At 65.8% G+C, this 40,488-nt stretch carries 40 protein-coding genes (1 of these 40 cut by a window edge); 17 read left to right on the top strand and 23 right to left on the bottom strand.

Going from position 1 to position 40,488, the window contains the following annotated elements:
* Positions 1–321 (top strand): transposase (locus tag MUU56_RS03910; RefSeq protein ID WP_244765980.1); only part of this gene is annotated, 321 nt, incomplete at its 5' end.
* A 49-nt stretch (positions 322–370) separates the two neighbouring features.
* Here the strand turns inward: MUU56_RS03910 and MUU56_RS03905 are convergent.
* Positions 371–1,414, bottom strand: a complete 1,044-nt coding sequence (locus tag MUU56_RS03905; protein WP_244765979.1) for an aldo/keto reductase — start codon at positions 1,412–1,414, stop codon at positions 371–373.
* A 193-nt stretch (positions 1,415–1,607) separates the two neighbouring features.
* On the opposite strand from MUU56_RS03905, the gene fabD reads away from it, so the two are divergent.
* The 7 genes from fabD to gmk all read left to right on the top strand — a co-directional run bounded on the left by fabD (position 1,608) and on the right by gmk (position 8,519).
* Positions 1,608–2,552: an ACP S-malonyltransferase gene (fabD, locus tag MUU56_RS03900; protein ID WP_244765978.1), complete on the top strand. Its 945-nt coding sequence runs from the start codon at positions 1,608–1,610 to the stop codon at positions 2,550–2,552.
* 112 nt (positions 2,553–2,664) lie between these two features.
* On the top strand, positions 2,665–3,402 hold the full coding sequence (gene fabG / locus MUU56_RS03895) for a 3-oxoacyl-[acyl-carrier-protein] reductase (RefSeq protein ID WP_244765977.1): 738 nt from the start codon (positions 2,665–2,667) through the stop codon (positions 3,400–3,402).
* A gap of 307 nt (positions 3,403–3,709) precedes the next feature.
* Positions 3,710–3,946, top strand: coding sequence for an acyl carrier protein (locus tag MUU56_RS03890; RefSeq protein WP_003531676.1), 237 nt, complete (start codon positions 3,710–3,712; stop codon positions 3,944–3,946).
* 106 nt (positions 3,947–4,052) lie between these two features.
* A complete protein-coding gene (fabF, locus tag MUU56_RS03885; RefSeq protein WP_244765976.1) occupies positions 4,053–5,312 on the top strand; it encodes a beta-ketoacyl-ACP synthase II in 1,260 nt (419 codons plus the stop codon).
* Between the two features lie 234 nt (positions 5,313–5,546).
* On the top strand, positions 5,547–6,728 hold the full coding sequence (gene mltG, locus MUU56_RS03880; RefSeq protein ID WP_244765975.1) for an endolytic transglycosylase MltG: 1,182 nt from the start codon (positions 5,547–5,549) through the stop codon (positions 6,726–6,728).
* A 240-nt stretch (positions 6,729–6,968) separates the two neighbouring features.
* Positions 6,969–7,856 carry a YicC/YloC family endoribonuclease gene (locus MUU56_RS03875; RefSeq protein WP_244765974.1) on the top strand — a complete coding sequence of 296 codons (888 nt, stop codon included), beginning with the start codon at positions 6,969–6,971 and terminating at the stop codon, positions 7,854–7,856.
* A 3-nt stretch (positions 7,857–7,859) separates the two neighbouring features.
* Positions 7,860–8,519: a guanylate kinase gene (gmk, locus tag MUU56_RS03870; protein WP_244765973.1), complete on the top strand. Its 660-nt coding sequence runs from the start codon at positions 7,860–7,862 to the stop codon at positions 8,517–8,519.
* A gap of 164 nt (positions 8,520–8,683) precedes the next feature.
* Here gmk and rsmA read toward each other — a convergent pair whose 3' ends face one another.
* From rsmA to lptF, 6 genes are all read right to left on the bottom strand, one after another.
* Complete coding sequence (gene rsmA, locus MUU56_RS03865; protein ID WP_244765972.1) at positions 8,684–9,511, bottom strand: 16S rRNA (adenine(1518)-N(6)/adenine(1519)-N(6))-dimethyltransferase RsmA; 828 nt, start codon at positions 9,509–9,511, stop codon at positions 8,684–8,686.
* Positions 9,511–10,545 carry a 4-hydroxythreonine-4-phosphate dehydrogenase PdxA gene (gene pdxA, locus MUU56_RS03860; protein WP_244765971.1) on the bottom strand — a complete coding sequence of 345 codons (1,035 nt, stop codon included), beginning with the start codon at positions 10,543–10,545 and terminating at the stop codon, positions 9,511–9,513. The genes rsmA and pdxA overlap by 1 nt, the downstream gene beginning before the upstream one ends.
* A gap of 82 nt (positions 10,546–10,627) precedes the next feature.
* Entirely contained in the window at positions 10,628–11,566 is a 939-nt protein-coding gene (locus tag MUU56_RS03855; protein ID WP_244765970.1) for a SurA N-terminal domain-containing protein, read from the bottom strand.
* A gap of 145 nt (positions 11,567–11,711) precedes the next feature.
* The gene (locus tag MUU56_RS03850; RefSeq protein WP_244765969.1) at positions 11,712–14,048 is read right to left on the bottom strand and encodes an LPS-assembly protein LptD; all 2,337 of its coding nucleotides are present in this window, start codon (positions 14,046–14,048) and stop codon (positions 11,712–11,714) included.
* Positions 14,048–15,130, bottom strand: coding sequence for an LPS export ABC transporter permease LptG (gene lptG, locus MUU56_RS03845; protein WP_244765968.1), 1,083 nt, complete (start codon positions 15,128–15,130; stop codon positions 14,048–14,050). The genes MUU56_RS03850 and lptG overlap by 1 nt, the downstream gene beginning before the upstream one ends.
* Positions 15,127–16,311 carry an LPS export ABC transporter permease LptF gene (gene lptF / locus MUU56_RS03840; RefSeq protein ID WP_244765967.1) on the bottom strand — a complete coding sequence of 395 codons (1,185 nt, stop codon included), beginning with the start codon at positions 16,309–16,311 and terminating at the stop codon, positions 15,127–15,129. Before lptF ends, lptG begins: the two co-directional genes overlap by 4 nt.
* Before the next feature lie 266 nt (positions 16,312–16,577).
* Here lptF and MUU56_RS03835 point away from each other — a divergent pair, with 266 nt between their 5' ends.
* On the top strand, positions 16,578–18,068 hold the full coding sequence (locus tag MUU56_RS03835; protein ID WP_244765966.1) for a leucyl aminopeptidase: 1,491 nt from the start codon (positions 16,578–16,580) through the stop codon (positions 18,066–18,068).
* Positions 18,069–18,075: 7 nt separating this feature from the next.
* Positions 18,076–18,525: a DNA polymerase III subunit chi gene (locus MUU56_RS03830; protein WP_244765965.1), complete on the top strand. Its 450-nt coding sequence runs from the start codon at positions 18,076–18,078 to the stop codon at positions 18,523–18,525.
* A gap of 164 nt (positions 18,526–18,689) precedes the next feature.
* Here MUU56_RS03830 and MUU56_RS03825 read toward each other — a convergent pair whose 3' ends face one another.
* Positions 18,690–19,616, bottom strand: coding sequence for a Gfo/Idh/MocA family protein (locus MUU56_RS03825; protein WP_244765964.1), 927 nt, complete (start codon positions 19,614–19,616; stop codon positions 18,690–18,692).
* A 247-nt stretch (positions 19,617–19,863) separates the two neighbouring features.
* Between MUU56_RS03825 and MUU56_RS03820 the strand changes: the two genes are divergently transcribed.
* Both MUU56_RS03820 and MUU56_RS03815 read left to right on the top strand, forming a co-directional pair.
* Complete coding sequence (locus tag MUU56_RS03820; protein ID WP_244765963.1) at positions 19,864–20,439, top strand: TRAP transporter small permease subunit; 576 nt, start codon at positions 19,864–19,866, stop codon at positions 20,437–20,439.
* Entirely contained in the window at positions 20,436–22,208 is a 1,773-nt protein-coding gene (locus tag MUU56_RS03815; protein WP_244765962.1) for a TRAP transporter large permease, read from the top strand. Before MUU56_RS03820 ends, MUU56_RS03815 begins: the two co-directional genes overlap by 4 nt.
* 241 nt (positions 22,209–22,449) lie before the next feature.
* Here the strand turns inward: MUU56_RS03815 and MUU56_RS03810 are convergent, their stop codons facing one another.
* On the bottom strand, positions 22,450–23,556 hold the full coding sequence (locus MUU56_RS03810; RefSeq protein ID WP_244765961.1) for a TRAP transporter substrate-binding protein: 1,107 nt from the start codon (positions 23,554–23,556) through the stop codon (positions 22,450–22,452).
* Positions 23,557–23,805: 249 nt separating this feature from the next.
* Between MUU56_RS03810 and MUU56_RS03805 the strand changes: the two genes are divergently transcribed.
* Complete coding sequence (locus MUU56_RS03805; protein ID WP_244765960.1) at positions 23,806–24,648, top strand: GNAT family N-acetyltransferase; 843 nt, start codon at positions 23,806–23,808, stop codon at positions 24,646–24,648.
* Between the two features lie 6 nt (positions 24,649–24,654).
* Here MUU56_RS03805 and MUU56_RS03800 read toward each other — a convergent pair whose 3' ends face one another.
* From MUU56_RS03800 to MUU56_RS03780, 5 genes are all read right to left on the bottom strand, one after another.
* Positions 24,655–25,482 carry a polysaccharide deacetylase family protein gene (locus MUU56_RS03800; protein WP_244765959.1) on the bottom strand — a complete coding sequence of 276 codons (828 nt, stop codon included), beginning with the start codon at positions 25,480–25,482 and terminating at the stop codon, positions 24,655–24,657.
* Between the two features lie 88 nt (positions 25,483–25,570).
* Positions 25,571–27,457, bottom strand: coding sequence for an ABC-F family ATP-binding cassette domain-containing protein (locus tag MUU56_RS03795; RefSeq protein WP_244765958.1), 1,887 nt, complete (start codon positions 27,455–27,457; stop codon positions 25,571–25,573).
* An 89-nt stretch (positions 27,458–27,546) separates the two neighbouring features.
* Entirely contained in the window at positions 27,547–28,629 is a 1,083-nt protein-coding gene (locus MUU56_RS03790) for a GGDEF domain-containing protein (protein WP_244765957.1), read from the bottom strand.
* A 189-nt stretch (positions 28,630–28,818) separates the two neighbouring features.
* The gene (locus tag MUU56_RS03785) at positions 28,819–29,103 is read right to left on the bottom strand and encodes a hypothetical protein (RefSeq protein WP_244765956.1); all 285 of its coding nucleotides are present in this window, start codon (positions 29,101–29,103) and stop codon (positions 28,819–28,821) included.
* A 198-nt stretch (positions 29,104–29,301) separates the two neighbouring features.
* Complete coding sequence (locus tag MUU56_RS03780; RefSeq protein ID WP_244765955.1) at positions 29,302–29,811, bottom strand: DinB family protein; 510 nt, start codon at positions 29,809–29,811, stop codon at positions 29,302–29,304.
* Between the two features lie 132 nt (positions 29,812–29,943).
* Between MUU56_RS03780 and MUU56_RS03775 the strand changes: the two genes are divergently transcribed.
* On the top strand, positions 29,944–30,633 hold the full coding sequence (locus MUU56_RS03775; RefSeq protein ID WP_244765954.1) for a glutathione S-transferase family protein: 690 nt from the start codon (positions 29,944–29,946) through the stop codon (positions 30,631–30,633).
* Positions 30,634–30,738: 105 nt separating this feature from the next.
* A complete protein-coding gene (gene ndk, locus MUU56_RS03770) occupies positions 30,739–31,161 on the top strand; it encodes a nucleoside-diphosphate kinase (protein WP_064329673.1) in 423 nt (140 codons plus the stop codon).
* A gap of 71 nt (positions 31,162–31,232) precedes the next feature.
* Here the strand turns inward: ndk and MUU56_RS03765 are convergent, their stop codons facing one another.
* Genes MUU56_RS03765 through MUU56_RS03755 form a run of 3 tightly spaced genes read right to left on the bottom strand, consistent with a single transcriptional unit; the run spans position 31,233 to position 33,758 of the window.
* Positions 31,233–32,642, bottom strand: coding sequence for a hypothetical protein (locus tag MUU56_RS03765; RefSeq protein WP_244765953.1), 1,410 nt, complete (start codon positions 32,640–32,642; stop codon positions 31,233–31,235).
* A 58-nt stretch (positions 32,643–32,700) separates the two neighbouring features.
* On the bottom strand, positions 32,701–33,207 hold the full coding sequence (locus MUU56_RS03760; protein ID WP_244765952.1) for a hypothetical protein: 507 nt from the start codon (positions 33,205–33,207) through the stop codon (positions 32,701–32,703).
* The gene (locus MUU56_RS03755) at positions 33,204–33,758 is read right to left on the bottom strand and encodes a CGNR zinc finger domain-containing protein (protein WP_244765951.1); all 555 of its coding nucleotides are present in this window, start codon (positions 33,756–33,758) and stop codon (positions 33,204–33,206) included. The genes MUU56_RS03760 and MUU56_RS03755 overlap by 4 nt, the downstream gene beginning before the upstream one ends.
* Positions 33,759–33,877: 119 nt before the next feature.
* Here MUU56_RS03755 and MUU56_RS03750 point away from each other — a divergent pair, with 119 nt between their 5' ends.
* Positions 33,878–34,774: a branched-chain amino acid ABC transporter permease gene (locus tag MUU56_RS03750; RefSeq protein WP_244765950.1), complete on the top strand. Its 897-nt coding sequence runs from the start codon at positions 33,878–33,880 to the stop codon at positions 34,772–34,774.
* Positions 34,775–34,961: 187 nt separating this feature from the next.
* Here the strand turns inward: MUU56_RS03750 and MUU56_RS03745 are convergent, their stop codons facing one another.
* The 6 genes from MUU56_RS03745 to MUU56_RS03720 form a co-directional block, all read right to left on the bottom strand.
* Positions 34,962–35,429: a molybdenum cofactor biosynthesis protein MoaE gene (locus tag MUU56_RS03745; RefSeq protein WP_244765949.1), complete on the bottom strand. Its 468-nt coding sequence runs from the start codon at positions 35,427–35,429 to the stop codon at positions 34,962–34,964.
* A gap of 3 nt (positions 35,430–35,432) precedes the next feature.
* The gene (gene moaD / locus MUU56_RS03740; protein ID WP_244765948.1) at positions 35,433–35,687 is read right to left on the bottom strand and encodes a molybdopterin converting factor subunit 1; all 255 of its coding nucleotides are present in this window, start codon (positions 35,685–35,687) and stop codon (positions 35,433–35,435) included.
* Between the two features lies 1 nt (position 35,688).
* Positions 35,689–36,273 carry a CDP-diacylglycerol--glycerol-3-phosphate 3-phosphatidyltransferase gene (pgsA, locus tag MUU56_RS03735; RefSeq protein ID WP_244765947.1) on the bottom strand — a complete coding sequence of 195 codons (585 nt, stop codon included), beginning with the start codon at positions 36,271–36,273 and terminating at the stop codon, positions 35,689–35,691.
* Between the two features lie 155 nt (positions 36,274–36,428).
* Positions 36,429–36,896, bottom strand: a complete 468-nt coding sequence (locus MUU56_RS03730; RefSeq protein WP_244765946.1) for a hypothetical protein — start codon at positions 36,894–36,896, stop codon at positions 36,429–36,431.
* Between the two features lie 67 nt (positions 36,897–36,963).
* A complete protein-coding gene (uvrC, locus tag MUU56_RS03725; RefSeq protein ID WP_244765945.1) occupies positions 36,964–39,015 on the bottom strand; it encodes an excinuclease ABC subunit UvrC in 2,052 nt (683 codons plus the stop codon).
* Positions 39,012–39,776: an SDR family oxidoreductase gene (locus MUU56_RS03720; RefSeq protein WP_244765944.1), complete on the bottom strand. Its 765-nt coding sequence runs from the start codon at positions 39,774–39,776 to the stop codon at positions 39,012–39,014. Before MUU56_RS03720 ends, uvrC begins: the two co-directional genes overlap by 4 nt.
* Positions 39,777–40,134: 358 nt before the next feature.
* On the opposite strand from MUU56_RS03720, the gene MUU56_RS03715 reads away from it, so the two are divergent.
* Positions 40,135–40,488: the 5' portion of an outer membrane protein gene (locus MUU56_RS03715; RefSeq protein ID WP_244765943.1), read on the top strand. The gene runs 288 nt beyond the window's last position; 354 of the gene's 642 nt are visible here — the first part of the coding sequence; it begins with the start codon at positions 40,135–40,137; the stop codon falls past the right edge of the window.

Here is a 40,488-nt window from a genome sequence, read left to right as displayed (position 1 = left end):
GCCTTGACCCTGCTGGCCCATATGCCCGAACTCGGCAGCCTTTCGCCCAAAACAGCCGCAAGCCTTGCCGGCCTTGCCCCCTTCAATGACGATTCCGGCAGGAGAAACGGCCGCCGCCGCATCAAGGGCGGCAGGCCACGCGTGCGAAAGGCCCTCTACATGGCGGCCCTCGGCGCGATCAAGGCCTCAGCGCGCCTGCGCGCCTTCCATCAGACCGTCTCAGCCAGAACAGGCTCCGCAAAGGCCGGCATCATCGCCGTCGCAAGAAAGCTCATCACGATCCTCAATGCAATGCAGCGCGACAAAACCAACTTCGCTTGAACACAGTTGCCACGCGGCACTCCCGTGCTTTACGGGGCAGACGCTCGCGTCACATCGGCGCGGGATAGAGCCGGTGGATGCGGCGGATGCCGTTCAGCACGTCGGGGGGGAGCGTGACCTCCGCCGCGCCGATATCCGTCTTCAACTGCTCCGTCGTCGTCGCGCCGATGATGACGGAGGCCATGAAGGGCCGCGTCAGGCAGAAGGCGAGGGCCATCTGGGCGGGGTCGAGCCCGTGCTCCTTCGCAAGGTCCACGTAGGCGCGCACGGCCGGCTCCTGCAGCGGCTGGTAGCGGCCGCCGAGGTCGCCGTTCTTCGTCAGGCGCGAGCCTTCCGGCCGGGCGCCGTCGAGATACTTGCCGGTCAGGAGCCCGGCGGCGAGCGGCGAATAGGCGAGAAGGCCGATATCCTCGTGGTGCGAGACCTCGGCAAGGTCGAGGTCGTAGGCCCGGTAGAGCAGGTTGTATTCGTTCTGGATCGAGGCGACGCGGGGCAGGCCCTTTTCCTCGGCGCGCTTCAGGAACTGCATCGTGCCCCAGGCCGTCTCGTTGGAAAGCCCGAGTGCCCGCACCTTGCCGGCCTTGACGAGCTCACCGACGGTGTCGAGGGCCTCCGTCAGTTCGGCGGCGACCTTCTCGCGATCCTGCTTCGACGGGTCGTAGCTCCAGGCGTTGCGGAAATGATAGTGCCCGCGGTTCGGCCAGTGCAGCTGATAGAGGTCGACATAGTCGGTCTTCAGGCGCTGGAGGCTGCCGTCGATCGCCGCAAGGATGCCGGCGCGGCTCATCGGCGCGCCGCCGCGGATATAGGGGCGGCCGGGGCCGGCGACCTTGGTGGCGAGGACGACCCGGTCGCGGTTGCCGCGCGCCTGCAGCCATGTCCCGATGAAGCGTTCGGTATCGCCGTAGGTCTCGGCGGAAAGCGGGGTCGTCGGGTAGAGTTCGGCCGTATCGATAAAGTTCACGCCCTGGGCGAACGCGTAGTCGAGCTGGTCGTGCGCGTCCTTCTCGCTGTTTTGCGAACCCCAGGTCATCGTGCCGAGGCAGATCTCCGACACGCTGATGCCGGTCCGGCCAAGCGGATTGTATTTCATGGGAGGAGAAATCCTGTTGTGGAAACGGCGCGACTGTAGGCGGCTTCCCGCGAAGCGCAAGACGGAAAGCGCCTTTTCCCTGTGCGAAGGCCTTGGAAATGCCGGCTTCGGGACGGCGGAGGCCCGGCGCACGCCTTGACTCGCCGTGCCGGAATGTGAATGGAAAAGAAAACATGAGACGGGAGAGACCCCTATGAGCGTAGCATTCACCTTCCCCGGCCAGGGCAGCCAGGCCGTCGGCATGGGCAAGGATCTCGCGGAAGCCTTCCCGGAGGCGCGCGCCGTTTTCGCGGAAGTCGACGAGGCCCTCGGCCAGAACCTTTCCGCGGTCATGTTCGAGGGGCCGGAAGAGACGCTGACGCTGACGGCGAACGCCCAGCCGGCGCTGATGGCCGTGTCGATCGCCGTCATGCGCGTGCTCGAGGCGCGCGGCCTGTCGCTGAAGGACCAGGTCTCCTACGTCGCCGGCCATTCGCTCGGCGAATATTCGGCGCTCTGTGCCGCCGGGACCTTCTCGCTGGCCGATACCGCGCGGCTCTTGCGCATCCGCGGCAATGCCATGCAGTCCGCCGTGCCGGTGGGCGAGGGCGCCATGGCGGCTATCATCGGCCTGGAGCAGGCGGATGTCGAAGCCGTCTGCAACGAGGCCTCCACCGGCGGAAGCTGCCAGATCGCCAACGACAATGGCGGCGGCCAGCTCGTCATCTCCGGCTCCAAGCCGGCCGTCGAGGTCGCCGCGCGGCTCGCCACGGAAAAGGGCGCCAAGCGCGCGCTGATGCTCTCCGTCTCCGCTCCCTTCCATTCCGCCCTGATGGGCCCGGCCGCCGACGCCATGCGCGAGGCGCTGGCAGGCGTTTCGGCGAAGGCGCCGGTCGTGCCGGTCGTTGCCAATGTGCGCGCCGCGCCGGTGAGCGACCCCGACGAGATCGTCCGCCTGCTCGTCGAGCAGGTCACCGGCCAGGTGCGCTGGCGCGAGACGGTCGAATGGTTCGCCGCAAACAACGTCACCACGCTCTATGAAGTCGGCTCCGGCAAGGTGCTGACCGGCCTTGCCCGCCGCATCGACAAGTCCGTCACCGGCATCGCCATCAACACGCCCGCCGATATCGACAGCGCGCTTGCGGCGCTGATCGGCTGATCTGGGGGCGAATAGGGAGTAGCGAATAGCGAATAGAAAAAGCTGACGCTACGATTGCTCTTCCCTATTCGCTACTCCCTATTCGCTATTCGCTCCAGAAGAGGACCACCCCATGTTTGATCTTTCCGGCCGCAAGGCTCTCGTTACCGGCGCTTCCGGCGGCATCGGCGAGGAGATCGCCCGCATCCTCCATGCCCAGGGCGCCACCGTCGGCCTGCACGGCACGCGCGTCGAGAAGCTGGAAACGCTGGCCAATGAACTCGGCGAGCGCGTCCATATCTTCCCGGCCAACCTTTCCGACCGCGCCGAGGTCAAGGCGCTCGGCGAGAAGGCCGAGGCCGAGCTCGGCGGCGTCGACATCCTCGTCAACAATGCCGGCATCACCAAGGACGGCCTGTTCGTGCGCATGAGCGACGACGACTGGGATGCGGTTCTGGAAGTCAACCTCACGGCCGTCTTCCGCCTGACGCGCGAGCTCACCCACCCGATGATGCGCCGCCGCTACGGCCGCATCATCAACATCACCTCCGTCGTCGGCGTCACCGGCAATCCGGGCCAGGCGAACTACTGCGCCTCCAAGGCCGGCATGATCGGCTTCACCAAGTCGCTGGCACAGGAGATCGCGACGCGCAACGTCACCGTCAACTGCGTCGCCCCCGGTTTCATCGAAAGCGCCATGACCGGCAAGCTGAACGACAAGCAGAAGGAGGCGATCATGGGCGCCATCCCGATGAAGCGCATGGGCACCGGCGCGGAAGTCGCCTCGGCCGTCGCCTATCTCGCCTCGTCGGAAGCCTCCTACATGACGGGCCAGACGCTGCATGTGAACGGCGGCATGGCGATGATCTGACGAAGGCCAGGTGCCCGGCCCAAGTGTCCGGCGTTGCAGCATGAATAGCATGTTGACCGCTGGCGTACCGGGCATTTTCGGACTTTGCGGCAGACTTAAACCGTGTTAATCGGGCCATGACTGTCAGCAGTCGACCGGTAAATGCCAGAGCGATCGGGCGGTATGCAACAATATCGCCGATGCCGCATTGCCAGTTGAATGGCCCGGTTGAAGGGATTGCCGGATGTGTTCTTGAGGCACATCGGGCGTGTTGAGTGTCCGGTGCCGTGACAGGCGCCGATCAAAAACAAAGGTCGAGGAATCCGACATGAGCGATATCGCAGAACGCGTAAAGAAAATTGTCATTGATCATCTGGGCGTTGACGCCGAAAAGGTCAGCGAAGGCGCAAGCTTCATCGATGATCTTGGCGCGGACTCGCTCGACACCGTCGAACTGGTCATGGCGTTCGAAGAAGAATTCGGCGTCGAGATCCCGGACGATGCCGCCGACTCGATCCTGACGGTCGGCGACGCCGTCAAGTTCATCGAGAAGGCCCAGGCCTGATCTGAATTCCGGCGGGCCGCCTTCGGGCGGCCCGTCCCGGTCCCGGCGGGACCACACCTCCTCCTGGAGCAATAGACATAGAATACATAAGGGTGGATCACGGACGATGAGGCGTGTCGTTATCACGGGTACCGGCATGGTATCCCCGCTTGGCTGTGGCACCGAAGTTACCTGGAGCCGGCTTCTCGAAGGCCGCAGCGGTGCCGCCAGGGTAACCACCTTCGAGGTCGAGGACCTTCCCGCAAAGATCGCCTGCTCCATTCCGCTCGGCGATGGTTCCGACGGCACCTACAATGCCGACCAGTGGATGGAGCCCAAGGAACAGCGCAAGGTCGATCCCTTCATCGTCTATGCCGTCGCCGCGGCCGACATGGCGCTGGCCGATGCCGGCTGGCACCCGAAGACCGACGAGGACCAGACCGCCACCGGCGTGCTCATCGGCTCCGGCATCGGTGGCCTGGAGGGCATCGTCGAGGCCGGCTATACGCTGCGCGACAAGGGCCCGCGCCGCGTTTCGCCCTTCTTCATTCCCGGCCGCCTGATCAACCTCGCCTCCGGCCAGGTCTCCATCAAGCACAAGCTGCGCGGCCCGAACCATTCCGTCGTCACGGCCTGTTCGACGGGCGCGCACGCCATCGGCGATGCCAGCCGTCTGATCGCGCTCGGCGATGCCGACGTCATGGTGGCGGGCGGCGCCGAATCGCCGATCTGCCGCATCGCGCTTGCCGGCTTCTCCGCCTGCAAGGCGCTCTCCACCGCCCGCAACGACGACCCGACCGCCGCCTCGCGCCCCTATGATCGCGACCGCGACGGCTTCGTCATGGGCGAGGGCGCCGGCATCGTCATCCTGGAAGAGCTGGAGCACGCCAAGGCGCGGGGCGCGAAGATCTATGCGGAAGTGGTCGGCTACGGCCTTTCCGGCGACGCCTATCACATCACCGCCCCGTCCGAGGACGGCGACGGCGCCTATCGCTGCATGCAGATGGCGCTGAAGCGCGCCGGCATCCCGGCGAGCGAACTCGACTACATCAACGCGCACGGCACCTCCACCATGGCCGACACGATCGAGCTCGGCGCGGTGGAACGCCTTGTCGGCGATGCCGCCTCGCGCATTTCCATGTCGTCCACCAAGTCGGCGATCGGCCATCTCCTGGGGGCCGCCGGTGCGGTCGAGGCGATCTTCACCGCGCTGGCGATCCGTGACAATATCGCCCCGCCGACGCTGAACCTCGACAATCCCGACGTCGAGACGGCGATCGACCTGGTGCCGCACAAGGCCCGCAAGCGCGAGATCAACGTGGCGCTGTCCAATTCGTTCGGCTTCGGCGGGACGAACGCGTCGCTGGTTCTCAAGCGCTACGCCTGACCATCCTTCCGCCGGCAAGCCCCCTCATCCGCCTGCCGGCACCTTCTCCCCGCGGGGAGAAGGGGAGAACCGAAACGTCGCATCCTCCCTCCCTTCTCCCCTGCGGGGAGACGGTGGCCCGAAGGGCCGGATGAGGGGGGAGGCTCGGATCATCGATATGCAGCGGGTCATCCCGCTTTTGCCGTATTGCTCTGATCGATAGCATCGAGCAATGCCCGAACATGAGGACAGTCCGTGAGCGACACGAACGAACCCGGCGAGACGCAGTTTGGTCGCGGCGAGGCCTCCGGCCAGTCGCGCATCATCCCCAAATCCGCCAGCGAGGCCCTTCGGCCGGAGCAGGTGCCGCAGCCGCCGAGCCGCAGGCGCTCGCGCAAGGCGCGCAGCCAGATCGTCATCTTCCTGAATTTCGTCATGACCGTGGTCGTCTTCGCGACGATCATCGGCATCGGCATCTTCTACTACGGCGTGAAGAGCTATGAGGAGCCCGGCCCGCTGACGGCCAACACGAACTTCATCGTGCGCGCCGGCGCCGGCACGAACGAGATCGCGGCCAATCTCGAGCGCAACAACATCATCACCGACAGCCGCGTCTTCCGCGTGCTCTCGCGCATCTATCTCGACGGCGAGACGCTGAAGGCCGGCGAATACGAGATCAAGGCCGGCGCGACGATGCGCGAGATCGTCGAGCTCCTGAAATCCGGCAAGTCGATCCTCTACAGCGTCTCCGTGCCGGAGGGGCTGACGGTCAAGCAGGTCTTCAAGCGCCTGCAGGACGATCCCGTGCTCGAAGGCGACCTGCCGGCGGACCTGCCGGTCGAGGGCTCGCTGATGCCCGACACCTACAAGTTCTCGCGCGGCACCAAGCGCGCCGATATCCTCCACCAGATGCAGGACGCGCAGAAGGCGCTGATCGACCAGATCTGGGAGCGCCGCGACGACGATCTGCCGATCGCCACGCGCGAGGAATTCGTCACGCTCGCCTCGATCGTCGAGAAGGAGACGGGCCGGGCCGACGAGCGGCCGCGCGTCGCCTCGGTCTTCCTCAACCGCCTGGACAAGGGCATGCGCCTGCAATCCGACCCGACGATCATCTACGGCATCTTCGGCGGCGACGGCAAACCGGCCAACCGCCCGATCTTCCAGTCGGATCTGGAAAAGCAGACGCCGTTCAACACCTATATCATCAAGGGCCTGCCGCCGACGCCGATCGCCAATCCGGGCCGGGCCGCCCTGGAGGCGGTCGCCAACCCCTCGCGCACGCCGGACCTCTACTTCGTCGCCGACGGCACCGGCGGCCATGTCTTTGCCGAGACGCTCGAGGAGCACAACCAGAACGTCCGCCGCTGGCGCAAGCTGGAGGCGGAGAAGGCGGCCGAGGCCGCGAAAGAGGCGGAAGCCGCGGGGTCGCAGTAGGAACGCCCGCCATTCCCTGCAAAAGGCCCCGGCATTTCCGGGGCCTTTTGCTTTTCAAGAGGCTTCTGCCCGGCTTATCCTCACCTTTGATGTGGATCGCGCACCGTTCCAGGCGCTGCCCCGTTCCCAACCCCGTGAAACTGCTCCACTTTGGGGGACGGTTTTGCGCGCCTGCCGCGCGTTTCGGCTGCCCCGCCTTCCGGTTCGACCTGCCGTCGCCGGGCGCCACTGGAGGACGACATGACATTGCAATCGATGACCGGTTTTGCGCGGGTCGAGGGAACCAGCGGGCGTACGCGCTGGGCGTGGGAGCTGCGCTCGGTCAACGGCAAGGGCCTGGACATCAGGCTGCGGCTGCCGCCCGGCTTCGAGGCGCTGGAGGGCGACGTGCGGCGCCTTGCCGGCGAAACGCTTGCGCGCGGCAATCTGCAGATCGGGCTTTCCGTGAGCGTCAGCGAGGCGCAGGTCGAGGCGGTGGTGAACCAGGGCGCGCTTGCTGCCGTGCTGGCGCTGCGCGAACAGCTGGCCGGCATGGTCGATCCGGCGCCGCTCAAGCTCGACACGCTGCTTGCCGTGCGCGGCGTCGTCGATTTCCGCGAGGCGGACGAGAGCGAGGCCGAGCGCGCGGCGCGCGACGCCGATATCCGCGCGGGGCTGTCCGAGGCGATCCGCTGTCTTGCCGAGATGCGCCGCAAGGAGGGGGTGGCGCTCGCCGGGGTGCTGCTCGGCCAGGTCGCCCGCATCGAGGCGCTGACGGCAACCGTCGAGGCCGATCCCTCGCGCAGCGTCTTCGCCATTGCCGAGCGGCTTTCCGCGCAGGTCGCCATGCTCCTGCAGGGAACGACGGCGCTCGACCGCGACCGCCTGCACCAGGAAGCGGCGCTGATTGCCACCAAGGCGGATCTGCGCGAGGAGATCGACCGGCTCAAGGCGCATGTCGCGGCGGCGCGCGAGCTGATTGCCGAAGGCGGGCCGATCGGCCGCAAGCTCGATTTTCTCGCACAGGAATTTAACCGGGAATCGAATACGATCTGTTCCAAGTCGAACGCCGCTGCTGTAACGGCTGCGGGTATCGAATTGAAGGTCGTCATCGACCAGTTCAGGGAACAGGTCCAGAATCTGGAGTAGGCCATGGCCGAGCCGTCGAAGCATATCCATATCGAACGCCGCGGGCTCATGCTCGTCATCTCCTCGCCGTCGGGCGCCGGCAAGTCGACCATCGCCCGCAACCTCCTGGAAGCCGATCCCGGCCTCAGCCTGTCGGTCAGCGTCACCACGCGCCAGCGCCGGGCGAGCGAGATCGCCGGCCGCCACTACCACTTCATCAACCACAAGGAATTCGAGCGGCTGCGCGACAGCGAAGCACTGCTTGAGTGGGCCGAGGTGCACGGCAATTTCTACGGCACGCCGCGCGAGCCGGTGGAAGAGGCGATGTCCGCCGGTCGCGACATGCTGTTCGACATCGACTGGCAGGGCGCCCAGCAGCTGCAGGAGAAGATGCCGGCCGACGTCGTCTCGATCTTCATCCTGCCGCCCTCGATGACCGAATTGCAGTCGCGCCTGCATCGCCGCGCCGAGGATACGGAGGAGGTCATCCAGACGCGCCTTGCCAATTCCCGCGCCGAGATCGAGCACTGGCGGGAATACGACTATGTCATCCTCAACGACGACCTCTCCGTCGCCTTCGATGCCGTGCAGAGCATCGTCAAGGCCGAACGCCTGCGCCGCGACCGGCGGCACGGGCTGTTCGAGTTCGTGACGAAGCTGGTGACGGAGAAGCCGGTTCTTTAGCGCCGACCCGAACTTGCCCCTCACCCTAACCCTCTCCCCGCAGGCGGGGAGAGGGGACTTGCCCCACGAACGGGTCGTGTTGGGGAAACCGGAACGGCATATCCCCTTCGCCCCGCCTGCGGGGAGAAGGTGGCCGGCAGGCCGGATGAGGGGCCGCTTAAACCTTACAACGCGTTCGCCAGCCGCACGAACTCTTCCACGCTCAGCGTCTCCGCCCGCCGCTGCGGATCGATCTCCGCGCGCGCCAGCAGCGCCTCGCCGCCGAGCGACTTGACGCTCTGGCGCAGCATCTTGCGGCGCTGGCCGAAGGCGGCGTGGGTGACGCGCTCCAGCGCGGCGACGTCGCAGGGCAAGGGGTTTGCCACCGGCTCCAGATGCACGACGGACGAGGTGACCTTCGGGGGCGGCGTGAAGGCCTGGGGCGGCACGTCGAAGGCCATGCGGGCATGGCTGCGCCAGCCCGCGAGCACGCCGAGCCGGCCGTAGTGGTCGTCATTCTCCTCCGCCACGATGCGCAGGCCCACCTCGCGCTGGAACATCAGCGTCAGCGAGTCCCAGAAGGGCGGCCAGGCCTTCGGCAGCAGCCAGTTGACGAGAAGCTGCGTGCCGACATTGTAGGGCAGGTTGGCGATGATGCGCACCGGCTCGCCCGGCGCCAGCGCCTCGAAATCCGTCTTCAGCGCATCCCCTTCGATAACCGTCAGGCGGCCCGGATAATGCTCCGAAATCTCCGCCAGCGCCGGCAGGCAGCGCGCGTCGCGCTCGATGGCGATCACCCGCTTGGCGCCGAGCGCCAGGATGGCGCGCGTCAGGCCGCCCGGTCCGGGGCCGACCTCGATCACCGTATGATCCTCGATCGGGCCGGCGGTGCGGGCGATCTTCTGGGTAAGGTTGAGGTCGAGCAGGAAGTTCTGGCCGAGCGCCTTCTTCGCGTCGAGCCCGTGGCGCTGGATGACGTCGCGGAGCGGCGGCAGCCCGTCGAGTGCGGCCATCAGGCGGTCTCCTTTGCGGCCCGCTCATGCCGGGCAAGGTCGTGGGCAAGACGGAGGGCGGCAAGCAGGCTGTCGGGCCTGGCGACGCCCTTGCCGGCAAGCGAAAAGGCCGTGCCGTGGTCCGGCGAGGTGCGGATGAAGGGCAGGCCCAGCGTGGCATTGACGGAATCGTCGAAGCCGAGCGCCTTGGCGGGGATCAGCGCCTGGTCGTGATACATACACAGCGCCACGTCATAGGTGGCGCGGGCGGCGTCGTGGAACATCGTGTCGGCCGGCAGCGGGCCGACGGCGTCGATGCCGGCTGCCTTCAGCCGCTCCACGGCCGGGCGCACGACGGCGTCGTCCTCCAGGCCCAGCGCACCGCCTTCGCCGGCATGCGGGTTGAGCCCGGCAAGGGCGAGGCGCGGGCGGGCGATGCCGAAACGCTGGCGCAGGTCCCGTTCGGTGATGGTGGCCGTCTCCACGATCAGCTCTTCCGTCAGCGCTTCCGGCACGTCCTTCAGGGGGATGTGGATGGTGACGGGCACGCTGCGCAGCTTCGGCCCGGCCAGCAGCATGACGGGCAAAGCCTGCCGGCCTGTCGCCCGGGCGGCGAGGTCGGCGAGGAATTCCGTGTGGCCGGGAAAGCCGAAGCCGGCGTCGTAGAGCACGGCCTTGGCGATCGGGTTCGTCACCACGGCGGCGGTGCGGTCGGCGAATGTCAGCGCGACCGCGGTCTCGATCGCGCCGGTGATGGCGGCGGCGTTGCGGGAATCGGGCGAACCGGCCACGGCCGGCACGGCGCAATCGCACGAAAGCACCGGCAGGGCGTCCGGGAAGAGGGCGGCCGCCGTCTCCGGCTCCGCCGCCGCGACGGGAATATCGAGCCCGAGGGCGACGGCGCGCGCGCGCAATACCGCGGCATCGCCGATGAAGAGGAAGGGCGGCAGGGAGAGCGTCTTGCGGGCCGACCACAGGGCGAGCGTGATATCCGGCCCGATCCCCGCCGGGTCGCCCATGGTGAGCGCCAGCGGGGGAAAACTTGTCGTCGTCATGGGACCCTGCCGTCAGCGGGTTGGAAGGGGAAAACGTCCCGGCCGCGGCGCCCATGGGCGGGCGCGGGCCGCGGTTCCGGCATCAGCGTTCGGTGATCGTCGCCTTCTTGCGCAGTTCGGCGAGGTACTTCTGGCTGTTCGCGTCGCCCTCGTTGCCCTTGGCCTTGCTGAGGTCCTCGGCGCGGAAGACCATCTCGGCCGCCACGTCGTCGTTGACTTCGCGCTTCTTGCAGATGGCGAGATATTCGACGCCGCGTTCGGTGACGCGCGTGCCCGTCGTCATGCCGTTCGCCTTCTCGATAAGCGGCTTCCAGTCCTCCGGCATTTCCGGTGCCAGCACGCGGCCGAGGTCGCGGATCGAGACGTCGCGCATGGTGGCGGCGAAGACCTTGGCCTGTTCGCAGCCGGGGAACTTCGAGCGCGAGGCTTCCGCCTCCTGCTTGCGCTTGCCGAGAATGGCGTTGCGGCGCTTCTCCGGCACGACGAAGATGACCTGCTTGAGGAAATATTCGGTGGTGACCGGCTTCTTGCCGCCGTTCTCCTGCATGCGCTGGACCAGCGTCTTGCTGTCCTTGGCAGCGCCGTAGCGGGCGTTGACGACGCGCGGCCAGCTCATCTGGATGGCGATGTACTGCTTGAAGTGGTCCGAACCGACGCCGGCGCGGCTCAGGATCTCGCCGAGCTGCTGGGTCGACATCTTGTTGGAGGCGGCAAAGCGGGCATAGGCGGCATCCACCTCGGCGCTGCTGACGGACATCTTGAGGCGCAGGATTTCCCCACGCTTCAACACCTCGTCGATCATCTGCTCGCGGGCTTTGGCACGCAGGTTGCCGCCGGCGCGTTGCAGGCGAAGGAAGGCGGCGCGGCGCTCGATCTCGCCGGAAGTGACCGGCGTGTTGTTGACGACGGCCACGATCCCGCTTGCGGCCTGGACCGTGCCGGCCGGAGCCGCGATCGTCGCCGCAGCGGCAAGCGCCACGCCCATCATCATGGAGCGAACCAGAGAGTGTCTGCCCGTCATGCCAGTCCCTTTCCCAAACCCATTTCGCGCGCGCCGGTGTCGTTCGTGCGGGAATGCCGTCCCTGCAGGCGGCATTCATCGGCGGGCGTTTCTCCCGGATGTGCATAATACATGCGGCCAAACGATGACAAGAGCGAGGCAGCGCTTACTCGAAGCCGGTCAGCGTCGTGTCGCCGACATTGATGTCGCCGAGCGTGCGGAACATCAGCCGCGCGCCGATCGACCAGTCGTTCGCCGTCGTGCGGGATTTGTCGCGTGTCTGCTCGTAGACGATCGAGAAGACCGTGTCGCGGTCGTCGTAGGAAAAGCCGATGCCGTTGCGCGAGAGGCTCTGGCTGTTGATGTCGTAGGTCAATGACCCGAACACCGACCAATAGTCCTCGAACTTGAAGGCCGCGGCGCTCTGGATTTCGCTGGCGTCCCTCTCCAGGCCGTAGGCCGGTTGCGCGGCGATGCGGGTATAGGTGATCTCGGTCTCGAAACGGGCGCCGTCGAAGCGCACCGAGGTGTCGGCGCGGCGCAGCGACAGGTCGTCCTTGTCGAGGCGGGCGCTGTGGGCGAGCGACAGGCCGTTCGGCAGGTCGATGCCGGCCATGCCGACATAATCGGAGGAGTCCGTCTCCAGGCCCGAATTGGCGCCGGCATTGACGAGGTCGGGCGTCGCGAAGGAGTTCACGCCGCCGAGATGGAAGGACTGGCCGATGATCGAGCGCAGGCGCAGGCCGTTGTCGAACGTGCCGGTATAGCGCAGGCCCAGATTGGCGCGCGAACCACCCTCGATCCGGTCGAAGCCGGAGAACTTGTCGCGTTCGAAAAGGTTGGTGGCGTCGAAGACGAAGCTCTGGGCGTCCTCGTTCGGCAGGCCGCCTGCATGGTCCTCGTCCGGGCGCAGGTAGATCTGCGCGATCGGCTCGAAGAGATGGGTGCTGTAGTCGGTCGTCGCGAGGATCGGGTAGCGCGCCTCGAGCCCGGCGGTCAGCATCGCGCGGGTCGTGCTGTTGTCGTCCACGTAGTTGCCGGCATAGCCGGGGCCGGGATTGCTCATGTCAAGGCGGTGGATATCGCCGCGCGCCGCCAGAAGAGGGGTCAACACGAGGCCGCCAGGCACGATGAACTGGCGCCGCCATTCGACTTCGCTGGTCAGCCGCGTCGTGCCGCCGGCAAGGCCGCGGAACCGCTCGTTGCCGCGCACGCTGTAGACATCGGCAAGATCGCGCTCGACATTGGTGATGTTCGTGGTGATCGAGAGTTCGCCGCCGAGCACGGGCTGCGGCACGATATATTCGTGGTCGAGCGTCTGGGCGATCGCCTGCTTGCGCTCCAGCCGGTCCTGCGGGTCCGCGTCCTGCACGTCGAAATAGAAGGAGCGCAGGTCGAAGACGTTCCGGTCGCCGAGGCCCGTCAGGTAGATCTGGTTGACATGGATGCGGTCTTCCAGGCCGTCGAGGTCATAGGTGCGCGAGAAGTTGTTGTCGGTCTGCGCCATGACATCCCAGCCGAATGCCCAGCGGGGATTGATCCTGAAGCGGCCCTCGGAGGCGACCATGCCGCGGAAGTCGTCGCGCCGGTCGCTCGTGCCGGCCGTGAAGACGCTCGGGTTCCACTGGTCGATGCCGGCGGCGCGCAGGGTGATCTGGCCGTTGTGGAAGCGTTTGCGGAACTCGCCCTCGACGAGGAAACCCTGGCGGGTCAAGACGGTCGGCGAGAGCGTCGCGTCCATGTCCGGCGCGATCGCGAAATAATAGGGCGTCGTGATGCCGAGGCCGAGCTTCTGCTCGTAGCTGAACTGCGGGAAGAGGAAGCCGCTCTTGCGCTTGACCGTATGGTCCGGCACCTCCAGCACGGGAATGTAGGCGATCGGCCTGCCGAACATCTCGAAGCGGGCGCGTTCGAGGCGGATCGTCTTCGTGCGGCCGTTCTGAACGACGCGCTCGGCCTTGATCTGCCAGAGCGAGCGGTGCGTCGGGTTGGTGGCGCAGGGCGTGCAGGCGGTATAGACGGCGTGGTTGAGGATCATCTCCTCGCCGTTGACGCGCTCGCCGCTGGTCGCCGCCAGCTTGGTGAGGTCCGTGGTCTCGATGCGCAGCGCATTGACGAAACCGTTGGCGAAATCGTCCGACAGGTCCATCTCGTCGGCATAGACACGGTTGCCCGTCGGCTCGATGAGCTCGATATTGCCATGCGCCGTCAGCCGGCCGGTGTTCTGGTTGTATTCGACCTGGCGGGCGACGAGCTTGTAGCCGCCATAGTTGATCTGCACCGCGCCGCGGGCGATCACCTTCTCCGTGTCGTTGTTGTAGACGAGCTCGTTGGCCGCCAGCAGGAGCTTGGCGTCGTCCGGGATCTTCGGCTCCATCGACTGGATATCGGGTGCCTGCGCCCGGGCGGGGAGCGTGGAGGCGGACACGATGGCACAGATGGCCGCACCTGCAAGCAGGGCGGCTCTCGACCACCTGTTCATTTTGCGGTCGCCTGCCGCCACTAGCCGTCCTCCTGATGCAGAAGAATCGTCGCACCCAAGGACATTGCGACGACCACGGGGAGCCAGGCCGCAACGAACGGAGGAACAACACCGCTGCTTCCGAATGCCTTCACAAGCACGGTGACGACATAAAGCATGAAGCCCGACAGGATTCCACCCAGAATCACCGCACGCGATTGATTAAACCGGCTAAATTTTAATGATACACAGGCTGCGATCAGCGTCATGGCAACCAGAAGCAGCGGCAGCGACAGCAGGGAATGGAACTGCGTTTCCATCGCATCCGTCGGGAAACCGAAGGATTTTGCCGCCTCGATCTTCCGTCCAAGGCTCAAAAACGGAATGGATTCAGGCTTTTCGAGACTCTCCTGAACGAATTCCCGTTTCAGGTTGGTACGAAGCTGTACCTCATCGAGACGGACCGGCAGTTCGCCGTTGCGCGTCTCGTGCACGTTCTTAAGCAACCAGTAACCATCTTCCAAGGTTGCCGAATCGGCATCCTGACGCAGCACGATGCGGCCGTCGGGATCGAAGTGGATGACGGTGACGTTCGCAAGGCGCGTGCCGCCGTCGAGAACGGCCTTGGCGCCGATGATCGCCTGGTCGTTGCCGTGGATCTGGCGCAGCCACGGCACGGCGGTCTCGGCGCGCGCGGCGTTGCTGGCGCCCCAGCTCGCTTCCAGCTCCCCCGCCTTCTTGGCGCCCCAGGCGGCGATCGGGTTGATGGCGAGCACGGCCATGACGCCGAACAGGAAGGCGCCGATGACGAAGGGGCGCAGGAACTGCCAGACGGAGATGCCGGCCGCGCGCGTGACGACCAGCTCGTAGCGCCGGTTCAGCGAGATCAGCGCCGCCATGCCGGCAAAGAGCGCCACGAAAGGCACGGTCTGCATGAGGATCATCGGGATGCGCAGCGCCGTGACGATGAGGCCGCTCGTCAGTGTGTACCCCGGCAGCACGCCGACCCGGTTCGACATCTCGCTGAAATCGATGATGAAGATCAGCGAGAAGATGCCGAGCAGGAACCAGATGGTGGTGGTGATGTAGCGGCGGAAGAAATAGAAGCCGAGCGTGGGGATCATGGCTGGCCGCTCCCGCCGGTGGAAGTCGAGCCCATCCGGGTGAGGCGCGCGAGCCCGCGCTCGCGCAGGTCCGTCAGCCGCTCGCCCAGCGTCGCGGGAATGTCGAGACTCTTGTTGCGCCGCAGGTAGCGGATCGCCAGCGCCGCCGTGATGATGGGAATGAGATACATGATCGGGATGTAATAGCCGGAATCTTCCGCATTGTTCGACGCGTAGAAGCTGGCCCAGCGCACGAAGAGCGCGGTCACCAGCGCCGTGATCATCGGATGCACGCGCGCCTCGCGATGCGAGCGGGCATCGCCGCTGACCACGAGCGCGATGAGGCCGAAGACCGCCGGGAAGAGCCATTCGGTGAAGCGGCGGTGGATCTCGGCCGTGAAGGCCCCGGGGTTCTTCTTGTATTGCGGATCGTTGGGATCGGGATCGAAGAGATAGATGAGGTCGCGATCCTTGGCCCGCACGTTGGATTTGCCGACGCTCTGGGTGAGGTCGGCAAGGTCGAAGGCGTAGGAATCGAACTTGATGATCGAGACGTTGCCGTCCGGCAGCTTGCGGTGCACCTCGCCGTCCTTCATGACGAGCGCCGAGCTGTTCTCGTCCACCGCGCCCTCGCGGGCATAGTAGACGAGCTCGAAGCGCGGATCGCGCGTATCGGCGACGAAGAGGCCGGAGAGCACGCCGCCATTGCGCCGCTCGGCCACCTGCACGTAGAGGCCGTCGGTGATCTTGCGGAAGGTGTTCTCCTGCACGACGGAGGAGAGCATGTCGGCATGGGCCGTGGCGATCATCTTGCGCACGGCGGTGCGCGAATAGGGTTCGATGAAATTGTCGACGGCGAAGGAGACGAGGCTCATCGCCACGGCGAGGATCATCACCGGGCGGATGATCGTCATGCGCGAGGCGCCGGCCGAATTCAGCACGGTCAGCTCCGAATCGGAGTTCATGACGGTCAGCGTCTGCGATACGCCGATGACGAACGCGAAGGGCAGGATGATCGGGATCACCGAAGGCAGGATCAGCGTTGCGAGCTTCAGGAAGGCGAAGATCGACTGGCCGCTGTCGGTGACGAGGTTGATGCTGCCGAGCGCCTGCGTGACCCAGACGATACCGAGCAGGGGAACGAGCGTGGCGACGAACATGAGCGACGCCCGCCGCAGGATATAGCGCTCGATCAGTTTCATCGTTTCGTCCGCGTTTGCGACAAATGGCTCCGGTCTCGTGCAGGGGCACCCGTCGGAGCGGCCAGGGGCATATAAGGTTTCCGCAGGCCGATGCCATAGGCCGGAGTCTCACCGGCCAAGGAAATTTATGGCGAACAAGCATGCCCGACCATCTGTAAACAAGGTGTCGCATCTTGCCAAGCGCCGCAAAAGCGACAAGGAATTGATGAGATTGGCGGCCTCCCGGACGGGCGGCAGGCCCGCCGGCATTACATTCGGAGTAGGTCATGGCTTCCAGATTCGACATCGGTTTCGCAAAGACGGCGCGCGCTTCGGGCGGCCTTGCGGTTCTCCTGCAGATGGCCGGCCAGGCGGCGGCCGGTCTTGGCGAGGTCGATCCGGAAGGTGTCGTCGCCCGTGCCGCCGATGTCGCGAAGTTCACCGGCAAGGCCCTGAAGACGCTCGACGTTCTGGCGCCGCACGGGGCGCCGGTCGACCGCATCCTCGTGCTCGGCCTCGGCGAGGCGGAAAAGCTTGGTCCCCACGACTGGCTGAAGGCCGGCGGCGCCGCTGCCGCCAGGATCGGCCGCGCGGAGAAGGCGACGGTCTATCTCGACGCGCCGGGCGTAACGGTGACGGCGAAGAACGCCGCCGACTTCGCCCTCGGCATGCAGCTCGGCGCCTACAGCTTCGACACCTACAAGACGAAGAAGGACGAGGACGACGAGGCGAAGAACGGCAAGGCCGTGAAGGTGACGATCGTCACCGCCGTCGCCAGCGCCGCCAAGAAGGCGAACGAGGTATCCGATGCCGTCGCCGAGGGCGTGATTCTCGCCCGCAACCTCGTCAACGAGCCGGCCAACGTGCTCGGCCCGGTCGAATTCGCCGACAAGGCCAAGGCGCTCGAAAAGCTCGGCGTCGAGGTGGACATCCTCACCGAGCGCGAGATGAAGAAGCTCGGCATGGCCGCGCTGCTCGGCGTCGCGCAGGGTTCGGTGCGCCCGCCGCGCCTGGCCGTCATGCACTGGAAGGGCGGCAAGGAGAAGGACCGGCCGGTCGCCTTCATCGGCAAGGGCGTCGTCTTCGATACGGGCGGCATCTCCATCAAGCCGGCCGCCGGCATGGAGGACATGAAGGGCGATATGGGCGGGGCGGCCGCCGTCATCGGCCTCATGCACACGCTCGCCGCCCGCAAGGCGAAGGCGAATGTCGTCGGCATCCTCGGCCTTGTGGAAAACATGCCCGACGGCAACGCCCAGCGTCCCGGCGATATCGTCAAGTCGATGTCCGGCCAGACGATCGAGGTCATCAACACCGATGCCGAAGGCCGCCTCGTGCTGTGCGACGCGCTCTGGTACTGCAACGAGACGTTCAAGCCGCAGTTCATGGTGAACCTCGCGACGCTGACCGGCGCGATCATGGTCGCGCTCGGCAGCCATCATGCCGGCCTCTTCTCCAACGACGACACGCTTGCCGCGCGCCTCACCGCCGCCGGCCTTTCGACGAACGAGCGCCTGTGGCGCATGCCGCTCGGCCGCGAATACGACAAGATGATCGACAGCAAGTTCGCCGACATGAAGAACACCGGCGGGCGCTATGCCGGCTCGATCACCGCCGCGCAGTTCCTGCACCGCTTCGTCAAGGACACGCCCTGGGCGCATCTCGACATCGCCGGCACGGCCATGGGCTCGCCGACGGACGAGATCAACCAGTCCTGGGGTTCCGGCTTCGGCGTGCGCCTGCTGGATGAGCTGGTGCGCGCGAACTACGAAGGGTGAGGAGAGGGTGAGCGAGGTCCTCTTCTACCACCTGACCGAATCGAAGCTGGAGGACGCGCTGCCGCCGCTCCTCGACAAGAGCCTCGAGCGCGGCTGGCGCGTCGTCGTGCAGGCCGGCGACGCCGAGCGGCGCGACGCGCTCGACACGCATCTGTGGACCTTCCGCGAGGACAGCTTTCTGCCGCACGGCACCGACGAGCAGGCCTTTCCGGCCGAACAGCCGGTGCTGCTGACGACTGCCGCCGGCAATGCGAACGGCGCGACGGTGCGCTTCCTCGTCGCCGGCGCCGAGCCGCCGCCGCTCGACGCCTATGAGCGCGTCATCTTCATGTTCGACGGCTACGACCAGGCCGAGGTGGAGACGGCGCGCGCGCACTGGAAACGCCTGAAAGGCGAGGGGCACCAGCTCACCTACTGGCAGCAGAATAGCGACGGACGCTGGATGAAGAAGGCTTAGGAGTGTCGAGGGGCGCCCCTGACCCTAACCCTCTCCCCGCAGGCGGGGAGAGGGGACTTGCCCCACGAACCGGCAAGGATTGAGGAAACCGGCACGGCATATCTCCTTCGCCCCGTTTACGGGGAGAAGGTGGCCGGCAGGCCGGATGAGGGGCGACCTCTGCCTCAATCGTAGAACGCCTCGACGAACTTCCGCCGCCCAAGCATGAAGGCGTCGGCGACGTGGCGCAGCGGCGCGAGGTCGACGTCGGACTTTCCGGCCTTCACCAGCTCGGCGAAGTGCTTGTAGAGCATCGGATATTCCTGCTCAGGCTCCTCGTGCACCAGCTTGCCGTCGATGGAGAGCTTCGCACCGCCCTCCGACAGAACCATCTCGCCGGCATCGGTCTCAGCGACGATGTCCCAGCTCTGCTTGCCGGTCTGCCGCCAGTCGAACTCGGCGGCAAGGTCGAGGCCCCTGGCATCGGTGAAGGTCATCGTTGCGGCGATCGGCGCGTCGCGGTTCTCCGGGAATTCCAGCGTGGCGGCGGTGAGGAAGACCGGGCGCGGCAGGATATGGGTGACGATGGACAGCGCGTTGATGCCCGGGTCGAAGACGCCGAGGCCGCCCGCCTGCCAGATCCACTCCTGGTTCGGATGCCAGTGGCGCACGTCTTCCTTCCAGATCACCCGCATGGAGCGGATCGTCGTTCCGGCGAGGAACGCCTTCGCCGCTTCCACCGCCGGGGCATAGCGCGAATGCCAGCTGGCGAAGAGCGTGAGGCCCCTCGCGGCGGCGAGCGATTCGAGGTCGGCGACCTCGGACAGCGTCGCGCCCGGCGGCTTTTCCAGGAAGACGTGCTTGCCGGCCGACAGCGCCTTTTCGGCCGCCTCGTAGCGATATTGCGGCGGCATGCAGAGCGACACGGCCTCGATGGCGGGAACGGTGGCCAGCATCGCGTCGATCGACGTGAAATTGTCGATGCCGTCGACCGTGCCGTGGCGGCTCGCCGCGGCGATCAGCCTGTAGTCGCCGTTCTTCGCGACGGCCGGAAGATGCTGGTCGCGCACGATCTTGCCGACGCCGACGATTGCGAGATTGATCGGGGACATGGCTCCGCCCTCATTTGTATGATGATTTGGCGCTGTTGTAGCAGAACCGCCGGTTGGGGCAAGGGTGCCGGCGCGCGCATATCTGCCTATCGATTGTGCAATGCGGCCGAAGCCGTATTCGCCTTTCGTCTAATGCAGGCTCTCAGGCCGGGAAAACCGGGCCGCGGACTTGAAACGAGCCTTGAAATCGGCACTCTGCCTGTGCTTGGCACCAAAGCAATAACATACCAAGCGGGGAGGAGTTCTCATGAAAGCGCTGCTGGCCTTCAGCCGGCTCATCGACGTGATCACGGAAAATATCGGGAAGGCCGTCGGCTGGCTGATCCTGATCGCCGTGCTCGTCAGTGCCGGAAATGCCGTCGTCCGAAAGGTCTTCAACACATCGTCCAACGCCTGGCTCGAGGCACAATGGTATCTGTTCGGCGGCGCCTTCATGCTCTCCGCCGCCTATACGCTGGCGCAGAACGAGCATATCCGCATCGACGTGGTCTACGGCAAGTTCTCGCGCAGGGTGCAGCACTGGATCGACCTCATCGGCCATTGCCTCTTCCTGATGCCCTTCGTGCTGCTGATGGTCTACTTCCTCGTTCCCTATGTCCTGATGTCGTTCCGCTCGGGCGAGGGCTCTTCCAGCGCCGGCGGCCTGATCGTCTGGCCGGCCAAGGCCATCCTGTTGGCCGGCTTCGTCCTTCTGGCCTTCCAAGGCGTTTCCGAGATCATCAAGAAGATCGCCATCATGCGCGGCGATATGGAGGACCCGACGCCCTACGTGCCGACGCACGCGCCGCTCGATTCGGTCATCGCAGAGGAGAAGGGCGCATGATCGAATTCATCGCGGAAAACCTTGCGCCGATCATGTTCATGTCGCTGATCGTGTTCCTGCTGCTGGGCTATCCGGTGGCATTCGCGCTCGCGGCGAACGGCCTGCTCTTCTTCATCATCGGCGTGGAGCTCGCGCCCCTCTCCGATTCGATCAACCTGTCCTGGCCCTTGCTGAACGCGATGCCGGAACGGCTGTGGGGGGTGATGTCGAACGACACGTTGCTCGCCATCCCCTTCTTCACCTTCATGGGGATCGTGCTCGAAAAGTCGGGCATGGCCGAGGACCTTCTCGACACGATCGGCCAGCTCTTCGGGCCGATCCGCGGCGGCCTTGCCTATGCGGTCATCTTCGTCGGCGCGCTGCTTGCCGCCACCACCGGCGTCGTCGCCGCGTCGGTCATCGCGATGGGCCTCATCTCGCTGCCGATCATGCTGCGCTACGGCTATGACCGGTCGATCGCCTCGGGCGTCATCGCGGCCTCCGGCACGCTCGCCCAGATCATCCCGCCCTCGCTCGTCCTCATCGTGCTTGCCGACCAGCTCGGCCGCTCGGTCGGCGACATGTATGCCGGCGCGCTCATTCCGGGGCTGGTGCTGACCGGGCTCTACATGCTCTACATCCTGCTGATGACCTTCCTCAGGCGGGACTCCATGCCGGCGCTGCCGCTGGAGGCGCGTTCGCTCGGCTCGGGCGTGACCTCGCTGGCCATCGCGCTCGCCGTCGCGGCCGGCTTTGCCTATGCGGCGCATATCTATCTCTATCCGACGCAGGGCGAGAACGCCGACATCCTCGGCGGCACCGTCGGCGTCCTCTTCATCTACATCGTCGCGGTGGCGGACAAGACGCTCAACATCAACATGATGTCGCGGCTGGCCCAGCAGGTCATCATCGTGCTGATCCCGCCGCTCGCGCTGATCTTCCTCGTGCTCGGCACGATCTTCCTCGGCATCGCGACGCCGACGGAAGGCGGCGCCATGGGCGCGGTCGGCGCGCTCGTCATGGCGGCGGCCAAGGGCCGGCTCACCATGGACGTGGTCCGCTCGGCGCTCACCGCCACCACGCGTCTTTCCTCCTTCGTGCTCTTCATCCTCATCGGCGCCCGCGTCTTCTCGCTGACCTTCTACGGCGTGAACGGGCATCTGTGGGTCGAGCATCTGCTGGTCTCCCTGCCGGGCGGCGAGACGGGCTTCCTGATCGCGGTGAACGTGCTGGTCTTCTTCCTGGCGTTCTTCCTCGATTTCTTCGAGCTCGCCTTCATCATCGTGCCGCTGCTCGCGCCGGCCGCCGACAAGCTCGGCATCGACCTCATCTGGTTCGGCGTGCTGCTCGGCATCAACATGCAGACGAGCTTCATGCACCCGCCCTTCGGCTTTGCGCTGTTCTACCTGCGCTCGGTCGCCGCCAAGGTGCCCTATCTCGACAAGGTGACGGGCAAGAAGATGCAGCCCGTGACGACGGGGCAGATCTACTGGGGCGCCGTACCCTTCGTCGGCATCCAGATTGTCATGGTAGGCCTCACCATCCTCTTCCCGGGCATGGTCATGCACTACAAGGGCGAGGGCAGCGGCGTGGATCCCGCGACCATCAAGATCGAGGTCCCCGGCTTCGGCGGGGGGCTGACGCTGCCCGACAATGGCGGCGGCCTCGGCCTGCCGGGGGGCCTGCAGCTTCCCGCCGGCAACCCGCTGGAGGGCAGCGGCGAGCAGAAGCCGGCCGAGGGCGGAGAGAAACCGGCGACCGATCTGTCGAGCCCGCCGTCGTTCAACTGAGGCGGCGGCGCGCTCGCCCCTCATCCGGCCTGCCGGCCACCTTCTCCCCGCAAGCGGGGAGAAGGTAAAGGAGGCGAGGGTTTCCCGAAAATCGCAGGCCAGTGCGGCATATCTCCTTCTCCCCGCTTGCGGGGAGAAGGTCGCGGTAGCGGGATGAGGAGCATTCCACCGGTTCGATCGGCAAGAAAAAACCCCGGGGCATCGCTGCCCCGGGGTTTTTCACGTCGTCCTCCGGCAGGGCTTACAGCTTGTTGCTGCGCTGCTGGATCATCATGAAGGTGTCGTAGTTGTATTCGGCGATCTGGGCGTTGAGGTAGTACTCGCCGCGGAAGGCCTTGATCGAGTCCCAGATCTTCTTGAAGGTCGGGTTCGAGGCTTCCATCTCCGCATAGACCTCGTTGGACGCGTCGAAGCAGGCCGACAGGATTTCCTGGCTGAACGGGCTGAGCTTCGCGCCGGCGGCGACGAGGCGCTTGATGGCCGAGGGGTTCAGGTAGTCGTATTTCTGCAGCATGTTGGCGTCGGTCGCCTGGCAGGCCGTGCGCAGCAGCGACTGGTAGGCCTTCGGCAGGCCGTCGAAGGCTGCCTTGTTGAACATGGCATGCACCGTCGGGCCGCCTTCCCACCAGCCGGGATAGTAGTAGTAGGGCGCGACCTTGTAGAAGCCGAGCTTCTCGTCGTCATAGGGGCCGACCCATTCGGCCGCGTCGATCGTGCCCTTTTCGAGCGAGGGATAGATGTCGCCGCCGGCGATCTGCTGCGGCACGACGCCGAGCTTCTCGACGACCTTTCCGGCAAAGCCCCCGATGCGCATCTTCAGGCCCTGCAGGTCGGCGACGGTCTTGATCTCCTTGCGGAACCAGCCGCCCATCTGCACGCCGGTATTGCCGCCCGGGAAGCCGACGAGGCCCTGGGTGGCGAGGAATTCGTTGAAGAGGTCGATGCCGCCGCCATGGTACTGCCAGGCGTTCATGCCGCGGGCGTTGAGCGCGAAGGGCACGGCTGCGCCGAGGGCCCAGACCGGATCCTTGCCCCAGTAGTAGTAGGAAACGGTATGTGCGGCCTCGACCGTGCCGGCGGATGCGGCATCGGCGGCCTGCAGGCCGGGCACGATTTCACCGGCGGCGAAAACCTGAATCTGGAAATTGCCGTCCGTTGCTTCGGACACGTATTTCGACAGGACTTCCGCGCCGCCATAGATCGTGTCGAGCGACTTGGGGAACGAGGAGGCGAGGCGCCAGTTGATCTTCGGATTGCTCTGCGCGAGGGCCGGGGCCGCAAGCACGGTGGCGGCCGCACCGCCCACGCCGGCGACACCGGCCTTCTTCATGAATGAACGACGATCCATAGTTTTCCTCCCAATGGCGGGCGGTGGTTTTCCGCCCTTTGTCATCGGCGGAAACCTAACCATGTCGGCAAGGGGGTTTCAAGCCGAGGCGGCAAGGAAGGTGAAAGCCTCTGCTACGACTTTCGTCTTAGGCGGGGTTTTGTCGCTATCTGCCTGTTTTTTGAGCTTTTCCGGCGGTTGTCCGCGAGGTTGACAGCCCTTGCTGCGGTTGAAAGATTGGATGTGGAACGGCACGGGCAAGGGCACGCCATGGATATCGAGATTCGCAAGGCCTATCGCGACGAACTGGTCGACATTCTGGATTGGGCGGCAGCGGAAGGGTGGAATCCGGGTCTCGGCGACGCCGCGCCGTTCTGGGCGGCCGATCCCGAGGGCTATCTCGTGGCAGAGGCGGACAAGCGCCTCGTGGGGGCGGTCTCGCTCGTGCGCTACGGCGCGGACTACGCGTTCCTCGGCTTCTACATCGTGCATCCGCAGGTGCGCGGGCAGGGCGTCGGCCTGCGCCTGTGGAACGCGGCGATGGATCTGGCGGAAGGGCGCCTCGTCGGGCTCGACGGCGTCGTCACCCAGCAGGAGAACTATCGCCGCTCCGGCTTCGCCTATGCCCATGCCAATATCCGCCATGGCGGCCGGGTGCAGAGCCCGATGCCGGCCGATTCGCGGCTGACGCCGGTTTCCCCGGTCCACATGCCGCTGATCGTCGACTACGATGCGCGTTTCAATCCGGCACGCCGCGAGGCGTTCCTGCGCGAATGGCTGAAGGAGCAGGAGACGCGCCAGAGCGTGGCGCTTCTGCATGGCACCGGCATTTCCGGCTACGGCACGATCCGCGCCTGCCGGGAAGGCTTCAAGATCGGACCGCTGTTCTCCGACACCGATGTCGGCGCCGAGCTGATCTTCCGGGCGCTGGTCGCCACCGTCGGCGGCGGGGAGATCTTTCTCGACATTCCCGCGCCGAACGCCGAGGCCAAGGCGCTGTGCGTGCGCCACGGTCTCTCGCCGGTCTTCGAGACGGCGCGCATGTACCGGGGCACGGCGCCGGACCTGCCGCTCGGCCATATCTACGGCATCACGACCTTCGAGCTCGGCTGAGCCGCCTTATCGGCCGGCCATGGCGAGCAGCTGCGTCCCGGCGTCGCCCGTGTGGCGCAGCGTCACCACCGAATAGCCTTCCGCCTTCAGCTGCGCGAGCAGCGAGGGCAGCACGGTGGCGGTGCGCTTGTGGATGTCGTGCATCAGGATGATGCCGCGGCCGCGCTTGCGCAGGCCCTGCATGGTGCGGCTCGCGACGGAGGCGGGCGTCACCTTGAAGTAATCCTTCGAATCGACGTCCATGTCCATGATGATGGTGCCGCGCCGGGCGACGGCGCTGCGCAGCGCCGACGTATCCGCCAGATAGGGGAAGCGGAAGAAATCCGGCCGGCGGGCGGTGGCGCGTTCCACGGCCTTTTCGCCCTTGCGGATTTCCGCCATCGCCGCCTCGAAGGCGAGGTAGCGCAGGTTGGCGTGGCGATAGGTGTGGCTGCCGACGGTATGGCCACGCGCGACGACCTTGCGGGCGATCGCCGGATAGGCGTCCGCCATCTGGCCGACCATCAGGAAGGTCGCCTTCACGCCGTAGCGGTCGAGCGTGTCGAGGATCGCCTCGGTGCGGCCGGGCACGGGGCCGTCGTCGAAGGTCAGCACGACCTCCTTGTGCTTCAGCTTCAGGTCGCCGAGCGAGGCGACGGCAAGGGTCCGTCCCGCAAGCCCCGTATGCCCGGCCCAGCGGGCCGGCGACATCGGCACGGGATCGTCCGCGTCGAGCTTCTTCGTCGTCCCGGTCTCGGCAAAGGCGGTCTGGGCGGAAGGGCGCGGCTTGGTCGTGTTGCAGCCGGCAAGAACGGAGAGGGCCGCCAACGCGGCAAGAAGCAGACGGCAACGCATCGGGTGCACTCGCAAGGCAATGATCTTGCGAGAACTTTTGTCAAATCATGGTTAACGAAGCGTTGCGGCGGTTGAGGAGGAAGGCGCGTTACCCGGCCATCGCCTCCTCGTACGCCGCCGAAAGCTCCAGCCACTGTTCCTCGGCATCGTTCAATTTGTCGACCGCCATGGAGCGCAGCTTGGCCTTCTCCGCCGCCTTGGCCGGGCTCTTCTCGTAGAGCGCCGGATCTGCAAGTTCCGTGTCAAGAAGCTGAATCTGCTTCTGCAGCTTCGCCGTCAGGGATTCGATTTCATTGATCTTTTTCTTCAGTGGGGCGAGCTGGGCGCGCCGGTCGGCATTCGCCTTGCGCAGGTCCGCCTTGCTGGCCTCGCCGCCGTTGGAGGCGGATTTCTCCCGGTCGTCCTTCTTGCCGGACTGGACGATGAGGCTGCGATATTCCTCCATGTCGCCGTCGAAGGTCTTCACCGTGCCGTTGTTGACCAGCCAGAGCCGGTCGACGGTCGCCTCGATGAGGTGCCGGTCGTGCGAGATGAGGATGACGGCGCCCTCGTAGTCGTTCAGCGCCTCGATCAGCGCGCGGCGGCTGTCGATGTCGAGATGGTTGGTCGGCTCGTCGAGGATGAGCAGGTTCGGTGCGTCGAAGGCCGCAAGGCCCATCAGGAGGCGCGCCTTCTCGCCGCCGGAAAGATCCTTGGCGGGTGTCGACATCTTCTCCGTCGCAAGCCCCATCTGCGCCACGCGGGCGCGCACCTTCGCTTCCGGCGCCTCCGGCATCAGCCTGCGCACATGCTCGACCGGCGACTGGTCGGGAACGAGGTCGTCGAGCTGGTGCTGGGCGAAGAAGCCGATCTTGAGGCCCGGCGCGCGTTTCACCGCACCCGATTCGGCCTCCAGCCGGCCGGAGATGAACTTGGCGAAGGTCGACTTGCCGTTGCCGTTCGAGCCGAGCAAGGCGATGCGGTCGTCATTGTCGATGCGAAGGTTGATCTGCTTCAGGATCGGCTTGCCCGGCACATAGCCGACCGCGCCGCCCTCGATGGCGACGATCGGCGAGGCCGGCTGCTTCTCCGGCTCCGGGAAGGTGATCGGCTGGACATGCGTCTCGACGACGGCGGCGACCGTGCCCATGCGCTCCAGCGCCTTGACGCGGCTCTGCGCCTGCTTGGCCTTGGTGGCCTTGGCCTTGAAACGGTCGATGAAGCTTTGCAGGTGTTTTCGCGCGGCCTCGTTCTTGGCTTTCGCCTTCATCTGCAATTCGTCGGCCTCGGCCTTCTGGCGCTCGAACTGGTCGTAGGAGCCGCGGTAGAAGGTCAGCTTCTGCTGGTCGAGATGCACGATGGCGTTGACGGCGGTGTTGAGGAGATCCCGGTCGTGGCTGATGATGATGACCGTGTGCGGATAGCGCCGCACATAGTCTTCCAGCCATAGCGTGCCTTCGAGGTCGAGATAGTTGGTCGGCTCGTCGAGCAGCAGGAGGTCCGGCTCGGAGAACAGCACCGCCGCCAGCGCCACGCGCATGCGCCAGCCGCCGGAAAAGCTCTTTGCCGGGCGCTGCTGCGCCTCGTGGTCGAAGCCGAGGCCGGCAAGGATGCTCGCCGCGCGGGCTTCCGCCGAATGGGCGCCGATATCGCCGAGGCGCGTCTGGATTTCGGCGATGCGGTGCGGATCGGTCGCCGTTTCCGCTTCCTTCAGGAGGCTGGCGCGCTCCTTGTCGGCGGCCAGCACGATCTCGATCAGCGGGTCGTCCGTGCCCGGCGCCTCCTGCGCCACCTGGCCGATGCGCGCGTTCTTCGGCAGCGAGATGCTGCCGGCTTCGGCGGCAAGCTGGCCGGTGATGACGCGGAACAGCGTGGACTTGCCGGTGCCATTGCGGCCGACGAGACCCACCTTCACCCCGCTCGGCAGCGAAAGGGAGGCGTTATCGATGAGGAGACGCCCGGCAACGCGGGCGGTGAGGCCGGAAATCGTGATCATGCCGGGTCTATAGAGCAATTCCAGCGAAAGTGCGAAGCGGTTTTGCGCCCGAAATGGCGTCAAAACAGAAAGCGGGGAAGGCGGCGGCGTCAGGCCGCCGCGCCGCCGCGATAGGCCCGGCCGGCCCGATCGGCGACTTCCGCCGAATAGATGCGCAGCGCAATGCCGGCGTCGCCCGCATAGGCGAGCGCCTGTTCCGCCTGGTCGTAGAACGTGGCCGGCGTTCTGGCCGCGTCGCTCATGGAGACGCCGGCCGTCAAGGTCAGGAAGCCGGCCGGCAGTTCCCGGTCCATGAAGGGGAAGGGCTTTTCCGCAACGCGCACGGCGATGCGGCGGGCGATCGTCACGGCGATCTCGCGGCTGACATTGGAGAGCAGCAGGCAGAAGACGTCCGGCCCGGTGCGCGCGACGAAATCCTCCTTCTTGACCGACCGGCGGAAGATGGCGGCAAGCCGCTTCAGCGTCTTTTCCGCAGCGCCCGCCGGATGGCTCTCGGCGAATTCCCTGAGCTGTTCGACGCGGAACATCAAAAGGGCCGAGGTCGCGTTGGCCGCCTCCGCCTGGAAGAAGGCCTTCAGCCGGCCGAGCAGCGCGGCATGGTTGCCAAGGCCGGTCACCGGGTCATGGGTCAGTGCTTCCCGGCTGACGGAAAGGCCCGAGCGCAGGCCATCGAGATGGGCCTGCAGGTCCTCCAGCCGTGCGGTGGACGCGCGGTCGGCCCCAAGGATGTCGCGCAGGATCGACAGCAGCCGGACCGTGTCGTTGGAAAAGTCGGAAATGCCGAGCACCGGGTCCTTGCGCATGCGGGCGGCGATTTCCTCCAGTTCCTGCAGGGCGGCCGCGCGATTGCGCCGGCTGGTTTCCGCCGCGCTCGAGATTTCGGCGAGCACGCGCACCGCTTCGCCCGCCGCCTGGCCTGCCGCCAGCACATTGTGGCTGGGCAGGGAATGGCGCAGCGCGATCGAATCGAGCGCTGCCTGTTCCGGTGCCTTGCCGAGCGCCGCGATCTCGCGCGCCACGCTCGCATTGCCGTTCAGCGCTTCGAAAAGCAGTTCGTAGTTGCGCGGCAGGCCGGCAATGCCGAGATTGGCCATCACATGCGCGATGCGCGCCGTGATCGGCGGAACGGCGGGCTGCGTGTCTTTCGGGGTGGTGCTGTCTTTGCTGCTCATGAAACGCCGTCGGGTGGCGCGCGGGCGGGGCCAGCGCTCGGGGAAGGTCGGCGTAACTATCGGATTGCACGGTTAATTTTACGTGTGCTGAAGAAAGATTCAGGTCAAAGTTGACGATGCGCAAGCCCGCTTGCGCGGGGTGCAGCGGCATCACGCGGACGCCGCCGCACGGGGATATGGTTCAGGACCTCATGCCGTCCGCCGGGCGAGCGGGATCACCCGCATCACCTGCCCGATCACGGTCGAACGGGCCGGTTCCTTGCTGCGGGGCGCGCGATTTTGCTGGAGTTCGCGCATCGCTGCCGCATAACCCTCCGCGCGGGCTTCCTTCAGCGCCACTTCGAAGGTCTTCTCGATTACCGGATAGCACTCCTCCGGCAGGTAGGCATTCGGGGCATCGGTACCGTAAACCCGTGCCATCTTGCAAAGCGTACTGCCGAGCAGGGCTGCCCACTCTTCGGTCGTTCTTGCCATTGTTCTTCCCTCTTTCAGGAGAGGCCTGTGCCGTCCCGCACCAGCCCCGATGGCAGCGACTATCCCATTACCGATCGCCCGTGCCTGTCACTTGGGTGACAGGACGGAGCAGCCCCCAAAATCGATGCCGAGCGCTCCCATACCGTGCAACTGTATCACCACTATTGCAGGAACAGGAAGGGTCACTCACCCTAAAATTTATAGGAATTTCGATCCCTCGGTACGCACGAAGGAGATGAGGTCCAGCGTGATGCTCGGTCCGCCCACCATGGTCAGCATGGCGTGGCACTGGCCGCGATGGTGGGTCTGGTGGTTGAACATGTGGGTGAGGGCGGGGCCGAGCGGGTGGGTGATGACCGCCGGATTGGTGAGCGGGCTATAGGTGAAATCGGCGGCGATCGCCGCTTCCGAAAGCGAATCGGTATAGGCGATCAGGCGTGCGTCTTCCGCCTGCCGCGCCGCCGCAAGGCCGGCAAGATCCTCGTGGAGGATCGCATCGAGGCGTGCCGGCGCATCGCCGCTGCCCGTGAAGCGCTTCATCCAGATCCGGTCGGCGGCGAGCAGATGGTTCAGCGTGCCATGCAGCGAGCCGAAGAAGGCGCCGAGGTTCCGGCGAAAGGCCTCGTCGTCGAGCTTGCCGACCTCGGCGTAAAGCGTGCGGTTGGCCCAGGCATTGTAGGCGGCGAACATGCGGTAGTGGTCGAGCATCGTTGTCTCCGTGATCTGCCGCAACTATAGCCGAAGCGCGCATCGGCCGCGTGAATGTCACCCATGAAATTATCTGATTTGCGCACGGCGCCGTCCTGCGCTCCAATGGCGGCAAACCGAAACGAGGCTTTGATGACCCGATTGCTCTACGCGCTTTCCGGCGCCGACCGGACCCGCCAGTTCTCGCCCCATGTGTGGAAGACGGTGATGTCGCTCGCCCACAAGGGCCTTGCCTACGAGACGGTCCCGGTCGGCTTCACCGAGATCCCGGCCATCGAGGGCGGCAGCACGGCGACGGTGCCGCTCCTGCGCGACGGCGACCGGCTGGTGCGCGACAGTTTCGACATCGCCCTCTATCTCGACGAGGCCTATCCCGACCGGCCGTCGCTGTTCGGCGGGGAGGGCGGCAAGGCGATGGCCCGCTTCATCGAGAACTGGTCGCAATCCACCCTGCACATGGCCGTCACCCGTATCGCCATCCTCGACATCCACAACCTGCTGGAGCCCGCCGACCAGGTCTATTTCCGCCGCAGCCGCGAGGAGCGCCTCGGCGCCTCGCTGGAGGACATCGCGGCGGCCGGCAAGGCGGAGGTCGAGGGCTTCGCCAAGAAGCTCCAGCCGCTGCGCAACATGCTGAAGGTTCAGCCCTTCATCGGCGGTGAAGGCCCGCTTTTCCCCGATTACATCGTCTTCGGCGCGCTGCAGTGGCTGCGCACGACGGCAGGCACGAAAGTGCTGGAGGAGGGCGATCCCGTCGCCGGCTGGTTCGCCCGCTGCCTCGACCTGCACGGCGGCGTCGGCCACCGTGTGACGGCGGCGTGAAACTTTGCCGCTGACGGCGCCAATCGCGGCGCCCCTCTTGTTTTGCGGGGCGTTGGCGGCTATGGAACCGGCCACTTTCACCGGAAAACCAAGGGAAACGGGAAAATGGCGATTGAACGCACCTTTTCGATGATCAAGCCGGACGCGACGAAGCGCAACCTGACCGGCGCGATCACCAAGATGCTCGAAGACGCGGGCCTGCGCGTCGTTGCTTCCAAGCGCGTCTGGATGAGCAAGCGCGAAGCCGAAGGCTTCTACGCCGTTCACAAGGAGCGTCCGTTCTTCGGCGAGCTCGTTGAAGGCATGACCTCCGGCCCGACGGTCGTCCAGGTCCTGGAAGGCGAGAACGCCATCCTGAAGAACCGCGAAGTCATGGGCGCCACCAACCCGGCCAACGCCGACGAGGGCACGATCCGCAAGACGCATGCCCTGTCGATCGGCGAGAACTCGGTTCACGGCTCGGACGCTCCGGAAACCGCTGCCCAGGAAATCAAGTACTGGTTCTCCGACACCGAAATCGTCGGCTGAATCGGTTTGTCCGGCTCCGGCCGGAAGCCTTTGACGTGATTTGGAAACCGGAGCCGATAGGCTCCGGTTTTTCATTGTGCCGGATCGAACTTGAAGAGCGGCTGGCCGGCCAGGAGCAGCGCTTCGGCCGGGTGGCGCAGATAGCTCCGGCAGCCGCGATCGAGGCGAATTGCAAGATCCGTGGCGAGGGCAAGCCTTGTTTCGACCGGCTCGACGGCAAGGACGAAATCGGCAAGGCGCGCATGATCGCCGCCGGCAAACAGCAGTTCCGCGACGATCGGCGCCTTGACCGGGTCTTTGGCGAGCGGTGTCAGCGGCACGGATTTCAGGGATTTGGAAAGCTCCACCCACAAGGGCCATTCCGCCTGGAATTTCAGGCTGATGTCCATCGGCATGTCCGGAGGGACATCGGATTTGCCGGCGAGGTAGGGAGCGAGCGTGTCGATCGCCACGACCCGGTCGATGAGGTCCCGTACCGAGACATTGCCGGTCCGGGGCACGACGCGGCGCGTATTGATGGGTATGCTTTCGAGCGTCGAGTCGACCACGGCGGGATCGGGCCCTGCGGCGCGAAGAGCCCTGTAGGCCACCAGCCATGCCGGATCGAGAAGACCCTCCGGCCTGACCCGCCCGGCCGTGATCTCGGCCAGAACCACCTCTGCCACCTTTGCTGTCGAGGCGATATCGCCGGTCTGGTTCACATAGGTCATCAGGAAATCGCGTTCCGGCTCCTTCGCCGCCGCGATCCAGACGGTGTGCAGGCTTTTCTGCGTCGCCTGGGCCGCGGCGTCAGGCACCGGAAGCCGCGGCAGGGCCGGACTGCCGACGAGCGCCGGCGCCCAGCTCCAGAGCTGCGTCAGGTCCGCAAGCCTGGTCGTGTCGGGAAAGCCTGCAACGAAGACCGGCCAGGCATTCGGGTCGCGCTGGCTCGCAACGAGCCCTGCCTGAAGGAAGAACAGCTTGTGGCGGCCCGCCGATGCGGCGAGTTTGGCCTTTTCCTCATCGGGCCGGTCAGCGATGGCGGGCACGATCCGCCCGCTGAGCGAGACTTGCCGCTCCGGCGGCAGGCCGGCGATCGCGGCCAGCAACCTGTCGCCATCCCCATGCAGCAGGATCGCACGCACGGTGGAAATCAGCCCGTTGAGCTGAACCGGATCGGCATCGCCCAGCGCATCGAACCCGTCGCGCGCCGCATCGAGGGCGCCGGCAAGATCGATCGCCTCGCGCACGCCGGCATCGCGCAGTCCGTGGGCGAGGGCTGTCGCCTCGTCCATGGAAAGCCCGCCGTAGCGGATCTTCAGATAGGCCGCTTCCGCCCCGAAACCCCGCGCCTTCAAGCGCGGCAGTTTCTCCCGGTCCGCCAGTACCGTATCCGAAAAGGCAAGGATTACGGGCTTTGCCGGACAGGCCGCTGCCTCCTCGGCATGGGCCGCAGGGGAGAACACTAAAAAGCCGAAAGCCAGGGCAGCCAGGAAACGCATGTGTCCGATCCTCCGGGAGCAGCTTTGGATGGAACGCGCGATCCCTGGCGAATATTCGTCAGCTGGCGGGACACGTCGCCGTTTCGAAATGCGCGGGCGTCTTGCCGTCCTTGAACACCTCCGGATTCCTGTCGTAGCCGGGACCGACGACCAGGGCCTTTGCCGGCAGGATGCTCTGGTCGGCACTGGAGGTGACCTGGGTTTCCAGGCTTTGCAGCACCGCACCGTCGGGCCCGACGACCTGGATGGCCACCTTGTAGGGCACGCCCTTCTTCACGCAGGAAATGTCCGGGCTCTCCAGCGCGACGCGGGTGAGATTGGCGAACAGCTTGCGCTCCAGCGTCAGCGGCGCGCCGCCCGCCGGATTCTCGAACTCGGCCCGCACCACGGAACCTTCCGGCACCGGCGCGGTGCGGTCGAGCGTCACCATGTAGGTGGCATAGGCGAGGCGGTAGTTGAAGACGAACATCTTGCCCGTCAGCTTCAGCGGATCGGTTCCCGCCTCGCGCTGGCAGGCGGCAAGGACGAGCAGGAGCGGCAGCAGGATCAGCCAGGATTTTTTCATGGCCGTGTCTCCTCGCGGTTGCGGTGGTAATGGCGGCTGGCCTTTGCCCGGTTGCCGCAGACGGCCATGTCGCACCAGGCGCGCGAGCGGTTGCGGCTGCGGTCGAGAAAGAGCCAATGGCAGTTCGGGCAGATCTTCAGCCGCTCCGGCTCCGGATGTGCCAGCAGCAGGAGGGCGGAGCGCGCCGTCGCGGTATCGAGCGCCCGCGGCCGGTTGCCCGAGCGGCGCAGCGTGGCGGCGATGGCCTCCAGGAGGTCGGCAAGCAGCGCCGGCGTCCCATGGCCTCGCACTTCGGCGCGAAAATGCCGGTCGATCGCCTCGCGCAGCGCGATCAGCCCCGCGCGTCCATCCTCGCTCACCGCCTCGAGCGGGCCGAAACGCGCATGCTCCGCCCCGTGCCTGTCCGCCCCGGCGGGGAAGGCGTCCATGATGGCGGGATCGGCGAAACGGTCGATCCGCCGATCGGGATCGCCGCGCAGCACCACGGAATTGGCGACATCGAGGGCGAGCGCGCCGCCGGAGAAACGATGCGGGGTCCAGGAAAAGGTCATGCGATATTCTAACTGGTAAAAGTCTTTTTGCCAGTTATAATTTCCAGCACGGTTCCAGAAGGGCAGGCAGTGGCTTCCCGGGAGGCGTGCGTGACAATGCGGGAAAGCCCGGAACCGCCATGGCCTATTTCCTCCAGCAGATCGCCAATGCCGCGCCCGTTGCCGCGCTCTATGCGGCACTCGCCTTCGGCTATTCGATCGCCTTTGCCGTGACGCGCCGGGCGGATGTCGCCTATGGCGCACTCTTCGCCTTCGCCGCGCAGATGTTCATCCTGTTTTCCGGTTACGGCTGGGACCGGTTGTGGCTGGTGCTGCCCGCCGCGCTCGGCTTCGGCGCGGTCGTGGCGCTGCTCTACGGCGTCGGCGCCGGCCTCGTCGTCGGGCGCCATGTCATGCGCCCGCTCGCCTTCTCCTCGGACAATACGGTGGTGGTCGCCGCGCTCGGCGTCGTGCTGGTGTTGATGGAGACGGCGCGGCTCGCCGCGGACACCCGCAGCCTCTGGCTGCCGCCCTTCCTCAACACGCCGGTCGTGCTGTGGGGCGATCCGGCCTTTCCTGTCGCACTGACGGTGCTGCAACTGGCGAACACCGCGGCCATGGCCGCCATCGTCCTTGCCGGCCACGTCTTCCTCGCCCGTTCCGCCTGGGGCCGGCGCTGGCGGGCGGTCTCCGAGGACCGGCAGGCGGCGGAACTCTGCGGCGTCGATACCGCGGGCGTCTACCTTTCGGCCTATGCGCTGGCGGCATTGATCGCCAGCCTCACCGGCATCCTCGCCGTCTCCTACTACGGCAACATGGATTTCGGCGGCGGCCTCGTCTTCGGGGTGAAGGTGCTGTTCATCGCCGCCATCGGCGGGGCGGGCACGCCGCTGCTCTCCGCCCTCGGCGGCGCGGCCATGGGTCTCGCCGAGACGCTGTGGAGCGCCTATGGCGAATTCTTATGGCGCGACCTGGTGATCTTTTCCGCGCTCGTCCTGCTGCTGGTCATTTTCCGGCGGGAGCGGCCGGTGCCGTAGAGGGTGTGCCGTGCGGGTGGATCCTCGGGTCGAGCCCGAGGATGACGGAGAGGAGGAGAGGTTGCCTGACCGTCAAACGGTGCGGCAAAAGGCAACATGGCTGGTCTGTATGCCCTGCCTTCTGGCGTCATCCTCGGGCTCGACCCGAGGATCCACGCGACATGGCACACCATGGCGCGGATTTCCGCTACGACCACGCCTCCCGCGCCCTGTCGTCGCTTTCCTTGGCATCCACCCAGCCGCCCTCGCTACCATCGGCAAAGTGCTCTTTCTTCCAGAAAGGAGCGGAGGTCTTCAAGAAATCCATGACGAAGGAGGCGCCGTCGAAGGCGGCGTGGCGGTGCGGGGCGAGCGCGATGACGAGCACGATGTTCTCGCCCGGCGCGATCTTGCCGACACGATGGATGGCGGTAATGCCGAGAAGCGAGAAACGCTCCACGGCCTTCCGGCAGATGCGGCCGATCTCGGCCTCGGCCATGCCGGGATAATGTTCGAGCTCCAGCGCGGAAAGCCTGCCGCCCTCGTCGCGGCAGAGGCCGGTGAAGGTGACGACGGCGCCGGCATCGCGCCGCCCGGCGGCAAGGCGGGCGGCTTCCGCGGCGGCGTCGAAATCCTCCGTCTGGACACGCACGACGACCGGGACGTCGCCGGTCATCGCTCAGCCTCCCGTCATCGGCGGGAAGAGGGCGATCTCGCGGGCATCGAGGATGGGCTCGTCGTGCTCGACATGCTCCTGGTTGATCGCGATGCGGATGACCTTCTCATGCTCCAGCGCGTGGGCATAGTCCTCGCCGAGCGTCTTCAGATAGGCGAGCAGGTCGCCGCCGGTCCTGACGGAGGCGGGCAGGTCGATCTCCTCCTCGCCCTTGCCGATCCGTTCGCGCACCCAGGCGAAATAGACGAGCTTCGTCATCTCACTCGTCCACGATGTGCTTCAGGCCGACGCGGAAATAGTCGTAGCCGGTATACATGGTGATGAGCGCGGCGGCCCAGAGCAGGGTGATGCCGATCTCGGTCGTGTAGGGCAGGATCTTGTCGCCGGCGGGGCCGGCCAAGAGGAAGGCGATGGCGAACATCTGGATCGCTGTCTTCCACTTGGCGATGCGCGTGACGGGCACGCTGACCTTGAGGTCGGCGAGATATTCGCGCAGGCCCGAGACGAGGATCTCGCGGCACAGGATGATGATCGCGGCCCAGATCGTCCAGCCGGCGATGGTGCCGTCCGCGGCCATCAGGAGCAGAACCGAGGCGACCAGCAGCTTGTCGGCGATCGGGTCGAGCATGCGGCCGATATTCGACGTCTGGTTCCAGATGCGGGCGAGGTAACCATCGAGGTAGTCGGTGATCGAGGCGACGACGAACAGCCAGAAGGCCGCCCAGCGCGCAAAGTCCGACGATTCCAGCCGCCCTTCGACGAAGAAGCAGAGAACGATCAGCGGAACGGCCACGATACGGCCGTAGGTGAGGAGGTTGGGTATGCTGTATGCGCGGGAAGCCATGGATTCTTCAGTCTCGACAGGTTTGCGGCTAGATGAGGTCTTTGTGACAGCGCCGTCAACCTTTGTTTCCGGCAATTCTTGGCGAATTTACGGAGCGTGGGCGAATGTCGCGGCCATTCGCGGAAAACGCCGCGAATTCTGCGGGGCCGGCGGGCTCATGTCGGCGGCTTGCCGTCCGTCGTGAAGGCGGCGGAAAAGCGCTTGCCGTCCGACAGCGTGCCCTCGCAGGCAATCGTGGCCGACCCCTTCGTCGGATTGCCGAAACCGCAGGTGCCCGTTGCCGGAAAGACATCCGGCTGGTCCGGCGTGTCCTTGCGGCTGACGATCACCTTGTCGAGGTTGATGACGTCCGTATCCGGCGTCGGATTGTCGCCGTCCATGCCGGTGAAGGTGACGATCCGGCCGTCGTCGAGCACGAAGTAGAAGCCGACGCGGCCGTTCGGATAGGTGACGTTGAGCAGCTTTTGCGAGCACGCCTCGCTGAACCGGAGGTCGCCGACAACGAGCTCGGCGCAGGTTCCGCTGACGCCCAGCATCTGCGCATCGCCGACCTGCGTCTGCGCGATGGCGGCCGTTGCGAGAAGGCAGAGGCCGAAGGGCACGATCTTGCGGAAGACGGTCATGGCGCCTCGCTCTCGAATGAAGGAATGCCGTATGGGCACCCTAGCACCCGCCGGCAGGCCGGGCCAGCTATCCCGCCGCGTCGTCGTGGAAATGGTTGTAGACGATGCGCGCGACGCTTTCCGAAATGCCGGCGACCGCCATCAGGTCGGCCATCGCCGCGCGGGAGACGGCCTTGGCGGTGCCGAAATGCTGCAGCAGGGCGCGCTTGCGCGTCGGGCCGACGCCGGCGATCTCGTCGAGCGGGTTCTTCACCATCTCCTTCTTGCGCCGCGCCCGGTGCGAGCCGATGGCGAAGCGGTGCGCCTCGTCGCGCAGGCGCTGCACGAAATAGAGCACGGGATCGCGCGGCGGCAGGGAGAAATCCGCAAGGCCCTTCATGAAGAAGCGCTCGCGCCCGGCCTCGCGGTCGGCGCCCTTGGCGACGCCGATGGCGATGACCTGGTCCGTGATGCCGAGCTCTTCGAGGATGGCGCGCACCGCCGTCATCTGGCCCTGGCCGCCGTCGATGAGGATGACGTCGGGCCAGGCGGGGAAGGGGAGGTCCGCCGCGTCCGCGCCCTGGTCCGCGCTGCGGTCCGGCAGGCCCTCTTCCTTGATGAGGCGCGAGAAGCGCCGGGTCATCACTTCCTTCATCATGCCGAAGTCGTCGCCGGGCGTGATGTCGGTCGATTTGATGTTGAACTTGCGGTACTGCCCCTTCACGAAGCCTTCCGGCCCCGCCACCACCATGCCGCCGACGGCATTGGTGCCCATGATGTGGGAGTTGTCGTAGATCTCGATGCGGCGTGGCACGTAAGGCAGCTTGAAGGTGGCGGCGAAACCATCCAGCAGGCGCGATTGCGAGGCCGTCTCCGCCAGCTTGCGGCCGTGCGCCTCACGGGCATTGGCGACGACATGGTCGACAAGGTCCTTCTTCTCGCCGCGCTGCGGCACGGAGATGGCGACCTTGTAGTTCGAGCGCTCGGAAAGCGCCTGGCTGAGCAGGTCCATTTCCTCGACGGTCTGCGAAAGCAGGATCTGCCGGGGACAGGGCTTGTCGTCGTAGAACTGGGCTAGGAAGGCGTTCAGCACCTCGCTGCCAGAAAGCTGCGGGTCGGCCTTCGGGAAATAGGCGCGGTTGCCCCAGTTCTGCCCGGTGCGGAAGAAGAAGACCTGGATGCAGGAGATGCCGCCCTCGTGGTGGATGGCGAAGACGTCGGCCTCCTCCACGCCGGCCGGGTTGATGCCCTGGTGGCTCTGGACATGGCTGAGCGCCGCCAGCCGGTCGCGATAGACGGCGGCGCGCTCGAAATCGAGCTCCTCGGCGGCGTCATTCATGGCCGCGGCCATGTGCGCCTTCACCTTCTGGCTTTTTCCCGAGAGAAAATCCTTCGCCTCCTGCACCAGCTCCGCATAGTCCGCATCGCGGATCTCGTGGGTGCAGGGGCCGGAACAGCGCTTGATCTGGTAGAGCAGGCAGGGCCGCGTGCGCGTCTCGAAGACGCTGTCGGTGCAGGTGCGCAGGAGGAAGGCGCGCTGCAGCGAATTGATCGTGCGGCCCACCGCGCCGGCCGAGGCGAAGGGGCCGAAATAGTCGCCCTTGCGGCTGCGCGCGCCACGATGCTTGAAGATCGCCGGCGCGCGCGTGTCGCCCGTCACGAGGATGTAGGGGAAGGACTTGTCGTCGCGCAGGAGCACGTTGAAGCGCGGGCGCAGGCGCTTGATGAGGTTCGCCTCCAAGAGCAGCGCCTCGGTCTCGGTGCGCGTGGTGACGAACTCCATGTTCGCTGTCTGGCGGATCATCTGCGTGATGCGGTTGGAGTGGCCGCGGCCCTGCGCATAGTTCGTCACGCGCTTCTTCAGGCTGCGCGCCTTGCCGACATAGAGCACGTCGCCCGCCGCGTTGAACATGCGGTAGACGCCGGGGCTGTTCGGCAGGCGCTTGACGAAGAGCTGGATCAGCTCGGCGCCGATGACGCCCTCCGGCACGTCGCCGCCCTCGTTCCAGTCGATCCCCGGAGTGGCGATGCCGGGCGCGACGGCGACCGTCGCCGCGGGAGATTCCTGCAGCTCGTCCTCGTCGTCCGTCTCGTTCTCGTCATAGAGGATGCCGCCATCCTCCACCTTCCGGCCATTCATTCGGCTATTCCCCCGACATCGGGTGTTTCCCAGGCGAGATGCTGCCCGCCGTCGAGCGCTATCATTTGCCCGGTAATGGATGGCGTGTCGAACAAAAAGCGAACTGTGCGGCCGAATTCGTCGAGACCGGGCCCGCGGCGCAGGATCAGGCCCTCCACCTGCGCCTGGAAGGCGGCCTCGTCCTGCCGCTCGTTCGGCAGCGACGGGCCGGGGCCGATGGCATTGACGCGCACGCGCGGGGCAAAGCTCTGCGCCATGGTGCGGGTCGCCATCCACAACGCTGATTTGGAGAGCGTGTAGGAATAGTAGCGCGGCGTTGGGTTCCAGACGCGCTGGTCGATGATGTTGACGATCGAACCCGGTGCGCCCTCGGGAAGCTGGCGCACGAAATCGCGCGCGAGGATCGACGGCGCCTTCACATGCACGGCGAAATGCCGCTCCCACAGCGCATCGTCGAATGCCTCCACGGTGTCGGGCTTGAAGAGCGAGGCGTTGTTGACGAGGAGGCCGATAGGGCCGAGGGCGTCCGCCGCCGTGCCGATCAGCCGGCTTGTGGCCGCCCCGTCCGCAAGGTCGCATTGCACGGCGACGGTGCTTCCGCCGCCGGCATTGAAGGCGCGGGCCATCGCCTCGGCGTCTTCCAGGGACGTGTTGGCATGGATGGCGACGGCGAAACCGTGTGCCACGAGGTCTTCCACGATGGCCTTGCCGATGCGTTTCGCGCCGCCCGTCACGAGGGCCGTCCTGGGGGGCTTGTTCACGAAATTCCGTCCTGCCGATTCATTTGATTAACCGGCCCAAGATATAGACATCCCGGCGCAGGCTTAAACTCCCCCATGACAATTGGTTGCAGAAAAATTAACTGCAAAAGCGACTTCAAAGTAATTTGAAGTATATTTTACCGATTTTTGTACTTATTGATTTTATGGTTAATAAATCGCCTGGTGCGCAAAAGTCACATCCAATTTGTGCCGCCTCGCTGCCACAATCATTTCACATTTTGGCTCTTTCAATTCCTCAATCTTTATTCAATTTCCGCTCAACCGGGCGGGACTGAATTGGAAATGACGATGCCCGATCGCCTCCCACAGAGGGCGTCGTTCAGTAAAGGAGAATATCATGCGTACACTCATCGCCACCCTCATCGCTTCGACCGTCTCCATGGTCGCTTTCCAGGCTGCTCACGCTGCCGACGCCATCGACGATATCCCGCAGGCTCCGGCCGCTGAATATTCCGAGCCGGTTGCCGGCGGCAACTGGGCCGGCGCCTATGCCGGTGGTACGGCAAGCTGGCAGCGCGGCGACTTCAGCCGCCAGGGCGACGCCAAGGCAAACGGCCTCGGCGGCGGCGTCTACGGCGGCTACAACATGCAGAACGGCCAGCTCGTCTATGGCGGCGAAGCCGACCTGAACTATTCGGGCGTCGATGCCGAGCGCAACGGCCTGAAGGGCAAACAGGGCGTCAACGGCTCG

It is taken from the genome of Shinella yambaruensis, from assembly GCF_022899355.1.
GTDB classification, from domain to species: domain Bacteria; phylum Pseudomonadota; class Alphaproteobacteria; order Rhizobiales; family Rhizobiaceae; genus Shinella; species Shinella yambaruensis.
This window is presented reverse-complemented; position numbering and strand designations above follow the sequence as displayed.

Coding starts and splice junctions, on each gene's coding strand:
- MUU56_RS03815 (WP_244765962.1), top strand. CDS start 20,436: ATGATCGAATTCATCGCGGAAAACCTTGCGCCGATCATGTTCATGTCG.
- lptG (WP_244765968.1), bottom strand. CDS start 15,130: ATGATCCCCACGCTCGGCTTCTATTTCTTCCGCCGCTACATCACCACC.
- MUU56_RS03795 (WP_244765958.1), bottom strand. CDS start 27,457: ATGATCACGATTTCCGGCCTCACCGCCCGCGTTGCCGGGCGTCTCCTC.
- MUU56_RS03780 (WP_244765955.1), bottom strand. CDS start 29,811: ATGCTCGACCACTACCGCATGTTCGCCGCCTACAATGCCTGGGCCAAC.
- MUU56_RS03730 (WP_244765946.1), bottom strand. CDS start 36,896: ATGACCGTCTTCCGCAAGATCGTGCCCTTCGGCCTCTGCCTTCTCGCA.
- ndk (WP_064329673.1), top strand. CDS start 30,739: ATGGCGATTGAACGCACCTTTTCGATGATCAAGCCGGACGCGACGAAG.
- MUU56_RS03810 (WP_244765961.1), bottom strand. CDS start 23,556: ATGGATCGTCGTTCATTCATGAAGAAGGCCGGTGTCGCCGGCGTGGGC.
- MUU56_RS03820 (WP_244765963.1), top strand. CDS start 19,864: ATGAAAGCGCTGCTGGCCTTCAGCCGGCTCATCGACGTGATCACGGAA.
- MUU56_RS03835 (WP_244765966.1), top strand. CDS start 16,578: ATGGCTTCCAGATTCGACATCGGTTTCGCAAAGACGGCGCGCGCTTCG.
- rsmA (WP_244765972.1), bottom strand. CDS start 9,511: ATGGCCGCACTCGACGGGCTGCCGCCGCTCCGCGACGTCATCCAGCGC.
- uvrC (WP_244765945.1), bottom strand. CDS start 39,015: ATGAATGGCCGGAAGGTGGAGGATGGCGGCATCCTCTATGACGAGAAC.
- MUU56_RS03765 (WP_244765953.1), bottom strand. CDS start 32,642: ATGCGTTTCCTGGCTGCCCTGGCTTTCGGCTTTTTAGTGTTCTCCCCT.
- MUU56_RS03855 (WP_244765970.1), bottom strand. CDS start 11,566: ATGACGGGCAGACACTCTCTGGTTCGCTCCATGATGATGGGCGTGGCG.
- MUU56_RS03755 (WP_244765951.1), bottom strand. CDS start 33,758: ATGACCTTTTCCTGGACCCCGCATCGTTTCTCCGGCGGCGCGCTCGCC.
- MUU56_RS03905 (WP_244765979.1), bottom strand. CDS start 1,414: ATGAAATACAATCCGCTTGGCCGGACCGGCATCAGCGTGTCGGAGATC.
- gmk (WP_244765973.1), top strand. CDS start 7,860: ATGGCCGAGCCGTCGAAGCATATCCATATCGAACGCCGCGGGCTCATG.
- MUU56_RS03890 (WP_003531676.1), top strand. CDS start 3,710: ATGAGCGATATCGCAGAACGCGTAAAGAAAATTGTCATTGATCATCTG.
- MUU56_RS03775 (WP_244765954.1), top strand. CDS start 29,944: ATGACCCGATTGCTCTACGCGCTTTCCGGCGCCGACCGGACCCGCCAG.
- fabG (WP_244765977.1), top strand. CDS start 2,665: ATGTTTGATCTTTCCGGCCGCAAGGCTCTCGTTACCGGCGCTTCCGGC.
- moaD (WP_244765948.1), bottom strand. CDS start 35,687: ATGACGAAGCTCGTCTATTTCGCCTGGGTGCGCGAACGGATCGGCAAG.
- fabD (WP_244765978.1), top strand. CDS start 1,608: ATGAGCGTAGCATTCACCTTCCCCGGCCAGGGCAGCCAGGCCGTCGGC.
- lptF (WP_244765967.1), bottom strand. CDS start 16,311: ATGAAACTGATCGAGCGCTATATCCTGCGGCGGGCGTCGCTCATGTTC.
- MUU56_RS03790 (WP_244765957.1), bottom strand. CDS start 28,629: ATGAGCAGCAAAGACAGCACCACCCCGAAAGACACGCAGCCCGCCGTT.
- MUU56_RS03875 (WP_244765974.1), top strand. CDS start 6,969: ATGACATTGCAATCGATGACCGGTTTTGCGCGGGTCGAGGGAACCAGC.
- MUU56_RS03785 (WP_244765956.1), bottom strand. CDS start 29,103: ATGGCAAGAACGACCGAAGAGTGGGCAGCCCTGCTCGGCAGTACGCTT.
- pdxA (WP_244765971.1), bottom strand. CDS start 10,545: ATGACGACGACAAGTTTTCCCCCGCTGGCGCTCACCATGGGCGACCCG.
- fabF (WP_244765976.1), top strand. CDS start 4,053: ATGAGGCGTGTCGTTATCACGGGTACCGGCATGGTATCCCCGCTTGGC.
- MUU56_RS03745 (WP_244765949.1), bottom strand. CDS start 35,429: ATGACCGGCGACGTCCCGGTCGTCGTGCGTGTCCAGACGGAGGATTTC.
- MUU56_RS03800 (WP_244765959.1), bottom strand. CDS start 25,482: ATGCGTTGCCGTCTGCTTCTTGCCGCGTTGGCGGCCCTCTCCGTTCTT.
- MUU56_RS03750 (WP_244765950.1), top strand. CDS start 33,878: ATGGCCTATTTCCTCCAGCAGATCGCCAATGCCGCGCCCGTTGCCGCG.
- MUU56_RS03760 (WP_244765952.1), bottom strand. CDS start 33,207: ATGAAAAAATCCTGGCTGATCCTGCTGCCGCTCCTGCTCGTCCTTGCC.
- MUU56_RS03805 (WP_244765960.1), top strand. CDS start 23,806: ATGGATATCGAGATTCGCAAGGCCTATCGCGACGAACTGGTCGACATT.
- pgsA (WP_244765947.1), bottom strand. CDS start 36,273: ATGGCTTCCCGCGCATACAGCATACCCAACCTCCTCACCTACGGCCGT.
- MUU56_RS03825 (WP_244765964.1), bottom strand. CDS start 19,616: ATGTCCCCGATCAATCTCGCAATCGTCGGCGTCGGCAAGATCGTGCGC.